At 71.2% G+C, this 42308-nt stretch carries 25 protein-coding genes and 1 pseudogene; 11 read left to right on the top strand and 15 right to left on the bottom strand.

Annotated features, from left to right (window positions below; translation table 11 throughout):
* Positions 1-451 precede the first annotated feature (451 nt).
* Positions 452-4717 (top strand): ricin-type beta-trefoil lectin domain protein, encoded by a 4266-nt coding sequence (locus ABD946_RS05630; protein WP_345280678.1) that lies wholly within the window; start codon positions 452-454, stop codon positions 4715-4717.
* 162 nt (positions 4718-4879) lie between these two features.
* Here ABD946_RS05630 and ABD946_RS05625 read toward each other — a convergent pair whose 3' ends face one another.
* The 3 genes from ABD946_RS05625 to ABD946_RS05615 form a co-directional block, all read right to left on the bottom strand.
* On the bottom strand, positions 4880-5188 hold the full coding sequence (locus tag ABD946_RS05625; RefSeq protein WP_345280677.1) for a hypothetical protein: 309 nt from the start codon (positions 5186-5188) through the stop codon (positions 4880-4882).
* Positions 5189-5304: 116 nt separating this feature from the next.
* A complete protein-coding gene (locus ABD946_RS05620) occupies positions 5305-12438 on the bottom strand; it encodes an RHS repeat-associated core domain-containing protein (RefSeq protein WP_345280676.1) in 7134 nt (2377 codons plus the stop codon).
* A 384-nt stretch (positions 12439-12822) separates the two neighbouring features.
* Positions 12823-14433: a hypothetical protein gene (locus ABD946_RS05615; protein ID WP_345280674.1), complete on the bottom strand. Its 1611-nt coding sequence runs from the start codon at positions 14431-14433 to the stop codon at positions 12823-12825.
* Positions 14434-14790: 357 nt separating this feature from the next.
* Here ABD946_RS05615 and ABD946_RS05610 point away from each other — a divergent pair, with 357 nt between their 5' ends.
* A complete protein-coding gene (locus tag ABD946_RS05610) occupies positions 14791-16140 on the top strand; it encodes an MFS transporter (RefSeq protein WP_345280672.1) in 1350 nt (449 codons plus the stop codon).
* A 233-nt stretch (positions 16141-16373) separates the two neighbouring features.
* The gene (locus ABD946_RS05605; protein ID WP_345280670.1) at positions 16374-19154 is read left to right on the top strand and encodes an FG-GAP-like repeat-containing protein; all 2781 of its coding nucleotides are present in this window, start codon (positions 16374-16376) and stop codon (positions 19152-19154) included.
* Positions 19155-19209: 55 nt separating this feature from the next.
* Here the strand turns inward: ABD946_RS05605 and ABD946_RS05600 are convergent, their stop codons facing one another.
* From ABD946_RS05600 to ABD946_RS05565, 8 genes are read right to left on the bottom strand one after another with little or no spacing between them, the layout of a single operon-like run.
* Complete coding sequence (locus tag ABD946_RS05600; protein ID WP_345280668.1) at positions 19210-19587, bottom strand: metal-sulfur cluster assembly factor; 378 nt, start codon at positions 19585-19587, stop codon at positions 19210-19212.
* Positions 19588-19608: 21 nt separating this feature from the next.
* A complete protein-coding gene (sufU, locus tag ABD946_RS05595; RefSeq protein WP_345280666.1) occupies positions 19609-20061 on the bottom strand; it encodes a Fe-S cluster assembly sulfur transfer protein SufU in 453 nt (150 codons plus the stop codon).
* A gap of 14 nt (positions 20062-20075) precedes the next feature.
* Positions 20076-21341, bottom strand: a complete 1266-nt coding sequence (locus ABD946_RS05590) for a cysteine desulfurase (protein ID WP_380149102.1) — start codon at positions 21339-21341, stop codon at positions 20076-20078.
* A gap of 5 nt (positions 21342-21346) precedes the next feature.
* Positions 21347-22111 (bottom strand): Fe-S cluster assembly ATPase SufC, encoded by a 765-nt coding sequence (sufC, locus tag ABD946_RS05585; protein ID WP_345280664.1) that lies wholly within the window; start codon positions 22109-22111, stop codon positions 21347-21349.
* 6 nt (positions 22112-22117) lie between these two features.
* On the bottom strand, positions 22118-22435 hold the full coding sequence (locus ABD946_RS05580) for a bifunctional 3-phenylpropionate/cinnamic acid dioxygenase ferredoxin subunit (protein ID WP_345280662.1): 318 nt from the start codon (positions 22433-22435) through the stop codon (positions 22118-22120).
* Complete coding sequence (gene sufD, locus ABD946_RS05575) at positions 22435-23664, bottom strand: Fe-S cluster assembly protein SufD (protein WP_345280660.1); 1230 nt, start codon at positions 23662-23664, stop codon at positions 22435-22437. Before sufD ends, ABD946_RS05580 begins: the two co-directional genes overlap by 1 nt.
* Positions 23665-23724: 60 nt before the next feature.
* Entirely contained in the window at positions 23725-25140 is a 1416-nt protein-coding gene (gene sufB / locus ABD946_RS05570) for a Fe-S cluster assembly protein SufB (RefSeq protein WP_345280658.1), read from the bottom strand.
* Positions 25137-25979, bottom strand: coding sequence for a helix-turn-helix transcriptional regulator (locus ABD946_RS05565; protein ID WP_345280656.1), 843 nt, complete (start codon positions 25977-25979; stop codon positions 25137-25139). Before ABD946_RS05565 ends, sufB begins: the two co-directional genes overlap by 4 nt.
* 164 nt (positions 25980-26143) lie before the next feature.
* Between ABD946_RS05565 and ABD946_RS05560 the strand changes: the two genes are divergently transcribed.
* Positions 26144-27067: an ABC transporter ATP-binding protein gene (locus tag ABD946_RS05560; RefSeq protein ID WP_345280654.1), complete on the top strand. Its 924-nt coding sequence runs from the start codon at positions 26144-26146 to the stop codon at positions 27065-27067.
* Complete coding sequence (locus ABD946_RS05555) at positions 27064-27828, top strand: ABC transporter permease (protein WP_345280652.1); 765 nt, start codon at positions 27064-27066, stop codon at positions 27826-27828. The genes ABD946_RS05560 and ABD946_RS05555 overlap by 4 nt, the downstream gene beginning before the upstream one ends.
* Positions 27829-27831: 3 nt before the next feature.
* Here the strand turns inward: ABD946_RS05555 and ABD946_RS05550 are convergent, their stop codons facing one another.
* Entirely contained in the window at positions 27832-28401 is a 570-nt protein-coding gene (locus ABD946_RS05550; protein ID WP_345280650.1) for an LPXTG cell wall anchor domain-containing protein, read from the bottom strand.
* A gap of 169 nt (positions 28402-28570) precedes the next feature.
* Positions 28571-29839: a choice-of-anchor A family protein gene (locus ABD946_RS05545; RefSeq protein WP_345280648.1), complete on the bottom strand. Its 1269-nt coding sequence runs from the start codon at positions 29837-29839 to the stop codon at positions 28571-28573.
* 471 nt (positions 29840-30310) lie between these two features.
* On the opposite strand from ABD946_RS05545, the gene ABD946_RS05540 reads away from it, so the two are divergent.
* Entirely contained in the window at positions 30311-31579 is a 1269-nt protein-coding gene (locus ABD946_RS05540) for an acyltransferase family protein (protein WP_345280646.1), read from the top strand.
* Positions 31580-31635: 56 nt separating this feature from the next.
* Positions 31636-32604: a COX15/CtaA family protein gene (locus tag ABD946_RS05535; RefSeq protein WP_345280644.1), complete on the top strand. Its 969-nt coding sequence runs from the start codon at positions 31636-31638 to the stop codon at positions 32602-32604.
* 55 nt (positions 32605-32659) lie between these two features.
* Here the strand turns inward: ABD946_RS05535 and ABD946_RS05530 are convergent, their stop codons facing one another.
* Positions 32660-32998, bottom strand: a complete 339-nt coding sequence (locus ABD946_RS05530; protein ID WP_345280642.1) for a hypothetical protein — start codon at positions 32996-32998, stop codon at positions 32660-32662.
* Positions 32999-33086: 88 nt separating this feature from the next.
* On the opposite strand from ABD946_RS05530, the gene ABD946_RS05525 reads away from it, so the two are divergent.
* Entirely contained in the window at positions 33087-33728 is a 642-nt protein-coding gene (locus ABD946_RS05525; RefSeq protein WP_345280640.1) for a DUF2461 domain-containing protein, read from the top strand.
* Positions 33729-33884: 156 nt separating this feature from the next.
* Here the strand turns inward: ABD946_RS05525 and ABD946_RS05520 are convergent, their stop codons facing one another.
* Positions 33885-34826, bottom strand: a complete 942-nt coding sequence (locus tag ABD946_RS05520; RefSeq protein ID WP_345280638.1) for a heme o synthase — start codon at positions 34824-34826, stop codon at positions 33885-33887.
* Positions 34827-35271: 445 nt separating this feature from the next.
* On the opposite strand from ABD946_RS05520, the gene tkt reads away from it, so the two are divergent.
* The 3 genes and pseudogenes from tkt to ABD946_RS05505 form a co-directional block, all read left to right on the top strand.
* Positions 35272-37368, top strand: coding sequence for a transketolase (gene tkt / locus ABD946_RS05515; RefSeq protein WP_345280636.1), 2097 nt, complete (start codon positions 35272-35274; stop codon positions 37366-37368).
* 78 nt (positions 37369-37446) lie between these two features.
* Entirely contained in the window at positions 37447-38562 is a 1116-nt protein-coding gene (gene tal, locus ABD946_RS05510) for a transaldolase (protein ID WP_345280634.1), read from the top strand.
* A gap of 66 nt (positions 38563-38628) precedes the next feature.
* Positions 38629-39273 (top strand): annotated as a pseudogene (locus tag ABD946_RS05505) (glucose-6-phosphate dehydrogenase); the annotation flags it as partial.
* Positions 39274-42308 lie beyond the last annotated feature (3035 nt).

Here is a 42308-nt window from a genome sequence, read left to right as displayed (position 1 = left end):
CCGTCTGGCCCCGGTCGCGCGCCCGTTGTTCCTGGCCAACCACGCCGCCATGATGCGCAGCGGCCGCCGCGGCCTGCTCCGCCACCTGGTCGGCTGACGGACCGTCACGGAAATAAATTCCGAGATTAGGCGATTCCTTGGCACGAATGAGGTTGACGCGCGAGGTGATTTCCCTCCGCCAAATGCCGCGCGGCGCCCCCCGGAAAGCCGCTCCGGAAATCTGACTGACCGTCTGGTCTCTTTCCCGTATCGACCTCACCGCCAATGAGGACAAGGACGGACAAGCCTCCCCAATCTGGCTTGACCGCCCACTCAAACGGAATGCATCGTTCCCCGTCGACCGCCCGCACGAACCATTGCGGGCCCTTCGGAGGGAACACCGAACTCCATGTCCAAGCAGATACGCCACCGAGGCCTGCCACGGCCGGTCGGACTGGCGGGGCGGGCGGTCGTGGCTGCCACGACCGCCCTGGGCCTCGCCGTCCTGTCCGTCCCGCCCGCCCTCGCCGGGACCGCGACCCCGGCGCCCGGCGCGACCACCGCCCCGGCCGCCCAGCCGCCCGCCGAGTCGGCCGCCACCAAGGCGATCCGCGCGGCCTTCGCCGAGGCCAAGCGGACCGGCCACCCGGTGGTGGTCGACGAGCTGACCACCGAGACCAGCCAGACCACCGCCGACCCGGACGGGCGCACCCTCAGCAGCGACGCCGTCGCCCAGGACGTCCGCACCAAGCGCGACGGCCGGTGGCAGACGCTCGACACCACGCTGAAGGCGAACGCCGACGGCACCGTGACCCCGGCGCTGACCGGCTCCGACCTGGTGCTGTCGGGCGGCGGCACCGGCCCGCTCGCCACCATCTCCACCGCCGACGGCAAGAAGCTCTCGATCAGCGCGCCGTTCACGCTCCCCAAGCCCACCCTGAACGGCGGCACCGCGACCTACGCCTCGGTGCTGCCCGACGTGGACCTCGAGGTGACGGCCCGCCCGGACGGCGGCTGGCGCGACGTGATCGTGGTCAAGACCGCGCAGGCCGCCGCCGACCCCCGGCTGAAGAGCCTGCACTTCCCGCTGCGGACCACCGGCCTGCAGGTCGCCTCCGACCGGGCGGGCAACGTCTCGCTGACGGACGAGGGCGGCAAGGTGCGGATGCACGCGCCCACCCCGTTCCAGTGGGACTCCACCCGGCCGGCCCCTCCGGCGCCGCTGCTCAAGCCGGCCCAGGCCGCTCCGAAGTCGCTCTTCGCCGCACCGGCCGCACCGGCCGCGGCCGACGCGCAGGCCGAGGCCGACCGGTCGACCACCGGCCGCCCCGGCCCGGCGGCCGCGGTGTCCGCCATGGCCGTCACCGCCTCCGCCTCCGAGCTGGTCCTCACCCCCGACCAGAACACCTTCGGCAAGGGCACCGGCCCCTGGTACCTCGACCCCGAGACCAGCGTCGACAACGGCCGGCAGGTCAACGCCCAGGTCCAGGAGAACCACCCGGACACCTCGAACGTGAACACCCTCAGCAGCCTGGGCGTGGGCTACTGCGGCTACTCCGACTGCACCGGCTACGGCCGCTACCGGTCGTACTACCAGCTCTCCACCCCGAACGGCCTGTTCGAGGGCAACGGGCACGGCACCGCCAAGATCAACCGCGCCACCCTGCTGGTCGACGTGCCCGGGGCCTCCTCCCCCGGCACCAAGTCGACCATCAACGTCTACAGCGCCCCGGCCTTCCAGGGCACCACCACCTGGAACAACCAGCCCTGCGGCACCAACGGCAAGATGGTGGGCTGCACCTGGGCGGGCAACTCCGACATCACCGGCACCGGCTCGCTGAGCTACGACGTGACCTGGTGGATGCAGAAGATCGTCAACGAGAAGATCCCCGCCTGGACCATCGGGTTCTCGGCCGAGGACGAGTACGACAAGCTGCTCCGCCACCACCTCGGCGCCAACCCGCACGTCGTCACCTACTACGACATCGCGCCGACCGTCTGGGCCCCGCGCACCACGCCCCAGCCCGGGTACGTCAACGACCCGGTCTACGGCAACCAGCGCAACGACTGCCAGACCCCGGGCGGCAGCGCCTGGAACGCCCCCGGCTGGGTAGGCGCCAACCAGTTCGTCTACCTGCACGCCAACAGCTGGTCCCCGATCGGCGCGAACGTCACCACCAACTACCACATCTGGGACGACAACCAGGCCGGGTGGCACGCCTACCCCAGCGCCGCGGGCGGCTCCTGGAACAGCGACGCCCCGGCCTCGGTCGGCAACCTCACCGACGGCCACCAGTACGGCTGGCTGGCCAACGTCACCGACGGCTCGCTGACCTCCGGCGACACCCCCTGGTGCTACTTCCGCGTCGACAAGACCGCGCCGACCGTCTCGGTCACCTCGACCGACTTCCCCGCCAGCGGCACCGTCAACGCCACCCCGAAGCTGAAGGTCAACCAGCAGGGCACCTTCACGGTGACCTCCAGCGACCCCGCTCCGGGCACCAACCTGCACGCCTCCGGCGTCGCCTGCGTGCGCTGGTCCGCCGACCCGACCCCGGTCACCGGCTGGACCTGCTCCTCGCCGAACGTCGTGGACGCCACCAACACCTTCAAGTTCACCCCGGCCAGCTGGGGCACCAACACCCTCTTCGTCCAGGCGATGGACCGGGCCGGCAACTACAGCCAGCCCTTCCCGTACACCTTCTACGCCCCCTGGAACGCGGCCACCGGCGCTGCGGTCCCCGGTGACCTGAACGGCGACAAGCGGGTCGACCTGCTGCAGGCGGACGCCAAGGGCAACCTGCGGATGATGACCGGCAACACCGACCCGGGCACCGCCGTCTCGGCCCCGCCCGGCCTCGCGCCGGCCGGCAGCACCTGGGACAAGGTGCAGACCTCCCACCTCGGAGCGCTGCGCTCGTTCGGCGTGGACGACGTGCTGGTGCACGTGCCGTCCGCGGTCGACGCCACCAAGTCGCCGTTCCTGTACGTCTACCCGAACAAGAACGACGGCACCTTCAGCACCTCCGGCCTGGTCGGCCGTCCGTCCGGCTGGGTCGCCGCCGACGGCACCCTGCTCGACACCGCGCCGACCGGCTGGAACGCGGACTGGTCGCACGTCAGCCAGTTCACCGCCCTCGGTGCGCCGAAGGCCCTGCTCTCCCCGCTGGACAGCGACCTGGCCAAGGACTACACCTCGGCGGTCACCGTCGAGGACGGCCGGCTCTGGCTCTACCGCTCCAACAGCATCAACAACCTGGACGCCGACGCCACCGCCGTCTCCACCGCCACCACCTGGGGCGGCTACGAGCTCTACGGCCCCGGCGCGGCGAGCGGCTACGCCCAGCCGACCCTGTGGAGCCGCGACGGCAGCGGCACCATCCGCTCCTACGCCGTCAAGACCAAGGGCGACGGCACGCTGGACGTCGGGGCGCTGGCCACCCCGACCGGCGGCACCGTCCTCGGCACCGGCTACACCACGGGGCTCTACCCCAAGATGGGCTCCAACGGCGACCTGAACGGGGACGGCCTCGCCGACCTCTGGGCCCTGGACACCGCCAACCACCTGCGGATCTTCCCCGGCGTGGCCGGTGACTCCAGCAAGCCCACCGCCGTGACCGGGTTCGGCACCGCCACCGACCAGGGCGACGCCCGCCCGTACGTCGACCGGCTGAAGCTGGACACCAGCGCCGGCACCGCCCCGGTCACCACCCCGGACGTCTTCGGCCGGGCCTCCGGCGTCGTCAGCGGCGGCGTCACCTTCCCGACCGACACGGTCAACGGCCGAAGCACCAAGGTGGCCCGGTTCGACGGGGAGAACGGCGAGATCAAGACCCCCGGCCTCGGCGTCGACCCGACCAAGTCGTTCGCCGTCTCGCTCTGGACCAAGCCCGAGGTGCCCACCAAGAAGGACGCCAACGGCAACCTGATCGACGGCGTGGTGATCAGCCAGAGCAACAACGCCGACAGCGCCTTCATGGTCTGGGCCGCCACCCTCGGCGACGGCAACGTCAACTGGCACCTGGGCATGTCCACCGCCGACAACAACGGCTGGCCGTACGACACCACGGACACCCGCAGCGCCGCCGCCCGCGTCCAGTTCGGCACCTGGACCCGACTGACCGTCAGCTACAACGCCCAGACCGGGCAGATGGCGCTGTACGTCAACGGCGCGCTCGCCTCCACCGGCATCCACAAGACCAAGCAGGCCTCCACCGGCCCGCTGGTCCTAGGCCACTACCGCTACCAGAGCAGCGACGCCTGGAACTACTACAAGGGCTCCGTCTCCGACCTCACCGTCTACGACGGCTCGATCGACCCGGGCACCCTGTCCGGCCCGCTCACCGCCGACGCCGCCGCCAACGTCTGCGCCGAGGTCAAGGACGGCCTCACCGCCGCCGGCACCCCCGTCCAGACCCACACCTGCACCGGCGGCGCCGGCCAGCAGTGGAAGGCCCAGCCCAACGGCACCATCCAGCTCGCCGGCCGCTGCCTCGACGCCACCGGCGGCGGGACCGTCAACGGCACCCGCATCCAGCTTTGGGACTGCCTCGGCGGCACCGCCACGCCGAACGCCAACCAGGTCTGGACGATCCGCCCCGACGGCTCGATCTACAACGACAACTCCAAGCGCTGCCTGGACATCCCCAACGCCGTCACGGCCGACGGGAACCAGCTGGAGCTGTACGACTGCAACAGCACCCCGGCCCAGCGCTGGCTGACCCGCCCGGTGGTCTGACCCCCGGAAGGGCCCGTACGACGAGGAGCCCGGCTCCGCAGGACATCCTGCGGAGCCGGGCTCCGTGCTTCTCCGGACCGTCCGAATCCATCGACCGGATCCCACGGGTGGACATTTCCCACAGATTCCGGGATCCATTCGGAATATCGGCCGCCCGCGTGGTCAAACCAGCTTGAACTGGCTCCGGATCTCACCGTACTCGGCCGGCGTGACCAGGCACGTGTAGTGACGGCCGAGAAGCTCCGACAGCTCGATTCCGAGCTGCTGCGCCAGCATCGGGGCGCCCGTCCGGAGAGTCCGGGAGGGGTTCTTCACCGCCTGGTAGTGGGCCGTGACGCCGCGGATCTCCACCACCACGTACTCGATGCGCTCGCCCGCATCGACGCCAGCGTGCACGTGCTGGGAATCCACCAACTGCCCGCAGATTCCGCAGAGTTCTTCGTTTCGCGAGGTTTCCATGGCGCCGATCATAGCGCAGGGCTCCTGCCGGGCACAGTGTGCCACCTGCCCGGCAGGAGCCCCGTTCACCAACCCCTGAAATGAGGGCCGGTCATCCCCTCACCATGGGACGGGATGGATTCCTTCGGTCATCCGTCGAATGACCAGATGTTCATTCCTCCATTTCCGTCGGGCCACAGATATTCGAATGTGGACGCGGTGTCCTCGGCGGACAGCCTCATCTGTTTCTGGCACGGGCCGCACGGAGCCTTGGTGCCCGTGATGCGCACCATTCCGCCCTCGGGGACCGGGCTCGCCATGAAGTACGGGTCGTTGTGGATGACGTGGTCCTTCACCATCGGCGCGCCACCGGCGGCCCGGGCGGCCCGGTGCTCCGTGTGAACGGCCTGCCGCGCCCGGCCGACACCGATGGCGGCCTCCTCCGGCGAGGTGGAGCCGCTCCGCAGGCTGTACGTGTCGATCACGTTGCCGTGCGCGTCCGACACCTCCACGTCCGCGAAATGGGTGTCCGAGGTGATCGGGCCGCACTGCTCGGGCAGGTTGGCGTTGTGCACGAGGACCGGCACGCCGCCCGCGAGCACGTAGTAGGTGTGGACCCGGGTGATGGTGAGGTCGTGGGTGACGACCTGCTGGTGGTAGTTGCGGACGTCGAGGACGGTGACCTCGGTGCCGTCGACCTGGCGCAGCCGGTGGCCGGCCTGGAGGTCGTGGGCGTCCACCCACTTCCGGGTGGTGGCGTCCCAGTACGGGTGGTGCCAGGTCGAGGTGAGCTTCACCGGGCCGGCCGAGGTGCCGTCCGGACCCTCCGGACGCAGCACCAGGTCGGTGAAGTCCTCGTCGTCCGGGGTGGTGATGGTCGCGCTGACCGGCTCGGCGGTGGTCGCACCCGACTGCGGGTCGGTGGCGACGACCAGGTCGCCCTGCTGCACCTGCTCGATCGGCTTGGAGCTGCCGTCGGCCAGTCTGACCGGTGTCCCCTCGGGGAAGCTGTGCGGTCTCGGCGTCCAGGTGCAGGCCGAGGCACCACCGCCCTCATCGGCGTGGGTGGCCGCCTGTTCCGCCTCGGAGGCCTCCTTCTCGGTCTTCCGGGCCGTGCTCAGGGCCTCTTCGGCGTCCTTCGCGACGCGCTCGGCACCGCGGATGGCGTCGTAGGCCTTCTCACCCTCCTTCCAGAGCTTGAACGCCTTGATACCGACCTTGACGGCCTTGAAGACCTTGCTCCACGGGACGAAGTTCAGGGCCGTGTTGATGCAGCCCATCACGTCGCCCTTGGTGAAGCAGTCCCGGGCGTCGTTGAAGCCGATCAGGTCGCCGACGACGTCGACCACCTTGCTCATCAGCTCTTCGCGCTGCTGCTTGGCCTTGGCGAGGGCCTCGTCGGCCGCCTGCTTCTGCCGCTGGGCGGCGGCGAGGTCGGCCGCGGCCTTGCTCCGGGTGTCACTGGACGTCGACGTGGTGGTGGTGCCGGGGGCTCCGCCACCGGTACCGGTACCGGTGCCGCTGCTGCCGTTGGTCTGGTTGAAGTAGGCGGTCCAGGCCGCGGCCGACATGCACCGGCCGGCGTCGTCGGGGATGCAGGTCCCGGTCGGGTCGGCGTGGTTGACCGGGTTGTTGTCGGCGTACGCGTAGCCGTTCCAGGACTGCGGGTCGCCCTCGGTGAAGACCGGGTCGGCGGACAGGAACCGGCCGGCGACCGGGTCGTACTGGCGTGCCCCGAGATTGGTGAAGCCCGTGCCCTCGGTGGTGCCGCCGACGAAGCCCTTGCTGCCGGCCCACACACCCGCACCCGGCTGGCTGCCGCGCGGGTTGCCGAAGGGGTCGGTCGGCCGGCGGACCACGGTCAGGGTCGCGGCGTCCATCTGGACACCGTTGGTCCCGTGCGGATCGGCGGCCTGGTAGTAGAGCTTGCCGCCACCGGCGTCGGTCACGCGGGCGATGGTGAGCCCGCCCGGCCCCCCGTAGTAGCGGGTCGACGTCAGGGCCGTGGACGCGACGTCCATGGTGATCTCGTCGATGCCGAGGTTCAGCGTGACCTTGGAGTTGGTGCGGCGGATCAGCTGGTTGCCGCCCGCGTCGTAGACGTAGCTGGTCGGATCGGCGGTCCCGCTCTTGTCGACCTTGGCCACCTTGCCCTGGTTGTCCCAGGTCAGGCTCTTGGTGCCGTCGGTGTCGGTGATCGCCGTGGTCTTGCCGGTCTCGTCGTACGCGTAGGTGGCCTGCTTCGACGTGCCGTTCACCGTGGTCTTGGCGGTGAGCAGCGCGTGCGGACCGCCCGTGCCACCACCCGTGGACGGGTCGGTGGTCTTGGCGTTCGGGCCGGTCGCGAAGGTCTGGTCGACCGTCTTGTCCTTGGCCACCACGCCGGTCACGTCGTGCTGGACGAACTTGGTCCGGTTGCCGGTGAGGTCGTAGGAGTAGGACTGCCAGTACGGCGCCGGCCCACCGACCCGGGTGGTGGCGGTGGCCGCGGTCGGCTCGCCCCCGTTCGCACATCCGCCGATGCCCGGGACCGAGGGCGCCGGAGCGGTGGTGACGGTCCCCTTGTCGGCCCAGGCCGCGGTCAGCCTGCCCAGGTAGTCGTAGGTGAAGCACTGCAGGTCGGTGTTGGTGCCGTCCTGGAGGTCGCTCACCGAGGTGAGCGCCCCGGCCTTGTTGTAGGTGTAGCCGGTCAGGTCGACGTGGGTGGAGCCGGTCTGCCGGTCCAGGGTGGACTGGACGACGCGGCCGGTCCCCTGGTCGAACTGCTGGGTGGAGACGACCTGCTTGCCGTAGACGCCGACGGTGGTGCGGGTCGGGTGGGCGAAGGCGTCGTACTGCACGTCGCTGACGAGCGCGTCCTTGCCGCTCGACCCGATGAAGTTGCCGTCGAGGTCGTAGGAGTTGGTGATCCGTTCGGCCAGGTAGCCGGTGGGACCGGTCAGCGTCGTGGTCTTCGGCAGTCCGAGGACGGCGCTGTAGGTGAGTGCGGTGTTGTAGGTGCCGCCGAGGGTCTTCTCGGTGGACGGGATGGAGACGGTGGTCCCGGTGGGCCGGTAGCCGAGGTCGTAGCCGGTGAAGGCACTGGTGTACGCCTGGCCGTTCAGGCCGCCCACGTAGGTGGTCGAGGAGGTGGGCTTGCCCTTGGCCTTGGTGTCGTAGACCCACGAGGCCGTCTGGTTGGCCGAGTTGGTGACGTCGGTCCCGTCGAACTGCGCGGTCTTCCGGCCGAGCAGGTCGTAGGTGAAGCTGGTCGACCTGCCCTTGGCGTCCGTCGCCGTGACCAGGTGACCCGCCCCGTCGTACGAGCTGGTGGAGGTGCCCGTGTCCGGGTCGGTCGCACTGACCTGCTGGCCCAGCAGATCGTAGGTGTAGCGCCACTCGTGGTTGGTCGAGTCGCGGCGCCAGAGCGGCTTGCCCACGGTGTCGTGGCCGTAGGTGGTGGAGTTGTACGCCCCGGTCGGGGTGTTCCCCTGGTACTGCCGGAGCTCCACCGTCGCGCCGGTGGCGTCGGTGACGGTCGAGGTCGCGTACCCGCCGGCCGGCGGGGTCAGGTCGACCCGCTCGGCGCCCGGGTAGGCGGTGGTGTTCCGCCACTGCTCCTGGGCGTAGGACATGAACCTGGCCGCGGTGACCCGGCCCAGCCCGTCGAACTCGTTCCAGGTCTGGGCGGGCACCTGCGAGTCCTGCGGGCTGAAGATCGTCGAAACCGGGCCCGAGTCCGCGTTGTAGTACGCGGCGGTGGCCTTGATCTGCCAGCCGTGCGAGTCGAACTCGGCCTCCGAGATCAACCGTCCGACCGTCCCGAAGGCGGGCGTCGACTGACTCTGCCGCACGCGCCCGAGACCGTCGTAGATCTGGATGCTGCTGGAGTAGCTGCCGTCCTCGCGGATGCTCCGGCTGGTCACCGTGGACGGCCCGGTGGAGCCGTTCAGGGCGTACTCGAAGACCCGGTTGGCGCTCTGGGTGGCCCGGTCACGGCCCGGCAGCCAGACCGAGGTGAGGCGGCCGAAGGCGTCGTAGGCCTCCTCGGTGAGGTGGTTGTTCTCGTCGACCGCCTTGGTCGGCAGGCCGCGGCCCGGGTCCACGGTGGTGGTGGACTTCCAGCCCAGCGGGTTGGTCACCTCGACCGAGGTGGGCAGCTCACCGGTGGCGGGCAGGTAGACCGTGGAGGTCCGGGCGCCGTTGGGGTGGGCGGTGTCCTTGCGGGCGGGGTCGGTGGTCGCGCTCTGGCGGCCGTACGCGTCGTACTCCGCCTGGGCGGTGATCCGGTACTTCGGGGTCCCGTCGGTGTTGTAGGACTCCAGGACCCGGGTCTCGGTCTGGTTGGCCTCGGTCCCAAAGGTGGCGAGGGCCTTGCCGTCGTAGTAGGTCAGCGCGTCCGACACGGTGTTGGCCGCGGTCGGCGTCTGCCCGCAGGGCCCGGCCAGCGTCAGCACCCGGTACGGGAGCTCCATCAGCTGCCCGTTGGAGCCGGTGGCGTAGCTGGTGCTGGTGCACTGCTGCTGCTCGGCGACGTGGGCCAGGTCGCCCTTGACGTCGACGGTGACGACCCGGCCGCCCTTGGTCTCGTCGTAGGTGGCGTCCCGCTGGGTGGTGCGCCAGGTGCCGTCGGAGAGCAGGGCCCGGCTCTTCACCTGGGCGGTGTTGCTGTACCGCGCGGTGACCTTGGGCAGGTTGCCGGTCTGGGTGTGGGTGGCGGTGACGGCGGAGAGCCACGGGGTGGTCAGCTCACCGGAGACCACCTTGGCGCCTGCCGCGGCCGACTCGTAGGTCTGGGTCTCCCGGACGGCGCCCGCGAGCTCCTCGGAGTCCGTGATCGTGGAGCCCCAGCTGTCGGTGACCTGCCCGCCCATGCCGCGCAGGAAGGTGGCGACGGACTTGGTCTTCACCCCGTCGGTGCCGGTGCCGGTGGTGGTGGTGACGGTCTGGTAGCCGCGGAAGTTGTCGTACGTCCGGGTGTCGTCGTCGGCGAACTCGGAGTCGTTGCGGTGCCAGGCGGCGCCGCCGCCGTACGTGTACTCGGTGAGCTTGGCGACCGTGCTGGTGACCAGCGACTGCTCGCTGATCGAGGCCACCATGACCTTGTGGAACCAGTCGTCGACCGGCTTGGTGTTGGCCGGGGAGCCCGGCGGGACCCACTTGACCGGCATGCACGGCATGGTGTTGCCGGCCTCGGAGGCCGGCATGGTGCCGTTCACCCGCGAGCACTCGACCGGGCGGTAGGTGACGTTGATCCGGCCGCCGGTCTCGGTGGTGATGGAGCTCATCCGGGGGCGGTTGAACTGCGGTGCGGCCGGCACCAGGCCGTCCACCCGGTTGGCCATCTGCATCGCGGTGAACGACACCGCGGGCAGGGTGGCGGAGGCCTGGCCGTTGCTGGCCGTGCGCTGGATCGAGGAGAGCCAGAGAGTGGGCGAGGTGCCGTCACCCGGGTCGGAGAACACCTGGTTCAGCGCCCAGGTGTCCACCACGCGGGCGGCGCCGGCCACCTGGATGGTGGTCTCCACCTTGGTCAGGCGCTTGGAGGTCCAGAACGACGGGCCGTAGTTGGTGCAGGTGCCGGTCGCGGCGCAGGCCTGGTCGAGCGGGGTGTCGGGCCAGGAGGACTGGTTGGCCACCACGCGCTGGGCGTCCGAGCAGGTGATCGAGCCGGCCGCGAAGCAGCGCTCCGAGGTGGTGAAGTCGATCCGGGCGGCGGGCTTGGCCGCGCCCTTGGCGGTGATCTGGTCGGCGAGCCGCTGGCCGTAGGCGATCTGCGTGACGTTGGAGTAGCGGTCGTACGCGGTGCGGGTGCCGGTGCCGTTGTTCTGGCCACCGCCGCGGGCGTAGTAGTTGCCCTCCTTGGCGTACTTGTACGAGATCAGATTGCCGTGCAGGTCGACGATGTAGTCGAGGTTCCACTGCCAGCCCATCTGGCACCAGGACGCGAGCCCCGTGCCGGAGGAGTAGCAGGGGTCACCGGCGTGCGGGTGGTAGACCGGCACGGTGTTCACCGAGTTGGTGGCGGGGTCGGTGCCGTCGCCACCGGGGAGGTGGTTGGCGCCGAAGTAGTACTGGGTGCCGTCGGTGGTGGTGACCTTGAAGCCCTCGCCGTTCCAGGCGCCGTTGGCGAGCCCGGTCAGCGGGGTGATCTGGGTGCCGTCGTCGCCCTGGAGGCGCAGCACGCCGCTGGTGTCGTCCTTGACCACCGTGCCGGAGTGGCCGGCCAGGTTGAGCTGGAGCGACTGCCCGGCCCAGCACTCGTCGCCGGACATGTCGATGCCGGACTTGAGGCAGGGCTTGTACGAGCGCGAGATCGAGCCGGCCGAGTAGTCCCAGCCGTCGCCGATCCAGGAGGACTGCGAGTTGTTCGCCGCCGTCCGCCCGTCCACCGAGGAGGAGTCGTACCCGAGCATCACGCCGGGTGCGGCGCCTCCGATCGAGGTCGGCATGTCGAAGGTGTACGAGTAGGTGAAGTTCCCGGCGTTGGAGCCGGCGCTCCAGGCCGCGGAGGGCGCGATCGGCGTCGCGGCGAAGGAGCCCATCGAGCCGGACGGGGCCGCCTGGGCGGCCAGCACCATCGCACCGCCGCCGACGGGGGCGGCGGCGGGGGCGGAGTCGAGTCGCAGGCCACCGGCGGGCTGCGCGTCCTTCGGCAGCTCCACCTTGGCGGTCAGCCGGCCGGTCCGGGCGTCGAGCACGGAGGGCACCGGGGTGCGCTGCTGGCACTCGGTGCGCTCGGGGGTGGTCAGCGCGCAGGCGGGCAGCTGGACCAGTTGGGCGCGGTCGGCCCAGCCGGTGACGCCGGGCAGGGCCGCGACGTCCAGGGTGACCTCGACCGGACCGGCCTGCGCCGCCGGGTCACCGGCGTTCTCCAGGGTGACCACGGCGCCGGTGGCCCCGGCCGCCTTGGCCCGGTCGGCGTCCAGGACGCCGACCTTCACCGCGGGGTCGCCACCGGCCCGGCCGGCCGCGGCGTCCGTGAGGTACACCGGGAGGTCCCCGGCCTGCCGGGAGGCGGTCCGGCCGGCGGACGGGGAGGCGCCGCCGGTCAGCTTGCGCGCGGCCGCCTGCTCGGGCGAGACGCCGGAGAGCGCGACGGTCGCGGTGCCGCTCCTGGCGGCGGGGGCCTTCGCCCGCCACTCGACCGGCACGCCGCCGTTGGTCTTCTGGCCCTTCTTCTCGGCGGCCTGGCCGGCCACCGAGGCGGTCCGCTCCAGCGGGGTGTTCGGCGGTGTCCACACCTTCGGGTGCGGTCCGCTCGCGGCCAGCGCTTCGGCGGACGGAATGGCCGGAACCGACATCAGAACGGCCAGTGCTATCAGTCCCGCTCCTCGCGGACGGCTTCTCAGCCGCCGCCGGGCGCGTCCGGGCACACGTGGTGAACCCACGAATTCTCCAAAGTTCGTCGCACGACAGAGAAATGACGCCCCGACCGCTGTCGGGGCGTCATCGAAAGAAATTCATGCAGACGCATGAGGCGACACGAACATAGGAAAACCAGGGGGTACACGCCAGGCCTGACCAGGGAATTTGGATACTCCTTTACTCAGGAGCAGCCCTCAATCAGGACAATGACGGCATTTGCTTTACAGGCACCCGAATGCGAAGGAAATGGGCGGCCGCGCCTGCCCATAGGGACAGGATCGCAGCGCACGCCCTTACCCGCAATGGATTTTGACGACGCGTCAGCCCTTCTGCTGCGAGCGCGCCTTGAAGGCGGCCTTGCGGGCCTCCTTCGCCACCGTGCGGTCCAGGTGGAGCTCGCCGATGGCCTCCAGGACGTCGGCCGTGTACGGGTGGTCGATGCGCCAGAGCTCACCGAAGAAGCTGGCCGGGTTGGCGGTCACCGGCAGCTCCGCGACCAGCCGCCGCAGCACCTCGGCCTCGCCCTCGCTGGTGAGCAGCTGCGCCGCGAAGCCGTCGACCGCGGTCCAGAGCACCATCGAACGCTCCGGCGCCACCACCTGCTCCCCCTGCGCCAGCAGCCAGGCCCGCGCCGCGCCGCCCAGCTCCGGATCGTCCTGCACCTCCACCGCGGCCGCCCGGGCCTGCTCCCCGATCACCTCCAGGGTCTGCACCACCAGCAGCCGCCGCACCGGCGAGAACGCGTCGGCACCCCGCGCGGCCGCCAGCAGCTCCCGCGCGGCCTGCGCCGGATCCTTGCCCGCCAGCCAGATCAGCAGCTCCCGCTCGGGCAGCACGTTGGCGGTCTCTGTGACGGCGCGGAGCACCGTCTCGGCGTCGCCCTGGGCGAGTTCGCCGACCAGCGGGGCGTCGTAGCCGTCCTCCAGCAGCCACTGCCGCACGCCGTACTGGCCCAGCGGGGTCAGCCGGACCAGGCCGAAGCGGGCCGACTCCTCCTCGCTGAGCTCCTCGTCACCGGCGGCCGGGGAGTCCTCCTCCTCGAACAGCTCGGGATCGATCGGCCGGTGCTCCAGCAGGCCGAGCTCGGCCAGGTCGGCCAGCATCGGGTCCAGAGTGACCATCAGGTCGGTGATGTCGCCGAGCAGTTCCTCGTCCGGCTCCTCCCCCTCGGGCACCACCAGCAGCGCGGCCAGCACCCCGAGCGGGACGGTCTCCTCGCCGGGCTCGGCGAAGGCGGTGGTCTCGTAGAGCACCTGGAGCGCCTCGTCGAGCAGCTCGGCCGCCGCCTTGCGGGACTCCTCGACCGCCGAGAGCCGGTCCTCGTCCTCGTCGTCGGCGCCGCCGTCCTCGTCCTCCAGGTCCAGCGAGTCGGCCTCGGCGGCCAGTTCGCGGACGATCCCGGCGGCGGTCAGCCAGAGTTCGAGGACGGTCTCCTCGTCCCCCTGCTCGGCCGCCTCCAGGTCGGGGCCGGGGATGGCCACGTGCTCGCCGGCCTCGGTGGTGCCGATCTCCACCAGGTCCAGGTCGCAGGCGAGCGACCACGCCCGGACGGCCTCCACCTCGGCGTCCTCGCCCTCGCCGAGCCCGATCAGCCGGGCGGCGGGCGCCCGGTCGGCCGCCGGGAGGTCGCCGAACTCGTCCACCGGCCGGTGCGGGGCGGCCCAGCGGGCCAGCTTCAACGCCTGGCCGATCAGCGGCACCGCGAGCGCCGCGTCGGCCAGCTCGCGGTCCGAGGGCAGCTCGACCGGCGGCACCAGCACCGCCGCGTCGTCCTCGTCCGGGCGGCCGTGCGCGGCGAAGGCCCCGTAGAGGTCGGCGAGGTCGTAGTCGGCGGGCAGCAGGCTCTCGGCGGCCGGGCTGTCCGACGGGTTGTCAGGGGTGCTGCGTCGTCCGGCCATCGTGCTGCGCTCTCCCGGTGTGGCGGTGGTCACTGCCGACCGGATGGTGCCGGTCCGTCAACTCAGCGTAGCCGTCCGAGCCCCCGCCCGCCCGGGCCGCACGCCGCGCGCCCCCGCCCCGACCTCGGCACTCGCCCCGGGCCGCCCGGACCTGACGCAGTCCCGGGCCCTACTTGCCGAAGTGGCGCAGACGACACTCCGGAGGGCGATTTGCCACCCTTTCGAACACGTATCCTTCAGCAGGCGCGCGGTACCACAACCCACGGACCGCACCCAGGGCAACGTCGCCCACCCCCTCGTTTTCCCCCGCCCCACCAGGGCTCCGCCGGCAGGCCACCACCCCAGGCCCGGGCCGCCCTCGGTGGTGCCCGGCCACAGGAGACCCCTGCCATGGCGGACCTCTCCCCCGCCGGCGCCGGACTGGGCAGTGCCCAGTTCGAAGGACGCCGGCTCTCGGAGGCCCTGCTCCCCCTGGAGCTCGCACCACGCGCGCAGCTCCAGCTCTCCGCGATCAGCCGCTGGAACGCGCTGCGCGGCGTACGCGTCGGCCTGGTGGCCACGGCCCTGCTGCTCCTGCTGATCGGCGCCAACCTGGCCACCCCGATCTACCCGGTGCTGCAGCGTCAACTCGGCCTCACCGCGCTCGACACCACCATCCTCTTCACCGTCTACGTCTTCGCCCTGGTCCCCGTGCTGGCCGCCGTCGGCCACTGGTCCGACCACCTCGGGCGCCGGGCGATGATCCTGCCCGCCGTCGCGCTGGCCGCCGCCGGCGACGCGCTCTTCGCCACCGCCGGCAGCTTCTGGCAGCTGGCCGCCGGCCGCGCCGTCCAGGGCGTCGCCGTCGCCCTGGCCACCGGTGCCGCCGGAGCCGCCCTGGGCGACCTGCTCCCCGACCACCAGACCCTGGCCGCCAAGCTCACCCTGGCCTGCTCGGCCGGCGGCGTCGCCCTCGGCCCGGTGATCGGTTCGCTGCTCTCCACCGGCGAGCACCCGCTGCTGACGCCCTTCCTGGTGCACGCGGTGCTGCTGCTGGTCCTCTGCGTGCCGCTCGCCCTGGTCCACCCCCGCAAGCCCGGCGGCCGCCGCCCCGCCGCCGCCCCGCCCCGCATCACCACCCCGGCCCACCTGCGGCCGCGGCGGCTGCGGCTGCCGCACACCGGCCGCCGCGAGTTCCTGCTCGCCGCCGGGGCCGGCTTCGCCTCCTACGCGGTCTTCGGCGTCTACCTCAGCCTGGCCCCCGCCTTCTCCGCCAAGCTGCTCGGCAGCAGCTCCTCGCTGATCGGCGCCGTGGTGGCCGCCCTGCTGCTCGGCTCCTCCGCGGTGGCCCAGCTGCTCATCCCGCCCACCTCCGACCGCGTCGTCATCGCCGTCGGCATGGCCGGCCTGGCCCTCGGCCTCGGCCTGGTGGTCACCGCCGCCTGGACCGGCACCGCCGCGCTCCTCTTCCTCGGCAGCGTCCTCGGCGGCGCCTGCCAGGGCGTGGCCTTCCGCTCCCTGTTCACCACCGCCGTCGCCGCGATGGACCCCGAACGCCGCGGCTCGGAACTCTCCACCCTCTGGGTCATCGTCTACCTCGGCTCATCCCTCCCCATCGTCGGCGTCGGCGCCGCGGTCCAGGCCTACGGCCTGCTCCCCGCCGTCTCCGCCTTCGTCGGCCTGGTCGCGGTCGCCTGCCTCGGCCTGGCAGGAGCGGTGCTCCGCCGCGCGGGCGCGCGGGGGAACGGCACACCCGGCTGACGGAAGTGGTCACACCGGGGGCGCGAGGCTCTACCTAATCTGCGGCTCCGCCGCGCGGGCGCGCGGGGGAACGGCACACCCGGCTGACGGAAGTGGTCACACCAGGGGCGCGGGGAACTGCGCGCGGTGGAAAGGCAGCACCGGCAACTGGCTGACGGTGGGTCAGTTGCCGGTGAGCCGCCTTCCGAGCCGCGCAGTTCCTCGCGCCCCTGGCGCCGCTAAGGTGCGCTGTCGTGCGATCACTTCACGTCAAGGCAGCCCTGCTGCTGTCAGCCCTGTTCACCGCCCTGATACCCGGTCAGGCCAAGGCCGCCGCCGTCGAGCCGCCGCTCAAGGTGGTCACCTACAACATCTGCGGCCAGTCCTCCTGCCAGTCCCCGCTGGCCCCCGCCGAGTGGACCGCCGCCATGACGGCGGCACTCACCTCCGCCGACCCGGACGTCGTCAACCTCCAGGAGGTCTGCGCCGGCCAGGCGGACCTGCTCCGCGCCGCCCTCCCCGCGTACACGCTCTCCTACCTCAAGGGCCTCGACCTCAGCCCCACCCAGCGCGGCTGCCAGAAGTGGGGCGGCGTCACCACCTCCTTCGGCGCGGCCCTGCTGGTCAAGACCGTGCACCAGCCGGTCTTCCGCAGCCTGGTGCTCAAGCCGCTCGACCCGGCCCGCGAGCCCCGCCCGCTGATCTGCGCCAACGCGACCGTCGGCACGCACCCCGTCCAGGCCTGCGACGTCCATCTGGACGGCGGCCTCGGCGGCCTGCGCGCCCAGGGTCTCCCGGTGGTGCTGGACCGGATCCAGGAGTGGGGCCAGGGTCGGCCGACCGTGCTGTCCGGTGACTTCAACGCCGACCCGACCGACCCCAACCTCGGGCTGCTCTACCAGGCCCAGGAGGGCAACGGCGGCTTCATCGAGGCCGACCAGCGCGACCGGCTGTACTTCCCGCCCGTCTGCCGCCACCTGACGGACTGCCGCTCCGGCGAGTCGACCACCTTCGACACCGCCCCGAACACCGTCCCGATCGGCGACGACCGCAAGTTCGACTACGTCTTCGGCACCGCCTCCGCCTTCACCACCCCCACGGCCTGGACCGACCCGGCCGGGCACCTCTCCGACCACGCCGTCTACCACGCCGAGCTGACCTGGAGTCAGGACACCGCCGCCCCGTCGGCCCCGCTGGTCTTCAACTCCCCCGGCCTGATCGGCTCCGGCAACGACTGGGTCAACGCGGTCGACCGCACCGCCGGTGACTTCACCGGCGACGGCGCCGCCGACCTGGTGCTGCGCTACGCCACCGGCACCGTCGTGCTCCACCCCGGCGACGGCAAGGGCGGCTTCGGCGCGGCCCGCCAGCTGGCCTCCGGCTGGACCGCCGTCCGCTCCCTGACCGCCGGGTACTTCAACGAGGACGCCCTCGCCGATCTGCTGGTCCAGTACGACGACGGCACCGCCGCCGTCACCGAGGGCCAGGCGGACGGCACCCTCTCCGCCCCGTACCCGCTGCCCGTCCCCGGCGGTCTGCTGAACGCGGTCGACCTCGCCTACGGGCACCTGCTCTCGCCCACCAGCCGTGACCTGCTGGTCCGCTGGGCGGACGACCACTTCAGCGCCCGACCCGTCGTCAAGACCGGTGGCGCGTACGCCGTCTCGGGGGCCGTCACCGTCCGCCCCGGCGGCGCCGACAAGCTCCCCGGCACGGCCGACCTGCTGGCCGGGGACTTCACCGGCAGCGGCTCCACCGCCCTGCTGATCCGCGACACCACCGGGGCGACGGCACTCTACCCGGCCACCGGCCCGGGCCTGTACGCCACCAAGGTCCCGGTCTCCGACGGCCGGAGCTGGCAGGCGGTCGAGGACCTGGTCGCCGCCGACTTCACCAAGGACGGCAAGGACGACCTGGTCCTGCACTGGGCCAACCAGTACAGCTCCACCGCCCCCGGCAAGGGCCAGACCGAGTTCCTGCCCTCCACCGGCACCACCCCGGGCCTGTTCGGCACCCCGGCCGTCCTCAAGTGGGCCTCCGTCAGCCCCTGGGGCAACGCCCCCGACGTGCTGACCGCCGACTTCGACGGCGACGGCAACGCCGACCTGCTGACCCGCCGCCCGCGCTCCCCGCTCCGGCTGAACCTGGGCGTGGGCACCGGCGGCTTCCCGAACGACGCCGCCCACCAGAAGGACTTCGGCCCGAGCGGGAACTGGGACTGGGCCACCGGCCTGGTGGCCGGGGACTTCGACGGCAACGGCACGGTGGACCTGATCGGGTACGACACCTTCCACGCGCTGTTCTACCCCGGCTCGGCCACCACCAGGGGCACCTTCGAGCCCTCCACCACCCTCACCTCTCCCATCGACTGGCGCTTCGTCGCCGACGTCACGGCCGGCCGCTTCGAGACCGGCGGCCGCAGCCAGCTGGTGGTCCGTCAGACCGACGGCCAGGTGCTCCGGTACCCCACCCCGGCCTCGGCCGGCGTCCCGGTCACCGCGGCGGGCACGCCGGTCTCCTGGGGCGACGCCACCTCACTGACCGGCGGCGACTTCACCGGTGACGGCAAGGACGACCTGCTGGTCCGCTGGACGGCCGGCAGCGCCTTCGTCTACCCGGGCGACGGCACCGGCGCCTTCGGCGGCTCCCGCCCGGTGCTGGCGGCCGGCGCGCTCTCCGACCTCACCGAGCTCGGCCAGGGCAAGGTCTACGCCACCCAGCCCCCGGTCAACCTCTACCGCTGGTCCGACGGCACCCTGCTGGTCGACCGCAAGCGCACCGCCGACCTGACCGCCCCCGCCACCCCGAAGGCCGCCACCAGCCTGCTGGTCCGCTCCTCCGACGACCACGGCCGGATCGCCGCCTACGAGTACTCCTTCGACGGCGCCCCGCCCGCCACCCTGGACGCCTTCCACAACACCCTGTCCGTCCCGCTGGACGGCCTGACCACCGGCACCCACCGCCTCACCGTCACCGCCCTCGACCCCAGCGGCAACCGCTCCGCCCCGACCGCCTTCGACTTCACCCGCTCCTGACCGAACGCCGAAGGCCCGGCTCCCCCACGGGGAGCCGGGCCTTCCTGACGACCACTCAGACGTTGAAGCCGAGCGCGCGGAGCTGGTCGCGACCGTCGTCGGTGATCTTGTCCGGGCCCCACGGCGGCATCCAGACCCAGTTGATCCGGAGGTCCTTGACCAGGCCGTCGGTGGCGGTCTTGGCCTGGTCCTCGATCACGTCGGTGAGCGGGCAGGCGGCCGAGGTGAGGGTCATGTCGATGGTGGCGACGTCGCCCTCGTCGATGTGGATCCCGTAGATCAGGCCGAGGTTGACGACGTCGATGCCCAGCTCGGGGTCGACCACGTCCATCAGGGCCTCGGTGAGGTCCTCGACCGAGACCGTGCCGGCGGTGGTGCCGACGATCTGGACCGGGCCCTCGGCCGGCGTGGTGCCGGCCTCGGTGTCGCTCATGAGTCAGTCCTCATCAGTAGTTCAGTCGTTGACGACGGGGTGCTCGGAGAGCGCCTGGGCGGTGGCGTCCTTCCAGGCCATCCAGCTCAGCAGCGCGCACTTCACCCGGGCGGGGAACTTGGAGACCCCGGCGAACGCGACCGCGTCCTCCAGGACCTCCTCGTCTCCCTCGCCCTGACCCTTGCTCTGCATCAGCTCCAGGAAGGCCTCCTGGATCGCCTGGGCCTCGCCGACCGTCTTGCCGACCACCAGCTCGTTCAGCACCGAGGCGCTGGCCTGGCTGATCGAGCAGCCCTGGGAGTCGTAGGAGACGTCCGCGACCACCGGGCCGTCGAGCTTCACCCGGAGGGTGATCTCGTCGCCACAGGTCGGGTTGACGTGGTGCACCTCGGCGTCGCCGTCGCGCAGCCCCTTGCCGTGCGGGTTCTTGTAGTGCTCCAGGATGATCTCCTGGTACATCGAGTCCAGCTTCATGCCGCGCTCACCCCTCAGCCGAAGAAGTTGCGGACGTGGTGCAGGCCGTCGATCAGCGCGTCGACCTCACCCGGCGTCGAGTAGAGGTAGAACGAGGCCCGGGTGGTGGCCGGCACGCCGAAGCGCAGGCAGACCGGCCGCGCGCAGTGGTGGCCGACCCGGACCGCGATGCCCTGCTCGTCGAGCACCTGGCCGACGTCGTGCGGGTGGATGTCGCCGAGCGTGAAGGAGATCGCGGCGGCCCGGTCCACGGCGCTGCGCGGACCGATGATCCGCAGGTCCGGGACCTCCAGCAGGCGCTGCACCGCGTACTCGGTGATCGCGTGCTCGTGGGCGGCGATCTTCTCCATGCCGATGTTCGACAGGTAGTCGATGGCCGCGCCGAGGCCGACCGCCTGGGCGATCGGCGGGGTGCCCGCCTCGAACTTGTGCGGGGCCGGGGCGTAGGTCGAGGCGCCCATGGTGACGGTCTCGATCATCTCGCCGCCGCCGAGGAACGGCGGGAGGTCCTCCAGCAGCTCCTGACGGCCCCACAGCACGCCGATGCCGGTCGGGCCGAGCATCTTGTGGCCGGTGAAGGCGACGAAGTCGGCCTCCAGCGCCTGGACGTCCAGCACCATGTGCGGGGCGGCCTGCGAGGCGTCGATCAGCACCAGGGCGCCGACCGACTGGGCCTTGCGGACGATGGTCTCGACCGGGTTGACGGTGCCGAGCAGGTTGGAGACCAGCGTGAAGGAGACGATCTTCGTCTTCTCGGTGATCAGCTCGTCGATGTTGGAGAGGTCGAGCCGGCCCTCGTCGGTGAGGCCGAACCACTTCAGCTTGGCGCCGGTGCGCTGCGAGAGCAGCTGCCACGGCACGATGTTGGAGTGGTGCTCCATCTCGGTGATGACGATCTCCGAGTCGGCGTCCACCTTGTACGGCTCGTCGGCCCAACCCAGCATGTTGGCAACGAGGTTGAGGGACTCCGAGGCGTTCTTGGTGAAGATCACCTCATCCCGGCTCGGCGCGTTGATGAACGCCGCGACCTTGTCGCGGGCACCCTCGTAGAGCGCCGTGGCCTCTTCGGCCAGCACGTGCACACCACGGTGCACGTTGGCGTTGTGCCGCTCGTAGTACGCGTTCAGCGCGTCCAGGACCTGGCGGGGCTTCTGCGAGGTGGCCGCGTTGTCCAGGTAGACCAGCTGCTTGTCGTCGTGCAGCAGCCGCTGGAGGACCGGGAAGTCCTTGCGGATCGCGTCAGTGTCCAGGAGCCCGGTCAGCGCCGAGCCGGGATGAATGATCGTCACTCGGAAGCGCCGCCCTTCACATATGCCTCGTAGCCCTCGTTCTCCAGCTTGTCGGCCAGCTCGGCACCGCCGGACTCGACGATGCGGCCGCCCGCGAAGACGTGGACGTGGTCGGGCTTGATGTACCGCAGGATGCGGGTGTAGTGCGTGACCAGCAGGGTGCCGACCTCACCGGTCGAGCGGACCCGGTTGATGCCCTCGGAGACGATCCGCAGCGCGTCGACGTCCAGGCCGGAGTCGGTCTCGTCGAGGATCGCGATCTTCGGCTTGAGCAGCTCCAGCTGGAGGATCTCGTGGCGCTTCTTCTCGCCGCCGGAGAAGCCCTCGTTGACGTTGCGCTCGGCGAAGGCCGGGTCCATGGACAGCGCGGCCATGGCCTCCTTGACCTCCTTCACCCAGGTGCGCAGCTTGGGGGCCTCGCCGCGGACGGCGGTGGCGGCGGTGCGCAGGAAGTTGGAGACCGAGACGCCGGGGACCTCGACCGGGTACTGCATGGCCAGGAAGACGCCGGCCCGGGCGCGCTCGTCGACCGACATCTCCAGCACGTCCTCGCCGTCCAGCAGGACGGTGCCGCCGGTGACGGTGTACTTGGGGTGGCCGGCCAGCGAGTAGGCCAGGGTGGACTTGCCGGAGCCGTTCGGGCCCATGATCGCGTGCGTCTCGCCCTGCTTGACCGTCAGGTCGACGCCCTTCAGGATCTCGCGGGGGCCGTTCTCGGCCTCGACGGAGACGTGCAGGTCACGGATTTCAAGCGTTGCCATGTGTACTCAGGACTCCTGGTTGACGGAGACGAGCACATCGTCCCCTTCGATCTTCACGGGATAGACGGCGACCGGCTTGGTGGCGGGCAGACCGTTGGGCTTGCCGGTGCGCAGGTCGAAGCTGGAGCCGTGCAGCCAGCACTCGATCATGCAGTCCTCGACCTCGCCCTCGGAGAGCGACACGTTCGCGTGCGAGCAGATGTCGTTGATCGCGAACACCTCGCCCTCGGTGCGGACGACGGACACCGGTACGCCGTTCAGCTCGACGCGCTTGGGGGTGTCCTCGGCCAGCTCGGACAGCGCGCAGGCTCGGAGAAAGCTCATCAGACGGCCGCTTCCAGCTCGGCTTCGATCTTCTCCATCAGGTGGTCCTGGATCTCCGGGACGCCGATCTGCTGGACCAGCTCCGCGAAGAAGCCGCGGACCACCAGGCGCCGGGCCTCGTCGGCCGGGATGCCACGGGCCATCAGGTAGAAGAGCTGCTCGTCGTCGAAGCGGCCGGTCGCCGAGGCGTGGCCGGCGCCGACGATCTCGCCGGTCTCGATCTCCAGGTTCGGGATCGAGTCGACCCGGGCACCGTCGGTGAGCACCAGGTTGCGGTTGAGCTCGTAGGTGTCGGTGCCCTCGGCGGCGGCGCGGATCAGCACGTCGCCGACCCAGACCGCGTGCGCGTCCTGGCCCTGCAGCGCGCCCTTGTAGACCACGTTGGACCGGCAGTGCGGGGTGTCGTGGTCGATCACCAGGCGGTGCTCCAGGTGCTGCCCGGCGTCCGCGAAGTACAGGCCGAAGAGCTCGGCCTCGCCGCCGGGGGCGGCGTAGCTGACCCGCGGGTGCAGGCGGACCACGTCGCCGCCGAAGGTCACCACGACCGACTTGAGCGAGGCGTCCCGGCCGACCAGGGCGGTGTGCTGGGCGGCGTGCACCGCGTCCCGCTCCCAGTCCTGGATCGAGACGAAGGTGAGCTTGGCGCCGTCGCCGAGCAGCAGCTCGACGTTGGCCGCCCGGACGCCGGTGCCGGTGTGGTTGATCACCACGACCGCCTCGGCGAAGGGCTTGACCTCGACCAGCACGTGCGCGAAGGCGGTGCCGCCCTCGCCGTGCACGTCGATCCGGACCGGCTCGGTGAGCACCGTCTCCTTGGGGACGGTGACGACCAGGGCCTGCTGGAAGGCGGAGAACGCCTGCGCGGCGACCCGGTCCACCGGCTTGCCGGCCTTGCCCAGGCGGGCGTCGTCCCGGCCGACGGTCTCGGCGGTGACGCCCTCGGGCAGGCTCAGCTCGACCTTGTCCTGGCCGGCCGCGCCCTCGGCGGCGGTGCCGTCGTGCAGACCGCCGAGGCGGTGCAGCGGGGTGAAGCGCCAGTCCTCCTCGCGGCCGTGCGGCACCGGGAAGTCGTTGACGTCGTACGAGGGCTTGACCGCGACGCGGGCGTCGATCGGCTGCTTGACGGTGGCCCGGCCGGTGCCGGGGCCCGCGAGCTGGGCGCCGGCACCGGCGGTGCCGACCTCGATCGAACCGGCGGTGGTGGAGCCGGAAGTGTTCTGCTCAGCCATGGCTGTTCGTGGTGCTCTCTTCCTCAAAAAGTCGGGCGGGTGACGGCGGCTGACGGTGGGTCAGCCGACCGAACCCTCCATCTGCAGCTCGATCAGCCGGTTGAGCTCCAGCGCGTACTCCATCGGCAGCTCGCGGGCGATCGGCTCCACGAAGCCACGGACGATCATCGCCATCGCCTCGAACTCGGTCATGCCACGGCTCATCAGGTAGAACAGCTGGTCCTCGGAGACCTTGGAGACCGTCGCCTCGTGGCCCATCGAGACGTCGTCCTCGCGGACGTCGACGTAGGGGTAGGTGTCCGAGCGGGAGATGGTGTCCACCAGCAGCGCGTCGCAGAGCACGTTGGACTTGGCGCCCTTGGAGCCCTCGCCGATCTCGATCAGACCGCGGTACGACGTCCGGCCACCGCCGCGGGCCACCGACTTGGAGACGATGTTCGAGGAGGTGTTCGGGGCCATGTGGACCATCTTGGCGCCGGCGTCCTGGTGCTGGCCCTCGCCCGCGAAGGCGATCGACAGGGTCTCGCCCTTGGCGTGCTCGCCCATCAGGTAGACGGCCGGGTACTTCATGGTGACCTTGGAGCCGATGTTGCCGTCGACCCACTCCATGGTGGCGCCCTCGTACGCGACGGCGCGCTTGGTCACCAGGTTGTAGACGTTGTTCGACCAGTTCTGGATGGTCGTGTAGCGGCAGCGGCCGCCCTTCTTGACGATGATCTCGACCACGGCGCTGTGCAGCGAGTCCGAGGAGTAGATCGGGGCGGTGCAGCCCTCGACGTAGTGGACGTAGGCGTCCTCGTCGACGATGATCAGCGTCCGCTCGAACTGGCCCATGTTCTCGGTGTTGATCCGGAAGTAGGCCTGCAGCGGGATGTCCACGTGCACGCCCTTCGGCACGTAGATGAACGAGCCGCCGGACCACACGGCCGTGTTCAGCGCGGCGAACTTGTTGTCGCCGGCCGGGATCACGGTGCCGAAGTACTCCTTGAAGAGCTCCGGGTGCTCCTTGAGCGCGGTGTCGGTGTCCAGGAAGATGACGCCCTGCTCCTCCAGGTCCTCGCGGATCTGGTGGTAGACGACCTCGGACTCGTACTGCGCGGCGACACCGGCGACCAGGCGCTGCTTCTCCGCCTCCGGGATGCCCAGCTTGTCGTACGTCGCCTTGATGTCGGCGGGCAGGTCCTCCCAGGACTCGGCCTGCTTCTCGGTGGAGCGCACGAAGTACTTGATGTTGTCGAAGTCGATGCCGGTCAGGTCGGAGCCCCAGGTCGGCATGGGCTTCTTGCCGAAGAGCTTCAGGCCCTTCAGGCGCAGGTTGAGCATCCACTCCGTCTCGGACTTCTTCGCCGAGATGTCGCGGACGACGTCCTCGCTGAGGCCGCGCTTGGCGGTGGCACCGGCGGCGTCCGGGTCGGACCAGCCGTACTCGTAGGTGCCGAGGCCCTCGAGCTCCGGGTGCGAAACGGTGTCAGTCATGCGAGGTTCCTCCGCGCGGACGCAGGTACTGGTGGAGTGGACGTACCGGCAGTCGGCACGGCACCGGGCAGCTGGCGGGCGCCAGCTGACGGTGCGGCACCGGGTGCCGGCACATAGGTGGTGCAGACCCCGTCGCCGTGGGCGATGGTGGCCAGCCGTTGCACATGGGTGCCCAGGAGCTGGGAGAAGACTTCCGTCTCCGCCTCGCAGAGCTGCGGGAACTGCTCGGCGATGTGCGCGACCGGGCAGTGGTGCTGGCAGAGCTGGGCGCCGGCCGGCGCCTTGGGGGAGGCCGCCGACGGCACTCGCCGCACCGTGGCAGCGTACCCGTCGGCGCTCAGCGCCTTCGCCAGCGCCTCGGCGCGCTGGCCGGAATCGGCCAGCTCCAGCTCGGCGCGGTAGCGCTCGCCCTGGCGGCCGAAGCGGGCCCGGGCGAAGGCGGCGACCGCCTCCTCGCCCGCCTTGCCGCCGCCCACCGACTCGGAGATCCAGTGCAGCGCGTCGGCGGCGAGCTGGTCGTAGGCCTGGTAGAAGGCGGACCGGCCCGCGTCGGTGAGGGCGAAGACCTTGGCCGGGCGGCCGCGGCCGCGGCTGCCGTAGACCCGCTGCTCGCGCGCGTCGACCAGCCCGGCGGCGGCGAGGCCGTCCAGGTGGCGGCGGACGGCGGCGGCGGTCAGGCCCAGGCGGCTGGCCAGGTCGGCCGCGGAGGACGGCCCGTGGTCCAGGATCGAGCGGGCGACCCTGTCCCGGGTGGCCGGATGGCCGTCCGTCTCCGGGGACGCGGGCACGGCGCAGCCGGGGGCCGCGTGGGCCTCCGGCAGCTGGGCGTGCTCGCGCATGTTTTTCACAACACGATTGTTGCGTAATTCCTTCCGGAGGTTCAAGCCGTGATCCACACCTCACCGATGACATCTGTCACGCAGGCAAGCCTTACCTGACCTGGGATTTGTGATCATCGAGGCCCCGTCCGGGGGCCGGTGCGGGCCCTCTTAGACTCAGCCGCATGCATAGCGAACCAGCGGTCCAGGTCACCGGGCTGGTGAAGAGGTACGGCCCCAAGACGGCCGTGGACGGGCTCGACCTGACCATCGCCCGGGGCAGCGTGACCGCCGTCCTGGGGCCGAACGGCGCGGGCAAGACCACCACCATCGAGACCTGCGAGGGATACCGCCGTCCGGACGCCGGGACCGTCCGGGTCCTGGGCCTCGACCCGGTCACCGAGGCGGCCGCGCTGCGGCCCCGGATCGGCGTGATGCTGCAGTCCGGCGGCGTGTACGCCGGGGCCCGCGCGGTCGAGATGCTGCGGCACACCGCGAAGCTGCACGCCCACCCGCTGGACGTGGACGCGCTGGTCGAGCGGCTGGGCCTCGGCTCCTGCGGCCGCACCACCTACCGCCGGCTCTCCGGCGGGCAGCAGCAGCGGCTGGCGCTGGCGATGGCCGTGGTCGGCCGCCCCGAGCTGGTCTTCCTGGACGAGCCCACTGCCGGGCTGGACCCGCAGGCCCGCCGGGCCACCTGGGAGCTGGTCCGCGACCTGCGCCGGGACGGCGTGACGGTGGTGCTGACCACCCATCACCTGGACGAGGCCGAGGAGCTGGCCGACCGGGTGGCGATCGTGGACGCCGGCAGGGTGATCGCCGACGGCACCGTGGAGGAGCTCTGCCGCGGCGGCTCCGAGTCCGCCCTGCACTTCGAGGCCCCGGCCGGCCTGGACCTCGGCGGCCTGCGCAAGGCCCTGCCGGACGGCGCCCACGCCACCGAGACCTCCCCCGGCAGCTACCGGGTGGAGGCCACCCTCGATCCGGCGCTGCCCGCCACCGTGACCGCCTGGTGCGCCTCGGTGGGCGTGCTGCCCGAGAAGCTGACGGTGCGTCGGCGCAGCCTCGAAGACGTCTTCCTCGAACTGACCGGACGGGAACTGCGATGACCACCTACGAGCCGATGCCGGGTGCCGCCCCGGTCGGGCGGATGCTGCTGGCGCAGACCGCGTTCGAGACCAAGATGCTGCTGCGCAACGGCGAGCAGCTGCTGCTCACCGTGGTCATCCCGACGGTGCTGCTGGTGCTGTTCTCGGCCGTGGACGTGGTGGACGTGGAGGGCCCGGGCAAGCGGGTCGACTTCCTGGCCCCCGGGCTGCTGGCGCTCGCCGTGATCTCCACCGCCTTCACTGGCCAGGCCATCGCCACCGGCTTCGAGCGGCGCTACGGCGTGCTCAAGCGGCTGGGCGCCAGCCCGCTGCCGCGCTGGGCGCTGATGACCGCGAAGACCGGCTGCGTGCTGGTGACCGAGGTGCTCCAGGTGGCCCTGCTCTCGGTGATCGCCCTGGCGCTGGGCTGGTCCCCGCAGGGGAGCCCGCTCGCGGTGGCCGCCCTGCTGCTGCTCGGCACCGCCGCCTTCTCCGGCCTCGGCCTGCTGATGGCCGGGACGCTGCGCGCGGAGGCCACCCTGGCGGCGGCCAACCTGGTGTTCGTCCTGCTGCTGCTGGCCGGCGGCGTGGTGGTGCCGCTGTCCAAGTTCCCCGAGGCCGTCCGGCCGGTGCTGGAGCTGCTGCCGATCAGCGCACTCTCCGACGGGCTGCGCGGGGTGCTCCAGCACGGCGCCGGGATGCCCTGGGCGGACCTGGGCATCCTCGGCGCCTGGGCGGTACTGGGGCTGGGCCTGGCGGCCCGCTTCTTCCGCTGGGAGTAGCCCTCAGCGCGAGCGGCGGCGTCCGACCAGGACCAGGGCGCCGCCGACCAGCAGCACGCCCGCGCCGGCCAGGGCGATCGGGACGGCGCTTCCGCCGCCACCGGTCTCGGCCAGCTGCGGGGCGCTCGGCTTGGGGCTCGGCTTCTTCGACGGCGTCGCGCTGGGCGTCGGGGTCGGGGTCGGGGTGGCGCTCGGGGTCGGCGTGGGCGTCGGGGTGGGCTTCGGGCAGGGGGCGCTGGTCGCCGTCTTGGTGATCGGGGACTTGGGCTCCTGATCGGTGGTCACCGTGAGGGTGACGGTGAGGTCCTCGGTGTGCGCGGCCACCGGGAACTCCTTGGTGAACGCGGTGGAGAACTTCTCCTCCGTGAGCACCGCCTTGCCGCCGATCTCCAGCGAGACCCGGTTGGTGAACTGCTCGCCGTAGCCGGACAGCCGGACGCTGACCTTGTCGCAGCCGACCGTCCACTCGACGCCGTGCTGCGGCGAGACGGCCGCCGCGCCGCCCGCCAGCAGTACAGGAGCCAGGATCCCCGTCGCCAGTACCGCGCCGAACACCCCACGCTGCCGTGCCATCCGCTGCTCCCTCCCGAACGACCTTGCCCGGCAAGGGTCTTGACTCCCCCGCGCGGACCTTCGAGCGGACTCTACCGGCGGACGGCCGCGGCACCGGCGGGCTTGGCGAAAAAAGTACGCACCCGCCGTTCGATTCCGAACGGCGGGTGCGTGCCCTGCTGACGGCCGGTCAGGCGCGGCGGCCCTTGCGGCGGCGGGTCGCCACCACGACGGCCGCGCCGGCGCCGACGATCACCACGCCGCCGATGGTCAGCGGCAGCAGGCCGCTGGCGCCGGTGAAGGCCAGGCCGCCCCCGGGCGAGGAGGGGGAGGCGCTCGGTGCGGTGCCGCCGGGGGTGGTGGCGGAGCCGGACGGGGTGCCGCTGCCGCCGGCCGAGGGGGTGCCGGAACCGCTGGGCTGCGGGGAGGAGCCGGTGCCCGGGGTGCTCGGCGACGGGCTGGCCGACGGCGAGACCGAGGTGCTCACGGACGGCGAGGGGCCGGTGCCCGGGGTGCTCGGCGACGGGCTGGCCGACGGGGTCAGCGGCAGGCAGCCGGCGAAGGGGTAGTGGTGGGTCTCCGCGCCGCCGGTGCCGACCAGCGACTTGGCGATGACGGAGCCGTTGACCGGGCCGCCCTTGCCGAGGTCGAAGTGGGCGTTGGGGGCGAGCACGCTGCCCGGCCAGGCGTTGCCGCTGTTCTTGACGACCTGGGTGGCGGTCGGGAAGTTCCAGAGCAGCTTCTCGCGGACGGCGCCGCCCGCGACGCTCTGCAGCTTGTCGTCCAGCACGCCGTTGAGCAGGAACCCGGTGGTGCCGGCCTTGGCCTGGTCGTAGGAGCCGCCGGTCACCGTGACGACGGTGACGGCGCCGGCCGGGACGGTCAGGTGGACCTCCTTGGCCTTCTCCAACTGCTCGGCGGGGACGACGAAGTGGTTGAGCTTCTGGTCGGTGCCGGTGAGGCGCAGCGCGTTGCCGTCGGTGACGGCCTTGCCGTTGGCGGGCGCGGCGGCCAGCTGGGTGGAGGCGGCCCGCAGCTTGGCGAACTCGGCGGCGAAGTCGATCGGGGACGGGCCCTTCGCGATCTTGCCCTGGTGCGCCTCCAGCTTGCCCGTCAGGGAGCCGCCGTAGATGCCGTTGCCCTTCATGACCTGGACGTTGCCGGAGACGTTGCCGGCCACCACGAAGGCGTTCTTCCCGGGCAGCCGGTCGATCTGGGCGGCGGTCAGCTCGTTGCCGACGGTGAAGGTGCCGCTGAAGTTGCCGCCGACGGCGACCGCGCCCTCGGCGTCGGGGCTGTGCGAGTCGTCGCCCTCGATGAACTCGCCGTAGAGGTTGGCCACGCCGAGGCCGGCGCACTGGTCCCCGTTCGGGACCGCGGAGGCCGTCGGGACGGTGAGGGGGGCGAGGGCGAGCGAGCTGCCGAGGAGGAGTGCGGCGGCGGGCACGGATATGCGCATGTGCAGGATCTCCGCTGTGGGTGCGGCCATGACGGAACACGGGTCAAGGCGCACTCTTTCCAGCCAACCCCCGACTGGTCAAGACCAATGTCGCGAATGCCCGAGACTGCCCCTGAATGCCCTGCAGTTCGGGAGAGTTGACGCTTTATGAGGATGAAACGGGCACTCCCCCGATCTGACGGTGGCCCGCCAGCCTTGGGGTGTACGTAATCTCGATCCGGTCACAAGGAAGGCGCAGAACCCCTCAGATCGGACATTGACGGTCAATCAGCCGACGGGGCTGCACTAGCGTCAGCCACGGTGACCACCTCTCCCCTCCTCGGCGCCCTCCCCCAGGCGCCCGTGCCGGCCACCATCCGGGTCGACGGGGCGGTCGCACCGGCCACCACCCCGGCCCGCTGAACCTCCCCGCCCGCGGCACCGCCTCCCCCCCGCACCGCCCGCTCCGTCCTCACCGCGCAGGAACCGCCCATGTCCAGCCACCCGCAGCACATCGAAACCGTCCAGCTGCGCGTCCTGCCGCAGCCCCGCATCCCCGAGGAGTGGCAGCTCCCCGAGCCTGCCGCCGCCGGGCCCGAGGCCGAGCCCGAGCCCGCCCCGGTGAAGCGCGGCGGCGGCCGCGACCGCTACCTCGACCTGCTCCGCGCCCTCGCGCTGGGCCGCGTGGTGCTCTACCACAACTTCAGCTGGTCCTGGCTGCCGCTGGTCTTCCCGTCCATGGGCGTGATGTTCGCGCTGGCCGGCTCCCTGATGGCCCGTTCGCTGGCCAAGCCCGCGCTCGGCGTGATCCGCGGCCGCCTGCGCCGCCTGCTGCCGCCGCTCTGGCTGTTCGGCGCGGTGATCACCACCCTGTGGATCCTGGACGGCTGGGGCCCGAACTCCGAGGGCCACCCCGGCTGGTGGTGGGGCAAGATGACGCTCTGGCTCGTGCCGCTCTCCACCCCGCCCTACCCCGTCGGTGACCTGCCCGGCTTCGGCGGGCTGATGGAGCACTCCTGGGGCGAGCAGGTCGGCGTCCCGCTCTGGTACCTGCGGGCCTACCTCTGGTACGTGCTGCTCTCCCCGCTGATGCTGCGCTGCCTGCGCCGCTTCCCGGTGGTCACCGTGCTGACCCCGCTGGCACTGGCGATGGCCAGCGGCTACCTCCCCGAGGACGGCCGGATCTGGGAGACCCTCAGCGACTTCCTGGTCTTCGGCTCCTGCTGGATCCTCGGCATGGCCCACAACGAGGGCCTGCTGAAGAAGCTCCCGCAGTACGTCGCCCCGTCCGTCGCCCCGCTGGTGATGCTGGCCGGCTTCTGGTGGTACACCAGCCGCCCGGTGATCGACCCGACCGAGGTCACCGACCTGGAGAGCGTCCCGGTCGGCCAGGCGATCTGGTCCTTCGGCTTCGTCCTGCTGCTGCTCCACCTCAGCCCGTCGTGGAAGGAGTGGCCGCCGAGGCTGGAGCGCTGGAACGGTCTGATCAGCCTGCTCAACGCCCGCGCCGTCAGCGTCTACCTCTGGCACACCCTGGCGCTGGAGCTCTCCGTGCCGATCATCGACCTGTGCTGGCGCAGCGACTTCCTCTCGGAGAACTTCGGCTGGCTGCTGCGCACCATGTACCCGCAGTTGCTGGTCGGCGTCCCGTTGATCGGCCTGTTCGTCCTCTGCTTCGGCTGGATCGAGGACCTGGCCGCCAAGCGCAGACCCCGGCTGTTCCCCTGGCCCCGCCGGATCAAGGGGAAGAGACGCGCCTGACGACGGGCGGCGCCCTGGTGCATTGATCACGAATAAGGCGAATTACAGTGTCAGGCGTGCGTACCCCCTCCTCCTTGCTCGCCGAGCGCTGGCACCCGACCGCCGAGACCGTCCGCCGGGCCGCGCTGGCCGCGCTGGTGATGAGCGTGGTCATCGTGGTGACCGGCGGCGCCGTCCGGCTCACCGCCTCCGGGCTGGGCTGCTCGACCTGGCCGCGCTGCACCGCCGAGAGCCTGACCCCGACCGCCGAGATGGGCGTGCACGGGGTCATCGAGTTCACCAACCGGATGCTCACCTACGTGCTCTGCGCGGCGGTCGCCTGGGTCACCCTGGCGGGGCGGTGCACCGAGCCCTGGCGGCGGAGCGTCAGCCGGCTGGGCTGGGCCCAGTTCTGGCTGGTGATGAGCAACGCCGTGCTCGGCGGCATCACCGTGCTGACTGGCCTCAACCCCTACATCGTCGGCGCCCACCTGATCGCCGCGATGGGCCTGGTCTGGGTCGCGGTGCTGACCTGGGAGCGGGCCAAGGAGGGTGACGGGGAGCCCGAGCCGCTGGTGCCCCGCCCCGTCCGGCAGCTGGCCGACGTGCTGGTGGTGGCGATGGGCCTGCTGGTGGTGGCCGGAACCCTGGTCACCGGCGCGGGCCACCACCCCGGCGCCTCCAGCTCGGACGGCAAGCCGGTCGCCCGGATCCCGGTGGACTACGACCGGCTCGCCCAGCTGCACACCGACTTCGTCTTCCTGGCCCTCGGCCTGACCGTCGCGGTGATCTTCACGCTGGCCGCCGTCAAGGCCCCGAAGGCCGCCCGCCGCCGGGCCGTCGAGCTGCTGGTGCTGCTGCTCGCCCAGGGCCTGATCGGGTTCGTCCAGTACTTCACCGACGCCCCGGAGATCCTGGTCGGCCTGCACATGCTCGGCGCCGCCCTGGTCTGGATCGCCGCCCTGCGGGTGCCGCTCTCGCTGCGCCACCGCCCGGTGGTGGCCGCGCCCGTGCCGGTGCCCGCCCAGGCCCTGCAGGACGCCTGACGGTACGACGGAGGCCCGGACCCACCCCGGGTCCGGGCCTCCGTCGTACGGTCCGTCAGCCGCCCAGCTGGAGGCCCGCCATGCGCTTCCACTCGTAGCCGCTGGTGCGCACCTTGAGGGCCAGCTCGCCCTCGAAGTCCTCGTGCAGCTTCACGCCGGCCAGCTCGGCGGCGCGCAGGCCGACGGCCTGGCTGGGCGCGACCTGGTCGCCCCAGGAGCCGTCCGCGCCGACCAGCACGATCCGGGTGGCGATGCCGCTGACGTGCTCGACCACGCCCTCGACGGAGCCGCCGTGCTGCTTGGCGAAGCTCTGGATGTTCTTGGCGATGCGCTTGGCACGGCGCTCGGCGCGGGCGTCCGGCGCGGCGGTGGTGGCGGTCTCTGCGCTGCTCATGGACCGCATGCTACCGACGGGTAGTCGGTCTGGCGACGGGATCGGCGTGTGCGGCCCAACACATCGGCGGAGTGCATAGGCTGGCCGGGTGACCTTCCAAGGCTGGCCCGCCGAGGCCTTCGAGTTCTTCGAGCAGCTGGAGACCGACAACTCCAAGCCGTTCTGGCAGGCCCACAAGGCCCGCTACGAGCGGGACGTCCGCGCGCCGATGCTCGCCCTGCTGGACGCGCTGGAGCCCGAGTTCGGGCCCGGCAAGGTGTTCCGGCCGTTCCGGGACGTGCGCTTCAGCAAGGACAAGACCCCGTACAAGACCCACATCGGGGCCTGGCTGGACAGCGGGGGCTACATCCAGCTCTCCGCCGACCACCTGGCCTGCGGCAACGGCATGTACCGACTGGCCACCGACCAACTCGCCCGCTACCGGGCGGCGGTGGCCGAGGACGTGACCGGCGCCGAGCTGGAGCGGGTGATCGCGGCGGTCGAGGCCGGGGGCCTCGCGGTGCACGGGCAGGAGCCGCTGAGGACCACCCCGCGCGGCTTCACCAAGGACCACCCGCGGATCGGGCTGCTGCGCAACAAGGGCCTGGTCGCCTGGCAGGAGTGGGAGCCCGCCGCCTGGATGGGCACCCCGGAGGCGGCGGAGACGATCGCCGGGTTCATCCGCGACTCCCAGCCCCTGATGGCCTGGCTCGACGACCACGTCGGCCCCAGCGAGCTCCCCGCCCGCTGACCCGCCTCCGGCGGGGGTCCCCTGAGGGCGAGTCAGGCACGAAGCCCGCCCGGGGGGCCTCCGTCACGAGGAGCCCCGGCCGACGACCTGCCGGCTCCTCCCCACCCCCGAAAACGCCGAAAGCCCCCCGCAGGGGGCCTCCGCCGTGACGTCACGTCAGCCGATGAACGGGTCCACCGCGATGACCACGAACAGCAGGGTCAGGTAGGTGATCGACCAGTGGAACAGCCGCATCTCCTTCAGCTTCGCCCCGACCACCCCGGCCTTGGCCCGGGCGTGCAGCCCGTGCGCCTCCTTCAGCCAGAAGGCACCGAGCACCGCCGCCGAGACGGGGTACAGCCAGCTGGTGTGCGCCAGCGGCCAGAGCAGCATCGACACGGCGACCATCACCCAGGAGTAGGCGACGATCTGACGGGCCACCGCGAGGTTGCCCTTGAGCACCGGCAGCATCGGCACGCCGGCCTTGGCGTAGTCCTCCCGGACCTTCATCGACAGCGGCCAGTAGTGCGGCGGCGTCCAGAAGAAGATGACCAGGAAGAGCACCAGCGCCGACCAGGACAGCGAGTTGGTCACCGCCGCCCAGCCGACGAAGACCGGCATGCAGCCGGCGATGCCGCCCCAGACGATGTTCTGCGCGGTGCGCCGCTTCAGGCCCAGCGTGTAGACGAAGACGTAGAAGAGGAGCGCGGCCAGCGCCAGCCCGGAGGCCAGCGGGTTGACCAGCAGCCAGAGCCAGGCCGTCGACAGGACGGCCAGCGAGATGCCGAAGACCAGCGCCTCGCGCGGCGAGACCATGCCGGTCACCAGCGGGCGGCGCTCGGTCCGGGACATCACGGCGTCGATGTCGCGGTCGATGTACATGTTGAGCGCGTTGGCGCCGCCGGCGGAGAGGTACCCGCCGACCACCACCCAGACGACCAGCAGTGGGTCGGGCACTCCGCGCTGGGCCAGGAACATCACCGGCACGGTGGTGATCAGCAGCAGTTCGATGATCCGGGGCTTCGTCAGCGCGACGAACGCCCCGACGCGGGCCCCGAACGGCCTGCGGGCAGGGGAAGTCCCCAGCACCCCGGCAGGACGGGATTCAACGGCGGTCACGGACACCCCAACTCACGGTGAATCTTCACAGGCGTCCCCGGAACCAGAACGTGCCGAATCCGTCCGCACTGCGCGTACCACGCCACCTTAGACGCTCCATATACCGGGACCGGCGCCGGGGTCCTCCGGCGAGGCGGAACCGCACACCGCCGGGTGAATCGTGGCAAAGCGGCCGCGTCCCCCGTCCTGCTCACCTGACGGGCCGTCGGACGGGTTCCGCGTGAGGCTGGGAGGCGAGCAGGTGACACGGTCCACCGGAATCCCGGGAGGTACGTCCGGGATGTCCTGCCACGCAGGGTGAAGGCCCGCCCGGGCGGTAGGCTCGCACAGAGAAGCGGGATCAACCCTCCGTGACCGGAACCAACGAGACGTCAGGTCCACAGTGCCGTGGCCGGCCCGGTCCATCACGGGGTCACTCTTCATATGGAAGGAGCCCTGAGAAAGGGTGAGCACCACGCCGAACGCATTCGAGTGGACCGAGCTGGACCAGCGGACCGTCGACACCGCCCGTGTCCTGGCCATGGACGCCGTCCAGAAGGTCGGCAACGGACACCCGGGGACGGCCATGTCGCTGGCCCCCGCCGCGTACGTGATCTTCCAGCGCTTCCTGCGCCACGACCCGACCGACCCCGCGTGGGCCGGCCGTGACCGCTTCGTCCTCTCCCCCGGCCACACCTCGCTGACGCTCTACACCCAGCTCTACCTGTCGGGTTACGGGCTCTCGCTGGACGACCTGAAGGCCTTCCGCGTCGCGGGCAGCCGCACCCCGGGCCACCCGGAGCACGGCCACACCGCCGGGGTCGAGACCACCACCGGCCCGCTGGGCCAGGGCATCGCCAACGCGGTGGGCATGGCGATGGCCGCCCGCTACGAGCGCGGCCTGTTCGACCCGGAGGCGGCCGCCGGCACCTCCCCGTTCGACCACACCGTCTGGGCCATCGTCAGCGACGGCGACCTGGAGGAGGGCATCTCGGCCGAGGCGTCCTCGCTGGCCGGCCACCAGAAGCTGGGCAACCTGGTCGCGCTGTACGACGACAACCACATCTCGATCGAGGGCGACACCGAGACCGCCTTCTCCGAGGACGTGCTCGCCCGCTACGAGGCGTACGGCTGGCACGTGCAGCGGATCACCCAGAAGGCCGACGGCGACGTGGACGTCCACGCGCTGGCCGCCGCGCTGGCCGCCGCGAAGGCCGAGACCGCCCGCCCGTCGATCATCGCGATGCGCACCATCATCGCCTGGCCGGCCCCGGACGCCCAGAACACCGCCAAGGCGCACGGCTCCGCGCTCGGCGACGCCGAGATCGCCGCCACCAAGAAGGTGCTGGGCTTCGACCCGACCAAGACCTTCGAGGTCTCGGAGGCGGTCATCGACCACGCCCGCGAGGTCGTCCAGCGCGGCAAGGCCGGCCGGGCCGAGTGGGAGAAGGGCTTCCACGCCTGGCGCGAGGCCAACCCGGAGCGGGCCGCCGAGTTCGACCGGATCTCCGCCGGCGAGCTGCCGGACGGCTGGGAGAAGGCCGTCCCGGTCTTCGAGTCCGGCAAGGAGGTCGCCACCCGCAAGGCCTCCGGCGACACCCTGAAGGCGCTCGGCGCGGTCATCCCCGAGCTCTGGGGCGGTTCGGCCGACCTGGCCGAGTCCAACCTGACCACGATCGACGAGCACAGCTCCTTCCTGCCGGAGGGGAACCCGCTCAAGTCGGCCTCCCCGTACGGCCGGACGATCCACTTCGGCATCCGCGAGCACGCCATGGGCTCGACCATGAACGGCATCGCGCTGCACGGGAGGACCCGCGTCTTCGGCGGCACCTTCCTGGTCTTCGCCGACTACATGCGCCCGGCGGTCCGCCTCGCCGCGCTGATGAAGCTGCCGGTCACCTACGTCTGGACGCACGACTCGATCGGCCTCGGCGAGGACGGCCCGACCCACCAGCCGGTGGAGCACCTGGCCTCCCTGCGCGCGATCCCGGGCCTGGCCATGGTCCGCCCGGCCGACGCCAACGAGACCGCCGTCGCCTGGCGCACCGTGCTGGAGCGCCAGACCAGCCACCCCGGCCCGGTCGGCCTGGCGCTGACCCGCCAGAACGTGCCCACCTGGGACCGCGAGGTCTTCGGCTCCGCCGAGGGCACCGCCAAGGGCGGCTACGTGCTGGCCGAGGCGTCCGACGCCGCGCCCAAGGTGATCCTGATCGGCACCGGCTCCGAGGTGCAGCTGGCCGTCCAGGCCCGCGAGGAGCTGGAGGCCGACGGCATCCCGACCCGGGTCGTCTCGATGCCCTCGATCGAGTGGTTCAACGAGCAGGACCAGGCCTACCGGGACAGCGTGCTGCCCCCGAACGTGAAGGCCCGGGTCTCGGTCGAGGCGGGCATCGCCCAGGGCTGGCGCGAGCTGGTCGGCGACGCCGGCCGGATCGTCAGCCTGGAGCACTTCGGCGCCTCCGCCGACTACAAGGTCCTCTTCCGCGAGTTCGGCCTGACCGCCGACGCCGTGGCCAACGCCGCCCGCGCCTCGCTGCGCACCGTCGAGGCCGTCTCGCGCTAGTCGCACCCGGGGTGGGTGCCCTCCGCGGGCACCCACCCCTCCCTGACTTCTCATCAGAACAAAAGAGGAATGAGCACCATGACTGACGCACTGAAGCGCCTCAGCGACGAGGGCGTGGCGATCTGGCTGGACGACCTCAGCCGTGACCGGCTGAACTCCGGGAACCTGGCCGAGCTGGTGCAGAGCAAGCACGTGGTCGGCGTCACCACCAACCCGACCATCTTCCAGAAGGCCATCGGCGGCGGCAGCGACGCCTACGCCGGCCAGCTGCGCGACCTGGCGGTCCGCAAGGTCACCACCGACGAGGCGATCCGCATGATCACCACCTCGGACGTGCGCGACGCGGCCGACGTGCTGCGCCCGGTCTACGACGCCAGCAACGGCCGCGACGGCCGGGTCTCCATCGAGGTCGACCCGCGGCTGGCGCACGAGACCGCCGCGACGGTGGCCGAGGCCAAGCAGCTGTGGTGGCTGGTCGACCGCCCCAACGTGCTGATCAAGATCCCCGCCACCAAGGCCGGCCTGCCCGCCATCACCGAGGTCCTCGGCAAGGGCATCAGCGTGAACGTCACGCTGATCTTCTCGCTCGAGCGCTACCGCGCCGTGATGGACGCCTACCTGGCGGGTCTGGAGAAGGCCAAGGCCACCGGCCTGGACCTGTCCCAGATCGAGTCCGTCGCCTCCTTCTTCGTGTCCCGCGTGGACACCGAGATCGACAAGCGCCTGGACAAGATCGGCGGCGAGGCCAAGGACCTGCGCTCCAAGGCCGCGCTGGCCAACGCCCGCCTCGCCTACCAGGCGTACGAGGAGGTCTTCGGCAGCGAGCGCTGGAAGGCGCTGGAGGCGGCCGGTGCCAAGCCGCAGCGTCCGCTCTGGGCCTCCACCGGCGTCAAGGACCCGAACCTCCCGGACACCCTGTACGTCACCGAACTGGTGGCGCCGGGCACCGTCAACACCATGCCCGAGGCCACCCTGGACGCCACCGGCGACCACGGCGTGGTCACCGGCGACACCATCACCCCCAACTACGCCGACGCCAAGGCCGTGATGGACGCCATCGCCGCCGCCGGCGTGGACTACGACGACGTGGTCCAGGTGTTGGAGGACGAGGGCGTGCAGAAGTTCGAGCAGTCCTGGACCGAGCTGCTGGACACCGTCACCGCCTCGCTGGCGTCCTTCGCCGACGAGCACTGACACCCGCTCACACCGACGTTCACGAAGCGGAGTTCACCACCAGTGAGCACTGAAACCTTCCCCGACCTGTCCGGGGCCGAGGGCGAGCAGGGCGAACCCCCGCTCGCGCCCTCGAATCCGCTGCGTGACCCCGCAGACCGACGGCTCCCGCGCATCGCGGGCCCGTCGGGCCTGGTCATCTTCGGGGTCACCGGCGACCTGTCGCGCAAGAAGCTGATGCCGGCCATCTACGACCTGGCCAACCGCGGCCTGCTGCCGCCGGGCTTCTCGCTCGTCGGCTTCGCCCGCCGCGAGTGGGAGGACGAGGACTTCGCCAAGGAGGTCCACGACGCGGTCAAGCAGCACGCCCGCACCCCCTTCCGCGAGGAGGTCTGGCAGCAGCTGGCCAAGGGCATGCGCTTCGTGCAGGGCACCTTCGACGACGACGAGGCGTTCGAGCACCTGCGCAAGACGATCATCGAGCTGGACGAGGCACAGGGCACCGGGGGCAACTTCGCCTTCTACCTGTCCGTCCCGCCCGGCGCCTTCCCGATCGTGGTCAAGCAGCTCAAGAAGCACGGGCTGGCCGACCCGCCGAAGGGCTCCTGGCGCCGTGCGGTGATCGAGAAGCCGTTCGGCCACGACCTGGCGAGCGCCCAGGAGTTGAACCGGATCGTCCACGAGGTCTTCCCCCGTGACGAGGTCTTCCGGATCGACCACTACCTCGGCAAGAGCAGGCGTCGGTCTCGTCGGTGGGACGGACGGCGCCTGGCAGCGAGTCGAGGGTGCGCGGCGGGAAGAGGCGAAGAGCACTCAGTGAGGGCGACCGCGCTCGTCGCGGCCGGTTGTCGGCCATAGGCCGGCTCGGGCGGGGCCGACCTCCAGGCCTGGCCTCCTCGCGGAGTCGCGGCGGCGCCGGTCTGCCCGTATCTCGCGGAGCGATGTAGCCGCCGGTGAGAGTGTGGGGCGAGCTCGCCGTAGCCGGTGCTCGATGTGTTGCGTGCGGATGACAGCAGAGCGGCGGTGCCGTTGTCACGGGCCTGACTCGACAGGGCTGGAGGCGACGGCGAACGGCAGCGGGTCTGTCGGAAGCATGATCTCGGGCGCAGCGCAGGTGCGCGGCAGGTGTGGTGCCGGGCGCGCTACGCCGCACCAAGTGGCAGTGCGTGAAGGGGCCTGTCATTTGCTCGGATGCCTAGTCGGCAGCGGGTGACGGTGCGTCAGTTGTGTCCATCGCGGACGGACAGGGCATCCGTTACGGCGATACGTTGCGCGTTGTAGTCGCTGTCGGTGGTCGGCGTACGGAGCTGAGGACAGTGGGGAACGCGTTCGGCGGGCGTGGCGGCGGTCGCCCGATGTGCTGGACGAGTGCGCTGGTCGACGAGTTGGCAGGACGCGGGGCAGGATCTCGCGTGACGAGCTGTGGTCTGGCGCGCGCTGCTGGCGGGACGATCCGGGCGGGCGCGTTATGACGGCGGCAGCACGGAGTAACGGTCGACGGGCCAGGCGCCCATGAGATGGTCACTCGATACACAGTCTACCAGGCGGAGCTTCGAGGGCTGTCGCAGCGGTGTGGGTCGAGATCCCGGATGAGGCCGCTACGATCGCGCGTGTGAGCAGCGTGGTCACGCTGGCAGGGCAGGAGCGAAGCGCGTGATGCAGGGAATGTGGCGAGCCTACGGTGTCCGGTGCTGGCTGACGGGTCGGTTCTTAGGGCGGACGGTCGGTCCGGGGCGGTACGTGGTTCGCACGGAGTCGTGTATCGCTGGTGACCTTCCACGGCGCGGCTAGGGAGAGTGTTTGGCGGCGGCCGTGGCCAGGACGTGCTGGACGAGTGGAGACAGGTGACGCGCGCGCCGGCGAGCGATCAGAGGCGGTGCGTGCGGGTGCTGAAACCGGGGCACGTGCCGGCCTGAGCTGGTCGGTTCTCAGGTACGACGGGGAGCGGACCAGGCGGGCAAGCCTGCTGGCGGAGGCCGCTACGCGCGGCCGGCCGGGTGCGGAGGTGGTGGCGCGTCGGTGTGTGAAACTGCTTGCCTCGCCCCAGTGACGCGCGACCGTCTAGCGTGACGGTAGGTGGCGGAGAGGACGGCGGGAAGCACGGTCGCCGCGGGCTACTCGATAACAGCGGTGATGGCGTGGACGCCAGATGAGAGCCTCGCGACTGGCATGCGGGGCGTTCGACCTTCGTGCCCGAACGCGGGCCCTGCTAGTGGCGTGGCGGGGTACGGGGCGCCGGCTCGGTGGAGATGAGTGGTGACCTGCGGGTCGTGACTGCGGATGATCTGCGGCGCTCGCCGGGTCGGCCTGCGGGCTATCCGAGGCCGACGTGACACCGACGGAACACTGACAGTCGGCTAGACGGAGAACGTCGTGCTGCGACTCCTGCCCGTGGCCTGGCAGAACTAAACTGGGGCTGCGATACCACGCGGACGACAATGTACGACCGCCTGTTTTGTTTTTTCCCAGCGGAGTACACATGCCTAGGCGGGGCCGATCCAGCTCGCTATCGATCCCGGCTTCCGCAGATCACTGCGGCTAGCTGGCCGGTGATGCGAACGGCGGCTGGGCCTGTGGAGTGGCCACCAGCGCTGCGGACCTGGCCAGGTCAATAGGCACCGCGCCACGGCATCCTGTCGCACCCTCAGCAGGAGGGTGTCGTCGAGCAGGACCGGAGAGAGCGGGAGAAGTACCAGCTGGGCGCCGAGCTGCTCCGGCTCGGCATGGAGCGCTACACTGGACGTGCACGAGCTGCGGGGCCAGCGCGCGTGGTCTGGGTGGCCGACGACCTCGGGCCCGGTGCACAGCGGGGAGACTAGGCTCGTACACGTCGGAGGTGATCGCGATCCAGCAGGGCGTGCTGATCGTGCACACGTGTGTACCGGCCGGACCCGACACCCGGCAGCGTGCTGGAGTTTGAGCTCGCGATGCAGCGCCGCGTGTCACTCCATCCGCAGCTCGGCAACGGTGCTGCTGGCGTACGACCTCAGGTGGCACTCGGCGAGCGTGGGCAGACGGCTCGTTGGTCGTACACCCTCGCGCACGCTCACAGAAAGACCTGGCGGACATCGACGCCGTATGGCGGCCGCTGACAGAAGTGCAGCGGGGTCGTGCCGCCCCGGCTCGGTGGAGGAGACTGGGACAGGCGTGGCGCTGACAGATCGGCGCGCTAGATCCAGGACCGACGTCGCGACATCCGGTGGGGCTGGTGTGCATCAGCGGGGCGGTGCGCGCGTCTGCGAGGACTGAGTTCGTGAAGCCCTCCCTGGTGGCCTCACGGTGCGCAGCGGGCCCGGGCCATCTCCCGGACTGGGTGCCGGGCGTTTCGTTTTCAGCTAGCGGCGTTTCCCGCGGTCACATCTGACGCTTCGTGAGCTTCCCGCAGGCAGGGGCAGGTTGCTTCTGCCGCGCCTCTGCCCGTAGTTTGATACGACTCTTCCGCGTGACAGGTGCTGATTTCCCGGCACCGGTGGGATCACCGGTGAGTGATGGTCACAGGTCGGATCGACCCGTCCCTATGCACCGCGGGGGCGACCACAGAAAGGAGCTTCCTGCCTGACGGTCGACATGTCGAACGGTGTACACGGAGCGACCGGAACGCACAGCCCGTCAGCGCAACCGACCCGGAGGCGGGAACGTGCACCGTCCCCCACCTGCATCGGTCACGGATCGAAGGGATGGCCTTTGTGTTCCGTGCGTTCACCAGCGGCGAACATCTTGTCGGCGAAACCCTCAGGCACCGCCCGCACTGTACTCCTGGCGCGGCT

The sequence above is a fragment of the Kitasatospora albolonga genome (genome assembly GCF_039535905.1).
Classification (GTDB): domain Bacteria; phylum Actinomycetota; class Actinomycetes; order Streptomycetales; family Streptomycetaceae; genus Kitasatospora; species Kitasatospora albolonga.
Note: the sequence above shows the minus strand (reverse complement) of the source record. Positions and strands in the feature narration are given on the sequence as shown.

What these genes read in the sequence shown, in the direction of transcription:
- ABD946_RS05625 (WP_345280677.1), bottom strand. Translation starts at nt 5,188, where the DNA reads ATGATCGGCGCCATGGAAACCTCGCGAAACGAAGAACTCTGCGGAATC.
- ABD946_RS05620 (WP_345280676.1), bottom strand. Translation starts at nt 12,438, where the DNA reads ATGTCGGTTCCGGCCATTCCGTCCGCCGAAGCGCTGGCCGCGAGCGGA.
- ABD946_RS05610 (WP_345280672.1), top strand. Translation starts at nt 14,791, where the DNA reads ATGGCGGACCTCTCCCCCGCCGGCGCCGGACTGGGCAGTGCCCAGTTC.
- ABD946_RS05600 (WP_345280668.1), bottom strand. Translation starts at nt 19,587, where the DNA reads ATGAGCGACACCGAGGCCGGCACCACGCCGGCCGAGGGCCCGGTCCAG.
- sufU (WP_345280666.1), bottom strand. Translation starts at nt 20,061, where the DNA reads ATGAAGCTGGACTCGATGTACCAGGAGATCATCCTGGAGCACTACAAG.
- sufC (WP_345280664.1), bottom strand. Translation starts at nt 22,111, where the DNA reads ATGGCAACGCTTGAAATCCGTGACCTGCACGTCTCCGTCGAGGCCGAG.
- ABD946_RS05580 (WP_345280662.1), bottom strand. Translation starts at nt 22,435, where the DNA reads ATGAGCTTTCTCCGAGCCTGCGCGCTGTCCGAGCTGGCCGAGGACACC.
- sufD (WP_345280660.1), bottom strand. Translation starts at nt 23,664, where the DNA reads ATGGCTGAGCAGAACACTTCCGGCTCCACCACCGCCGGTTCGATCGAG.
- sufB (WP_345280658.1), bottom strand. Translation starts at nt 25,140, where the DNA reads ATGACTGACACCGTTTCGCACCCGGAGCTCGAGGGCCTCGGCACCTAC.
- ABD946_RS05565 (WP_345280656.1), bottom strand. Translation starts at nt 25,979, where the DNA reads ATGCGCGAGCACGCCCAGCTGCCGGAGGCCCACGCGGCCCCCGGCTGC.
- ABD946_RS05560 (WP_345280654.1), top strand. Translation starts at nt 26,144, where the DNA reads ATGCATAGCGAACCAGCGGTCCAGGTCACCGGGCTGGTGAAGAGGTAC.
- ABD946_RS05555 (WP_345280652.1), top strand. Translation starts at nt 27,064, where the DNA reads ATGACCACCTACGAGCCGATGCCGGGTGCCGCCCCGGTCGGGCGGATG.
- ABD946_RS05550 (WP_345280650.1), bottom strand. Translation starts at nt 28,401, where the DNA reads ATGGCACGGCAGCGTGGGGTGTTCGGCGCGGTACTGGCGACGGGGATC.
- ABD946_RS05545 (WP_345280648.1), bottom strand. Translation starts at nt 29,839, where the DNA reads ATGCGCATATCCGTGCCCGCCGCCGCACTCCTCCTCGGCAGCTCGCTC.
- ABD946_RS05540 (WP_345280646.1), top strand. Translation starts at nt 30,311, where the DNA reads ATGTCCAGCCACCCGCAGCACATCGAAACCGTCCAGCTGCGCGTCCTG.
- ABD946_RS05530 (WP_345280642.1), bottom strand. Translation starts at nt 32,998, where the DNA reads ATGAGCAGCGCAGAGACCGCCACCACCGCCGCGCCGGACGCCCGCGCC.
- tal (WP_345280634.1), top strand. Translation starts at nt 37,447, where the DNA reads ATGACTGACGCACTGAAGCGCCTCAGCGACGAGGGCGTGGCGATCTGG.